Here is a 47,457-nt window from a genome sequence, read left to right as displayed (position 1 = left end):
CAAGTTTGGCTTATGTTTTCTAGCCGAAGTGAGTGCCGGATGAGAGCGTGCCTTTTGCATAATGAGCCAGCGAGTTTATCTGTACTGCAAGGTTAAGCCTTTCTGAGGCGGAGCCGCAGCGAAAGCGAGTCTGAATAGGGCGCTTGAGTAGTGCGGATAAGACCCGAAACCGAGTGATCTATCCATGGGCAGAGTGAAGCTTGGGTAAAACCAAGTGGAGGCTCGAACCAGTTAGGGCTGAAAACCTTTTGGATGACCTGTGGATAGGGGTGAAAGACCAATCAAACTCGGTGATAGCTGGTTCTCCCCGAAATATATTGAGGTATAGCCTCAGGTAATTCGCACACGGAGGTAGAGCACTGAAAGGGCTAGGGGCCCCACCAGGTTACCAAACCCTATCAAACTCCGAATGCCGTGTGTTTTATCCTGGGAGTCAGACTGTGGGTGAGAAGGTCCATAGTCGAGAGGGAAACAGCCCAGACCGTCGGCTAAGGTCTCCAAATTTGTGCTCAGTGGGAAAGGAAGTGGAGTCGTTTTGACAGCCAGGAGGTTGGCTTAGAAGCAGCCATCCTTTAAAGAAAGCGTAATAGCTCACTGGTCTAGTGATTCTGCGCCGAAAATGTAACGAGGCTAAGCACAATACCGAAGCCACGGGTGTGCGTTTTAACGTACGCGGTAGGGGAGCGTTCCCTGCGGGATGAAGGTGAACCGGAAGGTTTGCTGGACTTCAGGGAAGTGATCATGCTGGCATGAGTAACGATAAAAGAAGTGAGAAACTTCTTCGCCGTAAGCCCAAGGTTTCCTGGGTAAAGATAATCTTCCCAGGGTGAGTCGGCCCCTAAGGCGAGGCTGAAAAGCGTAGCTGATGGGAAACAGGTTAATATTCCTGTACCTGTGGGACATCGTTTGAGTGAAGGGGGGACGCAGAAGGGTAGGTCATCCGGGTGTTGGATGTCCCGGTTCAAGCCTGTAGGCTTGCTTCGTAGGCAAATCCGCGAAGCTTTAAGGCCGAGAGGTGATGACGTGTCGCAAGACAGAAGTGACTCATCCCATGCTGCCGAGAAAAGCCTCTAAACGAGATGTTTCGCGGACCGTACCGCAAACCAACGCAGGTGGGCGGGGAGAGTATCCCAAGGCGCTTGAGAAAACTCTGGTCAAGGAACTCGGCAAAATGACCCCGTAACTTCGGGAGAAGGGGTGCTCCTTCTTGTGATGGGACTTGCTCCCTGAGCATCAAGGAGTCGCAGAGAAACGGCGGGGGCGACTGTTTACTAAAAACACAGGTCTGTGCGAAGTCGTAAGACGCGGTATACAGACTGACGCCTGCCCGGTGCCGGAAGGTTAAGGGGAGAGGTTAGGGCAACCGAAGCTTTGAACCGAAGCCCCGGTAAACGGCGGCCGTAACTATAACGGTCCTAAGGTAGCGAAATTCCTTGTCGGGTAAGTTCCGACCTGCACGAATGGCGTAACGATCTCCGCGCTGTCTCGACCAGAGACTCAGTGAAATTGAAGTGGCGGTGCAAATGCCGTCTACCCGCAGCAAGACGGAAAGACCCTGTGCACCTTTACTATAACCTGGCATTGGGTTTTGGGATATCATGTGTAGGATAGGTGGGAGGCTGTGAAACCTGTACGCCAGTATGGGCGGAGCCATCCTTGAAATACCACCCTTGTTATTCTAAAACTCTAATACTGGTCAGTGAAGCCTGACCGTAGACAGTGCCAGGCGGGTAGTTTGACTGGGGCGGTCGCCTCCCAAAATGTAACGGAGGCGTGCAAAGGTTCCCTCAGGCTGATTGGAAACCAGCCGTTGAGTGCAAAGGCATAAGGGAGCTTGACTGTGAGAGAGACATCTCGAACAGGGACGAAAGTCGGTCTTAGTGATCCGGTGGTCCCGCATGGAAGGGCCATCGCTCATCGGATAAAAGGTACGCCGGGGATAACAGGCTGATCGCGTCCAAGAGTTCACATCGACGACGCGGTTTGGCACCTCGATGTCGGCTCATCACATCCTGGGGCTGGAGCAGGTCCCAAGGGTACGGCTGTTCGCCGTTTAAAGTGGTACGCGAGCTGGGTTTAAAACGTCGTGAGACAGTTTGGTCCCTATCTGCTGTGGGCGGAGGAGACTTGAGAGGGCCTGTCCCTAGTACGAGAGGACCGGGATGGACGAACCTCTGGTGGACCAGTTGTCGCGCCAGCGGCACAGCTGGGTAGCTATGTTCGGAAAGGATAACCGCTGAAAGCATCTAAGCGGGAAGCCTGCCTCAAGATTAGGTCTCCCTGGAAGAAATTCCCTAAAGGTCCCTGGTAGACCACCAGGTTGATAGGCTGGAGGTGTAAGCGTCGCAATACGCTCAGCTGACCAGTACTAATAGACCGTGAGTCTTAACCTCTCTATTCTTCATTCCCTATCAAAAAGGTGAATTGTGATCAGTGACTTGTGGCTGGAATTATTTTGAATCCCCACAAACCACAAAACACAAACCACCATACACCAAATTAGTTCTGGTGACCTGGGCGGAGGGGATACACCCGATCCCATTCCGAACTCGGAAGTTAAGCCCTCCAGCGCCGATGATACTGCGGTTCTAACCGTGGGAAAGTAGGACGTCGCCAGAACTTTCTTTCAATTACAAAAAGCCCGCTTCAGCAGAAGCGGGCTTTTTGTTTTGGATTTGTCGGGAATTCTTATCCACCCCAACTGCCATCTTTAAGCAACTCCCACCGAGGCTATCGCACTCCAGCACGGCCCCCGTTTTCAATGAGACCGGCTGAAGATAAATAGATGGTAAATACTCAGCTCATCCGAGGAAATTCAGACTGGATACCGGCCTTCGCCGGTATGACTTAACTGGGAAAGGACGTGGTATGATAAGTCATTCCGGCGAAATCCGGAATCCAGCTCTGGCGAGTGACCTCAGCGTATGTGCTGAATACTTACAATAGATTTTGGTCACTTTTAAAATATTTCCATCACCGAAAAACAATGTCAGGGTGTTGGGCACGTCGTGCCGCAGCAACCTTCCAGAAAACCGCTGTACATGTAAAACACCCGTTGCTCGCGGACAATCCTGTCCGGATCAAGTGTTGGTGAAGGATTTTCGAGAAGGAGTTTTTGGAGAACTTCCCAGGAGGGAATGGACGCGAATCCACTGTCCAAGACTTTGCCGTCCATTGTTCGCAGCAGGCGAGCATCCTTGCTGTCCGTCACCACGACCAGGGAAACCGGCCCTTCTGGAACAAGTCTGCCGGCGTAAACAGCCTCACGAGTGTATGACTCCGGAGTTCCGGAGCAGAACAGGAGAGCCAAGACCGGTTTCCCCTGTCCATCATGGACCAGCAGGTCCACGTTTCGTGAGAAGGGCTTATCGTCTATATCGAATTTAATCTCGACCTTGGGAATCACGTTTTCCTTTGGGTATCCTTTTTCCTCAACAAGCATACGGGCCAATCCCTGTCGCAAATCTTCATACGTCGTCATCTCAAGTTCAGCGCCTGTGAGGTAATCTTGTATGGTTTGCCCAAGGCTCACTTCATGCATGTGCTGCTCCTTCTATCGAACGTTTTCCAATGAATCTGGTAAAGTAACTATTCAGTTCATCCGGAGGGTGGTCATTCACCAGCACTGGATTCCGGCTTTCGCCGGAATGGCTTATCGTGGCAAGCTGAATCTATACAGTCATACCGGCGAACGCCGGTATCCAGATCTTTTTCGCGGACTTGCTGAATAGATACCTGGTAAAAAACAAAGGCACTTGAACAATCGCCGGTCCTTTATGAGAAAGAGATACCGATTACCGACTCAGAATCCGGACACAGCATTACGGCGTGCTGAATCGTTACAGGTCGAGATGCCTCTCAGAGATGAAGGTCATCTGTCAATATCAGGTAACATCAGGCAAGATTGCCGGATAAGAGGTGAAAGAAGGATTGCACGAATCTTCCGGAAACGACGTCAACCAAGGGAAAAGAGATTTTCTGGCGGCTGGAGAAACTTCCGGTCAGAGCCAGAAAAAGGCCCTGGGATGATATTTCGGTTCGTTGGCGGCAGTTTTCGATGAAATCCTTGTTCTCCGGACTTTCCTGCAGGTCGAAAAAACGGCAGTCCAGGGGGCGTGACGCGAAGATCAGGCAACGCTGTTCCTGGGACAAGGGGCAGATTATGGCTTGTTGATTATAGAGTCGGGCGAATTCCTCTTCCGATTCCCCAGCGGATTCTTTCCGCAAGGCGCGACAGGTCCGGGTGACCTCGGAACAGCGTTCTATCGCAGCCAGCCGTTGGGCGCTATGCAGTTTACGATTCAAGTGATGCGTCAGGAAGGCTGCCTCGATCAGGGAAATCTCCACGCAATTGGTGCAGCACAGAGCATTGTCCCGGCCGCAAAGAGAGGCAGCCTCTTGCTGTTGCAAGCGAACGTCGATTTCCGCGAGCAAGGCTTCATGGTCCGCGAAAAAAGGACGCAAATCCACCAGGGTCTTCCATTCCAGGGAGGGTTCGCGAATGGTCAGCCGTCCCTCTTTTTTGCCGATCTTGCGCACCAGCCACCACTGATCGAAGTTGGCGGGCTGGGAACGCAGCTTCTTGATTTTCTGTTTGACGAGTTTACTGCCCAATCCGCGGCGCAAGAGATAAGCGGAAATGATTGTGCCGGTGCGTCCAATGCCGTGACGGCAATGCACGTAGACCTTCTTGCCCAGATAGATGGCCTCGTCCAGCCAGGCCAGGGCGGTCTCCAGGGCTTGCAGTTGCGGAGTTTCCTCGTCCTCAATGGGGAGATAGTGCACTTCAAAGCCTTGCTTCATTTCAATATCGTGCAGGTCGCAGTACTCGGCGCAAAGGTTCATGATCGCGTCGATCCCCGCTGCCTTGAGGCTGTCCAGATGATCGTAAGACATGGGCGCTGGGCCTGTGGCCAAATGATCAGTGACCCAGTAAATGGGATATCCTGTTGCATCACTCATTAGTATCGCCTTCATCCTGCCATTTTTTTGCCATCTCCTCGGCCATGGCCAGTGCATGATCTTCGCTTTCAAGAACCATGTCCAGCAACGGAGTGCGGCCAAGCACGTATCCTGCCACACGCAACCGCAACTGGGTGGCTTCATGTCCCAGACGCATGCATTTGGCTTCAAGCATATCTTCGTTGATGTCCACGCGAAAATCAAATTGGGTCAAGACGCTGCGGATCATGGCCAGCCGCCAGACCTTTTTTTCCTGCGAGCCTCCCCCACCCTTGAACCGGAATTGGATGTGATTTTCTTCAGGACGTGGACCGGACATGGCATCCAAGACCGCGAAGTGATAACCAAAGCGTAGCAGTAAGTGGGTGTAGTTGGCGGCCACCAGGGCGTAGCTGGCCAGAAGGGACGATTTGAGGCTGAAAATTCCTCCGCTGACCTGGTCGAAACGTTCCCAATCCACATGTACCAACTCCTTGGACCAGGTGATGTCCCGATCAGAAAGACCGCTCCAGACAGCCTGCATGGGAGCGCTCGTGAAATCTTCCGGCCGCACTGTTTTTTTGTTCTGAGCCGATTCACGCAAGCCATCGCCGAGATCCAGAACCTGCATAACCATGGGGATGTCGGATTCCAGGCTCTTGCTGCTTCGCAAACCGCGACCCTTGGCTTCCACCAGGGAAAACATCTCCTGAGTGCCCTTTTCATGAACAAAGCGAACGAGGTCGTGATAGGTCCGGCAATTTTCCGGTGCAAAATCTGGTGACGTCGGGTCGGTCAGGGAGAGAGGGCTGATCAGTTGCATGAGGGGTTTCATTTTACGTTGAAACGGGATGGTCGGCCTGCTTTTTTGCTTTTCCTGCCATTCAAGCAATTCCGCCACTTCTCCGTCGTACACAACGCCCCGGTAGGCATCAACGGTGACGGTTTGTCCCTGGGTCAAGGTTGTTGCCAGGCTGCCAAGTCCGACAACCAGCGGAAGGCCGAACTCCCGCGCCACGGAGGCAAAATGGCTGGCCTTGCTGCCGTGTTCGGCAAGCACCGCCTGGACGTTGTGCACCACGTGCACAAGGCTGGGCGGGATATTCGGCGTGACAAGAATGCTGCCTGATGGGATCCCACTGGTGTCCCCATCACCGGAAATATAGTGGACCGGGCCTGCGGCAATGCCCACGCTGGCCGGGGTACCTACTTCCATCAGCACGGCGATGTGGTTGGAAGGCGTAGGCGTATCTTGGGCCTGATCGTGGATCAGCGCTTCCGGATCCGACCCATCCTCGGGCATGTGGATGGGCCTGGACTGGAGTATTGTCAGTTTGGACATCTGATCTTGCGCCCACTCCACATCCTGGGGAACGCCGGCCAAGGATTCCAATTCAAGGCCCCATTCCGCCAGGGAAGTTGCCGCGGCATCGTCCAGGCAAAGAGTGTTTTTCTTCGCATTTTGGGAACCGGTGTCTGACGACCTGTCCTCGGGCGCTGGTTGCTTGGCCAGAAAATGTTTGGGATCGTTTCGGGAAATCAGAAAAATATCCGGAACCGCGCTACCATCCACAAGGCGGGTGCCCAATCCGGAAACGGCGGTGATAACCAGACAAGATCCCTTGCACATGTCCAGGGGGTCCATGGTGTACATTACCCCACTGGCATGCGGAGAAATCATGGGCAGCACCAGTACGGCCATAGGGGTCTGGCTGTCGTCCAGACCGTAATGCAGGCGATAGGTCAAGGCACGGGAAGTGTATTTACTGGCCAGCACGGATTTGTATGCTTCGCAGATGTCTTCCTGGCGCACGTCGAGCACGGTGGCGTACTGTCCGGCAAAGGATACCTCGCTGTCCTCGGCGCTGGCGCTGCTGCGCACGGCCCAGGCTGTGAATTGGTCCGTACCAGTGACGTCATGCATGGCGTCGAGGATCTGTGTTTGAACAATGTCGGGCACTTTTCCCGACATGACGGCCTGCTGCAGGCTATCCGCAATTCGTCGCAGCCGATCCGGGCGTTGCAGACTCAGTCCGCGCAGGCCGCGGGCAATGACCTGCTGCAGGTTGTTTTCCTCCAGGAACGCATGAAAGGCATTGGTGGTGATGACAAATCCGGGTTGGACCGGGATTTTTGTTTCTTTGCGGATGCGACTCAGAGCACGGGCTTTGCCGCCCAGCATCTCCGGGTGCTCCCAAGCCTTGTCCAGAGGCAGTGCGTAGGGAGGACTGGTGATGATATCAGGTCCCGGCAGCAAATCCATGAGCTCCTCGGAGATGCGGGAGTGGCTGTGCGTCAGGAGGTCATAGGTTCCAGGGCGCATTGCCACCAGGCAGTCAATCAAGCGCTGCGTCGTTGTGGACAAAGCCTGGACAAGCAGGGCAATGCGGGACCAATCCGTCGGGATTGGGCGATGGTGAATTTCTTCCAGCTTGGTGATCAGTTTGAGACACTTCCTGTCTTCCCGCAACAGGTTCTGAAACATGCTGAATCGTCGCATGACCACCTTGTCCGGTGAGAAAATCCGTTCAGCCCAGGATGAAATTTTTTGCAATGCCATGTTTTCCTCACCTTTCTGCCCACATGAGCCCGACAACTGCAGCAGATCTTGGTCGTGTCGCACCAATCGGGTTGCAGAAGCCTCCACGAGGTATGGTCAGTCGATCAGGCGTGGCCGGCTCTAGCCAGAATTTGCGCGGTTTTATCCACAAGCTCATCAATGTCGATGGGCTTGACGCAATATTCATCAGCCCCGAGCTGCATTGCCTGCTTGGCTGTTTCCAGTGTGGGATAGCCGGTGAGCATCATCACCCGGATATGCGGATTGATTTTTTTCAGCTCTTCCAGCACTTCCACACCGCTCATCTTCTTGAGCTTGATGTCCAGGATGGCCAGGTGAGGAGGGGTCTTGCTGGCATGCTCAAGAGCTGGTTCCTCATCGCTATACACATGCACGTTGTGTCCCTGGCGGGTCAAAATGCGGCGGATCATCACGCCCACATCCTGCACGTCGTCCAGAACAAGAATCTCTGCCATCAAGTTCTCCTTGTTTATGTCAGCATCGGATTCCGGAGGTCATCGAGGCCGGACCTGCTGTGAATCATTTGTAACTTCTCGGCACACTTTCTTCCTCAGGCGAGGGGAATCGGGGTCGGGGTCGGGGTTGGAATCGGTTTTGAACACGGAATGCCTCCTCCACGGTTCGTCGAGCAGTTGCAATCATTTGAAGTAACTACCCAGCACATCGCGCGATTCACGTGCACTGGATTCCGGCTTTCGCCGGAATGAGTTGTTGCAGCAAGTCGTTTCCCCATCAGTCATACTGGCGAAGCCGGCGCCAGCCAGGTCTTCTTCTCGAAATTCGGATGAATAGATACGGTAGCGGCAAGCAACCGCGAAGGTGGTAATCAAGTCCTCTTGGGTATTTCCACGCACTCGTCGTCGGGCATGGTGTTGCCCTCCAAGGGCAACTCGACGAAGAACACCGTGCCGGGACCGAGTTCGGCCTCGCAAGCAGGGTAGTTGTCATTATACTCGCTAGGCACGGGACTGAACGCGCTGATTCGTCCGCCGTGGTCCTTGATGATGCCGAAAGTAACCGAAAGCCCGAGCCCCGTGCCTTTGTCCACAGGTTTCGTGGTGAAGAAGGGCTCGAAGATCTTGTCCAGATCCTCTTCCAGGATGCCGCTGCCCGTATCCGCAACAGAGACCACGAGGCGGCGACGGTGGGCGCAGAGCTTGGTCTTGATCATGATACAGCCGTCCGTGCCGATGGCGTCCGCGGCGTTGTTGAGCAGATTCATCCAGACCTGTTTCAGGCGTTCCTTGTCCCCGGTAACAGGCGGGATCTGGTCGTCGAGTTCCTTGATGATCACGATCCGGTTCTGGCGGAAGATGTGCTCCACCAGATCGGCCACTTCATGAAGAGATTGGTTGATGTCGATCTGGGTTTGATCTTTTTCCGTATTCCTGGAAAAACTCAGCAGGTCAGCCACAATTTTTCGACATGCCTGAGCCTGCTTTTCAATGATGGCCACATCCTGGGCCACGGGATCGTTGTCAGGAATGTCCTTGAGCAGCAACTGGGCGTATCCCAGGATGATGCTCAAGGGGGTGTTGATCTCGTGAGCCACGCCGCCGGCCAAGCGACCCAGGTCTTCCATCTTCTGGGAGTGGATCAGCTTCTCCTGGTACTGCTTGACTACGGTAATGTCCCTGGCCGTGGAGAGCAGTCCAATGATCCGGTCATTCTCGATCACCGGGACCTTCACGACGTGGTGCCATTTCTTGCCCTTGTTGCCCTTGGTCATGATTTCCTTGGACAGTGGCTGTTTCGTCATCAGGATCTGCATGTCTTCGTGGTAGTTCTGGTCCGCCTGTTCCGGATTGAAGACATCGAAGTCCGTGCTGCCAATAATTTCGTTTTCATCTCGTCCCAAGTGGTTGCAAAAGGCCTTGTTTACGGCAAGGTACACCAGGTTGTGGTCCTGGAGGGCGACCAGGTCAGGGGTGACGTCCAGGATAGTCTTTAACAGTTGTTTTTGCAGGCTTAAATTCTTTCGGGAAAGGCGCAGTTCCTCGATGTGATTTTTCAGGGTCAGCGCCATGTATTCAAAAGATTCGGCCAGGCTTTGGATCTCATCACCGGCATTGCGGCGGTAGACGGGACAATTCAGACAGTTGTCGACTTTTTCTGGAAATCCGCCCGTTCCGCAATCCGGGCAAAAGGTTCCGGCAATATACCAACAGCGACGTTGGCGATCTCCACGTGCCGGGCAATGATCTTTGTCGCAATCCATGATCTCCCAACAGTTGCGCTCAAGAAATGGACTTACCTGGACGTCCAAGTCGCCTTTGACCACGGCCTCGGCTGAATGGCGTAGCGCATTGATCCTCCTGGTAACGGTTCGAGCGAAGAAACTGCCGACCATCAGCGCCAGGATGGTTGCTCCAAGCGTCATGAGCATGTTCAACCACATCAGCCGGTCGATGGACGCCTTGATGGTGCTGTAGGACAGGCCGACCCTCACGGTTCCCAGGCGAGTCTCGTCCACCATGACAGGAGCGGCGAAGTCGTAGATCCGTTCGGTGCCGGTATCCAAAAACTGAATGGAAAAAGGTTGCTGGTCCTCAACCAGGTTGGCCAGACGCAGGGCCACCGGAAAGCCTTCCCTGAAACTGTGAGCCAGAACCTGGCCGTGGCGATCCAGGATGAAAGCGTACACGATGTCGTTTTCATCGCCAATCTGGACGACCTCAGTGGCCAGGATCGTGAGGCGCAAAAAATTCATGGCCAGAATGGATTCCACGGAACGTGCGGAAAGGTTGACGACTAGGCTCTGGCCCCGCTTGAGCGTTTCATCGAGCAGGGCACGGGAACTCACGGCATAACTCATGATGCCCAGGAGCAGGCCGAAGCAGATGATGATCAGGGCCAGCCCGAGGTTGATCTTTGATTGGAATGATCGCCGGGCCAGGTAATGCAATATGGAGCGCATGGCTAACACTCCAGCTGATGTCGGATGAGCTCCCGCGGAGTCATGCAGCGCTTATTGCAGTCCGGCCCGACGGACCAGGTCGCGGACGGCATCGAAGTCCTCGGGCTGCGCGGCAACTATTCCGCTTATGGCGGCTCTTTCCAGAATCAGGCGGTGTTCGGGGTTGTCAAAATCAAGAGCAAGCATGGCATCCTTGATTGACTCCACAATCTCGACAGCGAGGCCTTGACGAGCTGAAAAACTCCAACCGGGATACCGCTGGGTGCGCGCCAGAATGCGAATCTGTGAAAGATCGATCTTGTCTTCCAACAGTTCCAGGGCGCCCTCGCGAACCGTGCCCACGTCGTAGCGACCGGCGTATACTCCGAGAATGACGCTTTCCTGTTTTCCGCCAGGCCCTGGAGCGAAAACGATTTCCGAAAAGTCTTCCGGCATGATGCCATGATCAATGAAATGCCCCAAGCCGAAAAGATATCCGCCGGCAGAAAACTGATCCACGGCAATCCAGCGTTTACCGCGGCAATCCTCCAGGGCCTGGATTTCCGGGTTGTCCGCCCGGGTGATGATCAGGCCGCCGAAAGCCGCTTCACCGGTCAACTCGATGATCTTGGCAAAGACCTTTGCCCCGGATCGCTCCGCGGTCAGGGCGTAGACAAACGGGTTGGCATAGGAGATGTCGATCTTGCCCTGGTCGAGCATCAGCATGTGCTCGTGAAAGGTTTCCGGGAAAATCTGGCGGATGTTCAAATCCGTGACCTCGGAGAGATACTGGACCAAGCGCTGATGGCGTTCGAAGGAAACCGTGTGCGAGAATTGGGGCAGATAGGCGTAGGTGATGACTGGCTGATGAGGTCCCGGAGTTACCTCTTCGCGTTCGGCCAGATCAACCTTGACTGGTGTGGACTGGTCGCCGCAGGCCGAGAGCAGGAAAATCAGCATGAGATGGAGCAGTAACCAAAAAAATCTATTTTTCATGTTCATCTCCTGGTAAAAATCCGTAAGGATTGAACGCTGGCGATTGTCAACGGCTGCTCGTCAAACCGGGAGTTTCCGGCTGGGGGCGCCAAAACGGACTGTTGCATTTCAAATTATCCCGGCAGCCCCTTGTGCTTGTCTACATCCGCCCAGGTAATCATCTTTTCCTCCTCCTGCCCGGGGCGGCGGAGTTTGGGCGTGTCATCATGAAAGAAGGGCAGCCACGGTTTGAGCTTGGCGAAACAGATCCGGACCAGAATGTACATGGGGATGAACACGGCAGGATAGCCGACGATATCCGGAAGCAGGGGGATGGAAAAAGCCAGTTCGAACTCGATGGCCTGGAATCGTGTGGCCATCCAGGCCAAGGCAAAGGGGACAGGCCATAACGTCGAAGCTCCCTGGCCGATGGTGGCGAAAAAATACTTTCCCCATGCTTCATTAGCCAACTTGTTGCATGCACGGTAGCTTTCCTTGTCCTTGTGGATGATCGCTTTCACCGAAAGGTTGTGCAGGCGAATGGACTCCTGCTCCAATTTGCGGATGTGGGCCCGGTTCAGGCGGCCTACACCCAGTGCCGTCAACTCGCCGATCAGGGTGCACCACAGGCAAAGGATGAACGTACCGAAAAAGAAGCCGCCAACCGGATCCGATATCATTCGGTAGGGCGAGATGAGGACTGAGTCCAGCCAGAGATAAGCAGTCAGGACAAATTCGGAAAATTCATGCATGTTCCTCAATTCCTATCCTAAAAAGAAATGGAAAAAAAGGGCCGACGCCGAAGCGTCAGCCCTGATGGTTACTGATGTGTTTTCAGGCATTACCCGAACAGCAGACTCATCAAATCCCTGCCGATAAAACCGCGGGCCATGAAGTTCAGGCCAACGTAGAAGGCCAGGATGATGAAGAATCGCTTCAGCCATTTGTCGGAAATATAGGCCGAAGTATGGGGTCCGACCATGGAACCGATGACGATGCCTACCAGTTGGGTGCCGATCAGGGGCCAGTGAACAAGTACGCCCTGCTGGAGGTAGCTCAGGATGCTGGTGATCATGCCGATGATCACGGCCAGGGCGGACGTGCCCGCCGAAAGATACATGGGCAGCCCGGTGACGCTGGTCAGGAAGGGCACGAGCATGAATCCGCCGCCCACGCCCAGGAACGCGGCGATGGCTGCAATGAAAAAACCGCCGATGATGGGGTAAATCGGGTTGAAGGAGAATTCGACCCCGTAAAAGGTGAACGAAATTTTGCTTGCTGAAAAGGATTTCATCTTCACGCCCAGTTCGCTGGTATCCACTTTCTCCCCGGAGCGCTTCCTCTTCATGGTCGCTTCAAAAGCTTCCGCGGCTTTCTTGGCCTCCTTCTTTCCGGCCGAACCTCGGGGGGTGGTTTCATACAGCATGTAGAAGCCGAGAAACAGCACGAAGATGCCAAAGTAGCCCACATACTCGCGAAAGGAGAGCTTGCCCGCGGTCAGCATCGGAATAAGATAGCTGCCGGCGATGGATCCGATAGCCAGAGCCGCGGCGACGGGGAAGACGAGTCGTCCCAGCTTGTAATAGTTGATGGAGGAAATCAGGGCGCTGGTACCCACCATGAACTGGTTGGAGACGCGGATGGAGTCGGTGACGGCCCGGTTGATGGTCGGGGCAGTCTGCCGGAAGGTGCCGGCATAGTTGCCCAGACCGTAAATAGTGATGTGTCCGATACCGGCCATGATCCCGCCGAAGGCGCCGACGGTGGAGAAAACCCAGCCCACCCAAACGGCCCAGAAGAAGGCGAGGATCAGGCTGATTTGGGGCGCTCCGGGGATGCCGAGATATCCTGGAGGCGCGTTGGGATCGATCTCGCCTCTTTCGGTGCCTCTCGGCGCCTCGGCGATGGCTTGTTGGAGATCAGCAACCTGGGCCCAGGAATGTTCCGCAGCAAGGAACATTGTCCCCAGGGTCAGCACGAGTGCGATGACCAGAACCATTTTTTTGTGCATACACGTTCCTCCCATCCGTTAGATTGTTGTTTCTTTGCCGTGGAGGGAAATGCAGCTGGCCCGCTTCCGGCAAGTTCTTCAAGAAAACTTAACGAAATTGCCTCTATTTCCGATCCGGTTCGGAAAGCAGAACCTGAATGGCGTATTCTTCCCTTGTTTTATTCGAGGCTATATTCGGATTGACGAAAGAAAGGGCATGGGTGGTGCAGGCCGTGACGCAGGCCGGCTTCTGGCCTTGATCCACTCTGTCGCGGCAATAGTCGCACTTGATTGCCCTGCCATTGACCATGTCCCACTGCGGAATCTTCCAGGGACAGGCGATGATGCAGGCCTTGCAACCCACGCACAACTCGCCTTTAACGAAAACAATTCCATCTTCTTCGCGTTTCGTCATCGCTCCAGTGGGGCATGCGGTGACGCACCAGGGTTGTTCACAGTGGAAGCAGGGCATGAACATGTACATGTATTTTGCCTGATTTTTCTTTTCAATGGGTCCCAACGTGACATGTTGTCCCAATTTGGCTCCGGTGGGCACCCTGTTCTTGGCCTTGCAGTGAACCTCGCAGGCCTTGCAGCCGATGCATCTGTCCTGATCGATCTTGATGAAGTAGTTGCTCATAATTCATGCTCCTTCTTTGCTTCTAAGCTGTAATATCCTGTGGAAAGATTGCGTTTGCCCTTGATGCATCCGTATTGCTTACAGCAGCAACGCATTGCTGGCCTGCAGCAGCAAATCAAAAAGCCCCTGGGGCATCAATCCCAGGAACAATACTCCCAAGGCAAGTGCCAGGGCAACGGTCGCGCCGATCATGGTCCCTTGAATGGAGGTGGGGGAATCCTGGTCCATGGTATAGGCATGACGCACCATGTTCAAATAATAAAAGATGGCGAGGGCCGTATTGAGCGCCGCTATGACGACGAGAAGGTGGAATCCTGCTCCCCAGGCCGCATTAAGCAAAAACAGTTTGCCGGTGAATCCCCCCGTGGGTGGAAGCCCAACCAGACCAAAGGCAGCCACGGCAAGAACAAAGGCCAGTAATGGTGAACTGCGATGCAGTCCTTTCAGATCGTGAAGCTGGATATTGCGCCCGTCATCCGCAAGCCGGGTGATCACCCAGAAGATGGTCAGATTCATGACCACATAAACCAAGGCATAGTAGGACGCGGCGGCAAGCCCATAAACGCCGCCCGCCACAAGTCCCATAACCACGAAACCCGCGTGGGCGACACTGGAATAGGCCAATAGACGCTTCAGATCGGTCTGGCGAAGAGCGAGCAGATTGCCCAAGGTCATGGAAAATATTGCGAAGATTGCCAGAATGATTTTTATCTCAACGCCCGGTTCCAGGCTCATCAGGCGCACAAGAACGACAATGGCCCCGACCTTGGGCAAGGTTGCCGCAAAAGCGGCAGTCTCATTGCTGGCTCCCTCGTAAACGTCAGGCGCCCAGAAATGGAAGGGGAACAAGGCCAGCTTGTACAGGAAAGCCAGAGAGAACAAACCCAGACCGACAAGCGCCATGGGCTGTTCGGCAAAAGACCAGTTCATGGTCGCAAGTTCATGCAGGTACGTCGTATGTTGCCCCGCGATGATGTAGGACACGCCGAACAAGCCGATGGCCGTGGCCACGGCTCCAAAGAGGGCGTACTTGATGGCCCCTTCAACGGCCTGGGGGTTGTCGTTGCGCAGGGGGAGCAGAATGTACAGGCTGTAGGATGCCAATTCGAGAGAAATATACAGTGTGAAAAGTTCAACGGTGCTGGCCAGGAGCATGAGGCCGAAGGCGCTCATGAACATGAAGAAAAAGTAATCCGCCCTGTTGGTCTTGCCCAGGGAGTTGTTCCGAAGGGCGTTGATAACGCATATTGCCAGCCCGAGTAGGACAATCAGCTTGAAGAATTGGGATAACCCGTCAATTTGGTATGAATCGTAGAACATCATGCCGGACTGTTCCAGGGACAGCGCGGCAATAAGTACGCCGCCAAGGGAGGCATAGGCCAACCAGTCGGTCCTGTCCTTGATCTTGTCCGTGACGGTCTGCACGAACAGGACGATCAAGAGGACAACCATGTACAGTTCCGGAATGATCAGGGAAGGGGTGAAGTTCAGCAAGGCGTGTCTCCTCTTGCGTATCCGTAATCCAGCGCTACAGGGATCGCTGGTGGTGGTTCAATTCGTCCGTTGAGCGGTGAGGTGAACTGCGTTCGGGGCCTTGGATTGTTCCATCGGGGCCACGTTGTTTTCAGGGACCATGTTGTTTTCAGGGACCATGTTCGGCTGGATCAAGACCTGGTGAGGACGTTGCCGTGAGTCCTGGTACTCTTCGGAGACAAAACGATGATGTTCAAAGTTGTGCAACAGATTTTCGATGGACGGTCCCATGATGTTCAGGGCACGCCCGGGCGCCAGACCAAGATAAAAGACAAGAGCGAGCAGGGGGAGCAGATAGGCCCATTCCCTTGAATTGACGTCCTTCCATTCGGCCCCTTTGGCGGGCGTTCCCCAGCCCACGGCCAGCAAGAGCCGCATCAGATAGGCCAGTCCAAGAAGCAAGCCGATGATGAACAGAACGCCCAGGAGATAGCTGGCCTCGAAGACGCCGATCAGCACCAGCAGCTTGCTGAAGAAACCGTTGGTTCCCGGAAAGCCGAAGGCGGCCAGGGAAAAGAGCAGCAAAAAGCCCGTATAGATCGGCAGATGCCTGCTCAGCCCGAGATTGTCGTCAATCTCGCGGCTGTGGCTGCGTTCGTACAACAGGCCGACCAGCATAAACATCGCGCCGGTGATGATTCCATGGTTGACCATGTGCATGATGGCGCCCTCGACCCCTTGGAAGGCGAAAACAAAAATGCCCAGGGTGACGAACCCCATATGGGCCACGGAGGAGTAGGCGATGAGTTTTTTCATGTCCTGCTGCCCGATGGCGACAAATGAACCGTAGATAATCGAAATGACGGCCAGAACGATCATCAATGGCGCGAAGAATTCACTTGCAGCGGGGGTAATGGGCAAACAGAACCGCAAAAAGCCGTAGGTTCCCATTTTGAGAAGGATGGAAGCCAGCAGAACGGAGCCGGCGGTGGGCGCCTCGACGTGGGCTGCCGGAAGCCATGTGTGAAACGGAAACATGGGCACCTTGATGGCAAAGGCGATGGCCATGGCCAGGAAGGTCAGCTGCTGGAAATGAAGCCCGAAGCGCTGTTCCATCAGTTCGGGAATGGCAAAGGTTCCTCCCGCGATGAAAAAGGCCACGATGGCTACCAGAAGCAGGGTGCTTCCGGCCAGGGTGTAGAGGAAGAACTTGATGGAGGCGTACCTGCGCCGGGCGCCGCCCCAGACCGCGATGAGCAGGAACATGGGCACGAGCATCGCTTCCCAGAAGATGTAGAACAGGACAAAGTCCAGGGCGCAGAACACGCCCACGCAGGCCGTGGTCATGAGCAGCAGACAGATATGGAATTCCTTGACCCGATCGCCGATGTAGCGCCAGGAGCAGAGCACGCACAAGGGCAACAGCACGACCGTGAGCACGATCATCAGGATGCTGATGCCGTCGATGCCGAGATAGTACTGAATGTTCCATGCCTCGATCCATGTCCGTTGTTCCACGAACTGGAAGTCGGCCGTGGAGAGGTCAAAGGCCAGGAGCGGCAAAAGCAGGAGGCATTCAAGAATTCCCACAGCCAGAGTGGCATATCGGATCGTCTCGTCCTTGCGCAGAAAGACCAGGGCGATTGCCGCCGCGAGGGGGAAGAAAATCAAGGCGCTGAGCACGGGAAAGTCTGCGTGAAGCATGATCGGCTACTCCGGGAGCGGTGTGAGTTCAGGTTGCATATGCGTCTCGTGGGTGAGGAAGCCTAGCGGATCATCAGCCATGTGGCTCCGCCGATGAGTACTGCGAGAACAACGGCCAATGCCAGATAATCCTGGATCCTGCCCGTGAGCAGCTGGGACATTGCCGTGCCTGTGTTTCGAAAGTTGTGGGCCGTTCCGTCCACAACGCCGTCGATGGCTTTCTGGTCGAACCAGTTGGAAAGGCTGGCCAATGAGAAGACGGAAGCAGGGATTTTCTGGTTGATGGCGCCGTCCGCGGCCACCTCGAGCCGGTCGCGGACGATGGCGGCCGCCCGCATTACGCCGCGCACGAAAATCCAGTTGAACAGGCTGTTGATGTACCACCTGTTCCACAAAAAGGTGTGCAGGACCCTGAGAACGCCTGAACGCTCATGAAACGCGTTCACGTTCCATGATCTGGAAACATAGAAGAAATAGGCCGGGATCGCACCAATAACGACACTGCCGATGGACAGACCGACGACGAGGGAGGGGGGAAAGACAGGTATGCCCTCTCCGGCCATCAATCCGAGACCGGAAACGAGCTGGGTGTTGAACAGGGCATACAATGCGTGCTCAGCTTTTGGGCCGAGCAGGCCGAAAACGACGAGGCCGACAGCCAGTGCGCCACAGGCGAAGGTCTGAGGCAGAAGCCCCTCGCCTACATGATGATGCGGCTTTTCCGTCTCCTTGCGGACATGGTCCGAGGCCTTGCCGTGAAAGATCATCCCGAAATATCGCGTGGAGTAGAACGCGGTGAAGACCACGGTAACGAGGACGATGGCGAGCAGGGTATAGTTCTGTGACTCCAGAGTGGCGTACAAAACGGCTTCCTTGCTCCAGAATCCCGGAAGTGGAGGCACGCCGATCAGGGAGAGGGTGGCCAGGCCCATGAACAGCCATGTGTAGGGCAGAAATTTTCTCAAGGTGCCCATTTCATGGATATAGATGGAATGCACGGCATGGATCACCGTGCCAGCGCACAAGAACAGACAGGCCTTGAACATGGCGTGGCTGACCAGGTGAAAGGTTCCCGCCATGTAACCCTTGACCAGCAGGTCCTGGCTGAAACCGGCAACGCCCATGGCCAGCATCATGAAGCCGATCTGACTGACCGTGGAATATGCCAGCACTTTTTTCAGCTCCAGGGCAACCAGGCCCTGGCTGGCGGCCAGAAAGGCGGTGATGGCGCCGATCCAGGCGACGATCAGGAAGAAGTACATGGCTTCCTCCACTCCGGCCGTCCAGTAGCCGTAGTAGAAGATGGGGATGAACCGGGCAATCAAAAAGACGCCGCTCTTGACCATGGTGGCGGCATGGATCAGCGCGGAAACCGGGCCAGGTCCGGACATGGCTTCAGGAAGCCATTCGTGGAGCGGGAACTGGGCTGATTTGCCCACGGGACCGGCAATGAGCAGGATGCTGACCAGCACGATCATCCACGGGGTTTGGGCCATCAGGGGGATCCATTCCGGCGCCGTCTGGTACAACTCGAGGATGTTGAAGGTGCGGGCATAGAAATAGACGATCAGGATGCCGCCGAGCATGAGCATGTCGCCGACGCTGGTGACGATGAAGGCTTTGACCCCGCATGCCGAAGGCTTGTCGAAGGAGTAGGGTTCAGGACCGCCGATCCAGTACTTGCGGTCATCCCGGTAATAGAATCCGATGAGGCCGTAACTGCACAGGCCCACCAGCTTCCAGCCGATGAAGATGATGATCAGGTTGTCGGCAAGCACCAGAAGCAGCATGCTGCCGATAAAGGCGTTCATGAGCATCCAGAAGCGCATGATCCCGGGATCGCCCTTCATGTACCCGATGCAGTAGACCATGATGAAGAAGCTGATCACCGCGACCACGTTGGCCACGATGATGCTCAGCGGGTCCAGTAGCACTCCGAAGGTGATGGTGATCGGCGTGTTCAGCCAGAGCACCTTGGACTCCAGCGGGAGCATTTCCGCGGTGAATAGAAGCGGGAGCATCATCACGGCGCTGAGCGCGGTGAGGAAAGAGAAAAAAACTGCTCCGTACGTCATCACCGTGGTGCTGATGCGGCCCAGAAGGGGGGTCGCGAGTACGCCGAGGAGCGGAATCGTCAGGCAGAGCCAGGCAAATTGGATGTCCATCGCAAGTCCATTCATGTTAGGGTGAGTGGTTTGTCCTGTTTCCAGACGTCGCTACATGTTCGCCAGGTATCCGCTGATAACCGGTTCAAAGAGATTCATGATCAAGGAAGGATAGAGCCCCAGGGCCGCCGAAACCAGAATGATGACGATCAGGGGCGCGGTCATGACCCAGGATGGATCGCGGAGATGGGGATCGTTGGACAGCTTTTCCGGAAGCGGTCCGAAGAAGATGACCCTGGTGAAATGCACGGCATAGGAGATGGTCAACAGGATGGCGATGAGGCCGATGATGCCGATGACCAGACCGATGTTGTCGCCACGTTCAAAAATTCCGGCAAACATCACCACTTCCGCGGCAAAGCTGCTGAAGGGCGGAATGCCGGCCAGCATCATGCCGCCGGACAGAAAGAGCAGGGCCGTCAGGGGCATTTTGGCGGCCAATCCGCCCAGTTGATGAATGTTCCGGATATGGGTGGTGTAGACCACGAGGCCGCAGGCCGAAAAGAAGACGGTCTTGCCCATGATGTGACTGAGGAAGAAGAACAGGCCTCCCTCGATACTCGCGGCGGTCAAGGCCCCGATTCCGAGCATGGAATAGGCGCTCTGACTGATGGTGGAGCAGGCCGGGATGCGTTTCATGTCCGTTTGGGCCAGGGTCAGGAGCGAACCATAGACCATGGTGATCACGGCGAAGATCATGATCGGCGGCCCGAAGACCTGGAAATCGTCCCACAGGGGCAGGACCAGCATTCGGACGATGATGTAGGCGGCAATGTTGGCGTAGACCGCCAGCAGACCCGCGATGCATGTGGGATGTTCGGCATGGACCCAGGGCATCCAGACATGAAGTGGAACGATGGCCAACTTTGCGAAAAAGCCGATCAGTACCAGCAAAATGACCCAGAAGGCCAGGGGGTGGCCGGAGAGCAGATGGATCTGGTCCATCTGGAACGATCCCACCTGAGCGTAGATGATCACGACGCCGCCAAGGAAGAACAGCGCGGAGAAAACCCCCCAGATGAAGCACATCACGGCCACCTTGACCCGGTCCTGGTAGCCGAAATAGGCCATCAGAAAGAACAGGAAGAGGGTCAGGACTTCCAGAAAAAAGTACATCAGGACAAGGTCAGCGGCAAAACTGACGCCCATGAACCCAACCGGAAAAGGCATCAGGAGATAGAAGAACGAGGTGAAATAGTTGACCTGTCCCCGCTCATCGAGTTCCGGATACAGAAGTTCGATCCGGTGATCGATGTACTTGATGGAATACGTACATAAGGCGAGGCACAACAGATTGCAGATCAGGGCGATGGAAATGCTGAGTCCGTCGGCCAGCAAATGAATGCTGATTGCTGGAGCGGAAAGAAGAACGTATTTTTCAACGATAGTGTTGCCGTGATAGATCTCGATCATGGCCATCACGAGAAGAACGGTGGTGTACATCAATCCCATGACGGCCACCCAACCGGCCTTTCTGCCGATCTGATATCGCAACAGCAGGATGACCAGGGAGACAAGGGCTGGTACAAGAATTGTCTGCAGAAGAATGAACGGCATCATTTCGCGAATCCTTGGGGTATGGGCGTATTATTGTTCTATCCACGCATGGTGGCCAACCGTGCGGCCTCCACGCCCTTGAAGCGTCGAGTGACGACGAGTACGATCGCCAGGAGCAAGGTGGCCTCCGCGGCCGCTATGCCCATCACCAACAAGGTTCCGACCTGCCCTATTTCATTGGGTGTCGGAGTGAGCTGGGCAGAGGCCATGATGCTCAGCCCCGCTCCGTTGAGCATCAATTCAATCCCGAGGATCATGCCCACCAGGGTCCGGCGGTAGATGACGCCGAACAGTCCGGTACAGAGCAGAAACAGGGCCACCAGGTGATAGATGGTCATCGGGCTCATTTCAGGAATCATCGCTGTTTCCTCCGCTCAAAACCGAGAATCACGGCTCCGGCCATGGCCACCGTCAACAGCAGGGAGATCAATTCAAACGGCAGGATGTAGGGTTCCAGAAGGAACCGACCCAGTGCCTTGACCTCGGTTTCTTCGGCCACGAGCATGGACTCCGGGGCCTTGTAGATGATCGTCAAACCCAGAAACAAGGCCGGAGCAAGGGCGGTCAGGGTTGCCGTAACAAGACGTTTTCGCGATCCGCCGCGGAACTCGTCTCCCGTGGACCAGGACTGGGTGAGCATGATGGCAAAGAAGATCAGGATGCTCACCGCGCCGACGTAGATCAGGATCTGCATCAGGCCGACAAAGGGCGCGTTCATCATGAAAAACAACCCGGCCACGCCGAACAGCGTCATGATCAGCCCCAGCAGAGCCCGGACAAGATTCTGGGAAAGCACGGTCATCAGGGCTCCCACGACGATGAAGGCGATGTGCCCGAACATGACCGCATAGGCGAGACTTTGGCTTGGCATCACGACTCCTTGGGTTCGCCCTGGGTGCGGGGGGCGGCCTGGGCACGCATCCGGGCGAGAAGGTCATATTGAAAATCTTCCAGCTGCTCGCTGGCCAGATAGACATCACTGGAAAAACGGATCGCTCCGGCAGGACAATTCTGCACGCAGAGGCCGCAGAGGCTGCAGTAATTGTAGTCCAGGTGAAAAGATTCCGGTTCCCGATGCATTTCCACTGGGTGACTGACTTTTTTTCGGAATTCCAGCGGCAGAGCCAAGATGTCGGGATGGGGCGGCAGAATCGCCGAATCCGAAACCGTTCGCTGTCCACGCACCGTGATGCAGCTGGAAGGGCAGAGTTGAGCGCAGGCTCCGCAGGCGATGCATCTGGGCCGAAGCGGGTCCTCCTCGGTACAGACCATTTCGATATGCCCCCGGAAGCCTTCCAGAGTATCCACCGTCTTGCGGGGATAATGAACGGTTATCGTAGGCTGGAAGAAATTGTACGTGGTCACTTTCAGCCCGACCAGCATGCTCCATGCGCCGGTCATGGCATCGCGCAGAGTTTTTATCATAAGGCAATCACCAGTGCCGTGATCAGCAGGTTGATCGTTGCAAGAGGTATCAGCCATTTCCAGCAGAGGTTCAGGAGCTGGTCGAAACGAACTCGCGGATAGGTCCAGCGGAAAAACATCATCACGATCAGCAGGAAGTAGACCTTGGCCAGGAACCACCACCATCCGGCGACAACAGGGCCGTTCCAGCCGCCAAGAAACAGGACCGTGGCCACGGAACAGGCAATAATCATGTAGGCATATTCGGCCAGAAAAAAGACGCCGAAACCCATACCTGAATATTCGGTGTGAAATCCGGCAGTGAGTTCGCTTTCGGCCTCGGGCAGGTCGAAGGGGGCGCGGTTCGTTTCGGCCAGAGCGCAGAGAAAGAAGATCACGAAGGCCACAGGCTGCGTCAATATGTGCCATTGCCATGGCCAGGCGCCTTGGCCGGCGGAGATTTCATAGAGATTCAGGGAGCCCGTAATGAAGACAATGGGCAGGACCGAGAGCAGCAGGGGAATCTCGTAAGCTACGGACTGGGAGATGTTTCGGGCGGCGCCGAGCAGGGCGTACTTGTTCTGGGAACTCCACCCGGCCAGGCAGATGGCCAGGACATTCAGGCCGACAAAAGCCAGGATCAGGACCAGACCGACGTTGATGTCCAGAATGTGCAGGTTCGGCCCGAAGGGAACGGCCAGAAAAGCCACCGGCACGGGAGCCAGGGAAAGGATCGGGGCCAGCCAGTACAGCCACTTGTCCGCGCACGCCGGCGTGAACATCTGCTTGCCCACCAGCTTCAGGCCGTCTGCAAGAGGTTGAAGCAGGCCGTAGGGACCAACCTCGTAGGGACCGGGGCGGCGCTGAATGAAACCGGCCACCTTGCGCTCCAGGTAGACCAGCACCAACCCGTTGAGGCCGACAAAGGCCATGATTGCGGCCAGACCGACAAAAATAACGATCAGTTGCGTGGGAAAAAGTTCCATCATCTGTCTATCTCCGGGATGACGAGATCCAGGCTGCCCAGGGTGGACACCGCGTCGGAGATCAGGGAGCCTTCAGTGACTTCCGAGAGCAGACTGAGATTTGAGAAGCTCGGTGATCGCAGCTTCAGTCGGTACGGTGATTCGCCACCATGGCTGACCAGATGGACGCCGACCTGTCCACGGGCGCTTTCGACGCTGAAATAGGCGTCGCCAGGAGGAGGGCATGGGCGACGAGGAGCCAACGGGTGGATATGATCGCCTGTCGGAAGTGCATCCAGAGCCTGGAGCACGATGGACACGCTCTGGCTCATTTCATCCATACGCACCATATACCGCGCAAGCGCGTCGCACTGATCGTACACGGGAACCTGGAAGTCGAACTGCGAGTAGACCGAGTAGGGTTCTGCCCGGCGGACGTCGTATCCGATGCCGGAGCCGCGCATGACTGGACCAGTGGCGCCGTAGCTCCGGCAGACTTCCGGTGATATGTCCCCCACCTCTTCCACGCGGCTGCGCAGAATGATGTTGTCCGTAACCAGGTCCTTGAAGGTCTTCAGACGTTCGTCGAAATCAAGACAAAAAGCCCGGACTTCCTCCACGAAGCGTTGGTCCACATCCGTGCTGACGCCGCCGAATCGGTAATAACAGAAGGTCAGTCGAGAGCCGGTGATCCTTTGCAGGATGTCCATCAATCGCTCCCGATCGGCGAAAGCGTACATGATCGGGGTAAACGCTCCCAGGTCCAGAAGGTATGCCCCCCACCAGAGCAGATGGGATTTGATCCGGTTCAATTCGCAGGTGATGACCCGGATATATTCGGCTCTCTGGGGAACCTCGAGGCCCATCAACCGTTCCACCGCGCCGACATAGGCCCAATTCCAGGCCAAGGCATGCAGATAGTCAACCCGTCCCATGTTCGGCAGGTATTGAGGATACGTGCGAGTTTCCCCCATCTTTTCCTGCATCCGGTGAACATAGCCGAGTACCGGTTCCGCGCGAACGATATACTCGCCGTCGACCTCCAGCAGGACGCGCAAAACACCGTGCGTGGAAGGGTGTTGCGGGCCCATGTTCAAGATGAGCCGGTCTTTGCGCAGGTCTGGCTGGAATTTTTGGGCGTAGAAATCGCCAGTGCTGTCCAAACGTAAGTCCAGAGTCATGAGGCGTTCCTAGGGAGTGGTTTGCGGCTTCGCGGTCACGGAGCGAATAAATTCCGGATCCTGGACCGTGAGCGGAAGATGGGATCTTCCTGGAAACAACTGGTGCAGGTCGCAACGCTTGCCTTGCTTCTTGCGCAACGGCGGATCTCCCGAAAAATCCGCCGGCAGGAGCAGGGGCAACAGGTTGGGGTGCCCGGTGAAGGTGATGCCGAAAAAATCGAAGCATTCCCGTTCATGCCAGTTGGCGCCGGCGTAAATGTCGCTGATTGTGGGCGCCTCGGGATGTTCATGGTTGATCATCACACGCAGACAGATTCTGCCCGGGTTTTGGGTGTGGTTGAAGTGGTATACGAGCAGAAGACCCTCAACCAGTTCGAGACAGGTAATGTTCTCGATAAAATAATCGTTTTGCTTCAGGATTCGCGAAGCCTCCACCAGGGAATCAAGGGCCAGGAACAGGTCGGCGCGATATCCGGACTGTACCGGCAAGTCCCCGGCAACTTGAAAAATGGATGCAACAGAATGTTCAGCGGACATGTTCGGCTCCAACGGAATCTGTTTCAGGCATCGGCCACCATCGCTTCTTGGTGATCTTTTGCTGCAACTGGAAGAGACCCTCAAGCAGGCCCTCCGGGCGAGGCGGACAACCGGGAACATAAACGTCCACCGGCACCAGTTTGTTGACGCCCTCGACAATTCCGTATTGTCCCTCGAAACGGAACGGTCCGCCGGAAATGGCGCAGTTGCCCATGGCAATGACCCAGCGGGGGGCGGGCATTTGCTCGTACAGGCGGACGAGCAAGGGAGCCATTTTTATAGAAACCGTTCCCGCGACGATCATCAGATCTGACTGGCGAGGCGATGGCCGAAAAACTTCGGCACCGAACCGGGCAACGTCGAACCTCGCCATCCCGATGGCCATCATTTCGATGGCGCAACAAGCCAGGCCGAAGGTCATGGGCCACAGGGACATGCTTCGACACAGGTCCAGAGCTTTCTGGGACAGCGTAAAATTGATGACGGGCGCTTCCGTCTCCGTATCCGCAGGAAGAATGCCTAAAACCTGATTCTCTTGGGCCATGTGAAGACTCCCTTTTTCCAGAAAAAAATCACTGATGACAACAGGATGACAATGAAAATGAGCAGCTTGATAAATGGCACCAATCCTTCACCATCCGCATAGGCCGTGGCTACGGGAAAAAGAAAGAGCACGTCGACATCGAAGGCAAGGAATAACAAGGCGTAAAAATAGTAGTTGATGCCAAATTTGGTCCACGCAGATCCATACGGATCCATTCCGCATTCATATGGAGTGTACAACGCGGGAGATTTGGCTCTTGTTGCAAGCAACATTGAAGCTATAAAAGGAGCAACAGCAAAAAGAACTCCTGAAACAAAAAACAGAAGAATGGAAACATGCAGCCATGAAAGACTCATATGTGTATCTTCCTTGGATGAATTATTATCAAGCTCTTGGCTCGCCAAATTGTAAAGTGCCGTGTGCAGAAAATGGATACTGGTCCATAAATAACATGGATTAAAAAGGATTTTTTTGTACTCAAGAATGTTTAGGCAAACATAAACATCAAAGAAAAATCATTGTCAAGCAAAAAAATGATTGTTTTTTTTTTCTCAATCTCAATATCCTGTTGCGTTGATTTCCGGTTTTCTGTAGTGTGACGAAGATATTGTAATCCCGACTTCATTGGTCGGGATTGCCTTGCAACATTTCTCTTTGGTCCGACGTATTTTATCAGCTTTACTGGTTGATCCGAACCATCCGCTATTGTCCAGCAGGCAGTACGGAATTGCACAATGGAGGAAGAAGTATGGCCACAACGAGTTGTTTCAGTGTCTGCGGTATGTGTACAGTCCGGTGCCCCATCCAGGTGGACGTGGACGGCGATGAGGTAACGTTCATCCAGGGCAACCCTCACTCACCACTCAAGGGGGCGCTCTGCGCTCGCGGCGGTGCCGGACCAGGCCTCATAAAGGATTCAGATCGGATTCGTCATCCGCTGATTCGGGAAGGCGAGCGCGGCGAGGGGCGCTGGCGCAAGGCGACATGGGAGGAGGCGTATGCCCATGTGGCGGAGAAGCTCAAGGGCGTGGTTGAGAGCCATGGTCCCAACGCCGTACTGTGGTCGGATCGTTCCGGTCCCTTCGTGGATATGTATAAGGCGTTCATGAAAGGCATCGGATCCGTAAACTACAGCAATCACGATGTTTCCTGCGCTCGGAACGTGCATCACGCGGCCCAGAGCGTGACCGGCTACGGTCGGACGGATTTCGTTTACGACTTCAAGAACGCCAAGCATGTCGTCCTGCAGACCCGGAACATTTTCGAGGCAATCAACGTGGCGGAGGTGAACAACCTGCTGGATGGAATGGCCGATGGCTGCAAGCTGACGGTCATTGACATTCGGGCGACCATCACCGCTGGGAAAGCGCATCGATTTTTCCAGATCCGCCCAGGAACGGATTATGCCTTCAATTTGGCGGTCATCAATGAGCTGATTGAAAAAAATCTCTATGATACGAAATACGTGAAGAAATATGTTTCCAACTTCGATGCACTGAAGAGCTTCATCGGTGAGTACACTCCGGAGTGGGCCGAGACGGTTACCGGCGTCAAGCCCAAAGAACTGCGGGCTTTCGTGGCGGAACTGGCCAAGGCGAAGCCGGCCGTGATCTGGCACCCTGGCTGGATGGCCGCCAGGTATCAGGACTCATTCTATGTTGCCAGAACGGCCTACGTCATCAATGCCCTTCTGGGCAGTATCGGCAGCAAGGGAGGCTTGGCCATCGGAGCCAAGCCGGCGGATTGCGGGCGCAAGGGATTGAAGGCGCTGGCTGACCTGTTTCCAAAACCGGAAGGCAAGCGCGCCGACGGCGTCGGTTGGAAACATACCCATTTCGATGCCGGCCCTGGCTTGCTTCATCTGGCTTTCAAGGCCATCGAAAGTGGCGACCCCTATCCGGTGAAGGCCTATTTCGCCTGTCGACACGATCCGATGCAGGCCATGCCTGACCCGGATGCACAGAAGCGGATCTTCGCGAACCTGGACTTGCTGGTGGCAATAACATTCTCCTGGTCGGCAACGGCCTGGAATGCGGACGTGGTTTTGCCCATGTCCCCATACCTTGAACGCGAGAGCATCATCGCGTCCAAGGGGGGCTTGAAGCCGCAGTTCTTTGTTCGTCAGCGCGCCGTGGCGCCACGCTACGATACCAAGGCGGACTGGGAAATCCTGGCCGGTTTGGCGCGCGCCATGGGCATGGAAAAGCTGGCTTTCGACTCCATTGAGGACATCTGGTCCTATCAACTTCAGGATACCGGAGTCAGCCCTCAGGACTTCGATGCCAAGGGATTTGTCTCGTTGGCAGACAAGCCGATCTACCACGACCGGGATAAATTGAAGTTCAAGACTCCTTCGGGGACCATCGAAATCGTTTCCGAAAAGCTGGAGAAGGGCGGTGTGCCATCGCTTAAGCCGTATGAGGACAAGGAAACACCGCAGGGGGATCAGTTCCGAATTACCTTCGGTCGGTGCGGAGTGCACACCCAGGGGCACACCATGAACAATCCGATTCTCCATGAGCAAATGCCGGTCAACGTGCTTTGGATCAACCGTCAGCGGGCCGGGGAATTGGGCATTGCAGACGGAGATCTGGTCCATGTGGCGGGAAACAACGGGTATTCAGGCAAGATCAAGGCTTTTGTAACCGACTTCATCCATCCGGAGGCCGTTTTCATGGTTCACGGATTCGACGACGGCGTTCCTGCTGAAACCAGGGCGCGCGGGAAAGGCGTTGCTGATCACCGGTTGATGGTAGGTGGATTGGAGAAATGGGATCCTGCCGGCGGCGGCATCGCCATGCAGGAGCATTTCGTCAGGGTGCGCAAGATTTGATCAAAGTTTGGACCGCATAGATGAACGAAAACAAAACGGCGGCCCCCAGGGGGCCGCCGTTTTGTTTTCGTGGAGGAGGGAAAATTTGTTTGTTGCGGACTCACTTCGTCCCATTCCGCATGGTCCCGGCGATGGGGAGGGTGACGACGAAGCGGGCCCCTTGGCCGGGCTTAGAAACTACATGGATGGTTCCGGCGTAGTCCGTGACGATGTCGTAGCAGATGGACAGGCCGAGGCCGGTGCCGCGGCCGACTTCCTTGGTGGAGAAAAACGGTTCAAAGATCCGCCCGACCACGTCCTTTGCGATGCCAGGGCCGGTATCCACGACTTCAGCGATCACGTTTCTGGAGTTGGAACGGGTGCGCAGGGTGATGATCCGATCCGCGGGCATGCACTCCTTGGTCGTGCATTTGTCCTCTATGGCGTCCCTGGCGTTGACCAGCAGGTTGATGAACACCTGTTCCAGGCGGTTCGGATCGGCCAGTACCGGGGGCTGGTTTGGGTCAAGTTCCCAATCAACGGATATGTCCCGGATTTTGAGCTGCTCGCTGAAGAAATCGCAGGCCCGGCGCAAGACGTCGTTGACCAGCACTTCCGTGCTCTCCAGGTTCGGTTTGCGGCCAAACTCCCGCATATGTTCGATGATCCTGGTGGCACGGGCCACATTGTTCACGATTTTAGATGTCATGGTTCGTAGTTCGTCTAGATCTGGGGATTCCCCTCGGTGGGCTTTCCGCAAAAAGTAATTGGCCACCATTTTCAGGACGGCCAAGGGCTGGTTCAATTCGTGGGCCACGCCGGCGGCCATTTCCCCCAGGGTGGCCATTTTGCTGGACTGAATGACCTGCTGCTCGGCGCGAATGCGGTCCGTGACGTCAATGACCACAGCCAACAGGATGTCCTTGCCGTCCAGAGTGGTGCGAGCAATATCGATGGACACGAAGAATTCGTCTCCGTCCTTGTCCATGTGCTTGGCTTGGGAGATGTGTTGGGGGCCCCGTAAAGCTTCGATATGGGCGTCAGCTGAATCCGGCGCGAACAACATGGTGAAGGATTTTCCGATCACCTCTCCTTTGCAATAGCCGTAGAGCTGCGGCATCTTGCGGTTGCAGTTGCGGATGTCCAGGGTTGAGGCGTTCAGTTCGAAGACGGCCACGGGAATGTTGTCGAAGATGGTGGCATATTTTCGTTCGGACTTTTTGAGCTTTTGTTCCAGAAGTTTGCGTTGGGTGATGTCCAGACACATTTCCATCACCGCGGTGACCTTGCCGCTACTGTCCCGGATGGGTGCCGTGGTCACGATCCAGTGGGCCGGGTTGCCGTCCTTGTAAAAACCCGTTTCCTCGGTGGTGTGGGATTTGCCGTCGGCAAAGGTTTTCTCCACCGGGCAATTCACGCACTTTTCGTTGCGACCTTTGTATATCTTGTAGCATTTCTCCACGGGCTTGGCGCCGAACTGCTCTCCGAACAGACGATTATAGCGCATCAGGCGCAAATTCCGGTCTTGAACCGTGATCAAGCACGGGACGCCATCGAACAGACTCTGGTACATGGAAAGCAGGTCGTCCATTTCCAGACGGCGCTGACGTACAGAATCGGCTATGGCGTTCACCGTGGCGGCTAGTTCCCGAAATTCTCCGGCCTTGTCCACGTCTAAAGGCACCCAGGCTGCGCCTTGCGATTTGTTTTCCAAAGGGGCCAAGATTCTGGCCAAAGGATTGGTCAGTCTGCGGGAGATGACAATCCCGAAAGCGAGCATGATCAGCAGGGCCACTGGCAAGACTATAAGAAACTCGCGAATAGCCCCGAAGACACCTGAGATGTGTTCGGGCCGGGTCAGGACCAGCAAGAAGTGCATGGCCATGAGAGCGAGCAGGCCCAAGGCCATCAGCAGGCAGAGACGGAATGTCAGGGAGCGAGAAAGGATGTGGAGGCGGTCTCTAGTGGAGGTAGGCATGGCCGTTGGCTATGGGGATTGGCTTGGCGACACGGCCATAGGCAAGGCAATCCGGAAGGTCGTGCCTTTGCCGGGAGCCGAGTCCACGGTGATGTTGCCGCCGTGCCTGGAGATGATCTCATGGGCGACGAACATGCCGATTCCCGTGCCCAGGGCCCCTTTGGAGGAGAAGAACAGGGTGAACATATTATCCATGGTTTCTTGATCCATGCCGATTCCGTTGTCCCGGACGGTGAACACGGCGTGACCGTCGGCTCGGGCAACGCGAAAATCGATCCGGTGTTCCGCGGCGTTGCGGTTGAACAGGCAGGCATCCACGGCGTTTTCCAGGATATTGGCCATGGCCGAGTAAAAGGCGACGTCATCAATCAGGATTTGGCCATCCGCTTGAGAAAAATCCGTTTGAAAGAGGATTCCGGACTTGCTCGCCTTGGCGGAAACGGTTTCGGCCAGATGTTCGGCAACGCTGTGCAGGACGTGCGGGGCGAGGTTCGGTTCGCGGGACTTGGAGTAGTACAAGATGTCCTTCACGGTCCGGCGCATGTGATCCAGCCTGTGGCGAACGGTTTTCCAGCCCGCGGCGACCCTCTCCAGGTCACCCTTTTCCAACCCCTTGTCCACTCGGTAGGCACCGCCGTCGATGGCCATAAGCAAACCCTTGACACCGTGGGACATGGAACCGAGCATGATCCCAAGAGATGCGAGATGGTCCTGCAATTGGCGGATCTGTGTGATGTCCGTGGCCACTTCCAGGACGTGGCTCACGTCGCCGCCAGCGTCAGTAAGGGGTGCGGTCCAGACTAAAATGTTGCGTTGATCGCCGGCCAGGGGGGTGACAACGGTTTCGTACTGGTGCGGAGTACCGTCCTCGAACGTGGCAAGAACCGGGCAATCGTCGCAAGGGTCTTCGCGGTGCTTATATAACTCATGGCAGGTGTGCCGCGAGGGGTCGCCAAAGTCCCGGCGAAATGTCTCGTTGGCTTCCACGACACAAAGATCGCGATCCTGTACGGTAATGGCGCAGGGCACCATGTTGAAGAAATATTCGAATTTGCGCTGGGTGTGGGACAGTTCAGCCTGAAGTCGGCGCATTTCTGAGACGTCCACGGCGATTTCCAGCAGCAGTTCCAGTTCGCCAGCCGTGCCGATGACCGGAGAGACATAAGCCATTACCGGCAGCACGGTTCCGTCCGTGGCGACCATGGTCTCGTGACGGTGGATGCTGGCCCGGGCCTCGGCGGCTTCGCGCACCGGACTTTTCCATCCCTGCTCGCCGCAACGTTCGTAAACGCCACAACTGGCCAGCCCGGAGCGGTCGCCGAAGCGGTCGCGATAGCCTTCATTGGTGGTCACGACTTGGCATTTGGCGTCATGGATGGCGACATAAAACGGTAATTCTGGGAAATAGTCTCCGGATGCGGGATCAGCGGCCAGGATGGTCAAGGCCCGGCCCATGCCTTCCATGATCTGGGTCGCTGCCAGCTTTCGCTCCATTTCCACCAGGGCCGCGGATTTTTCGTGGACCAATTGTTCCAGGTTTTCAGTGTGCTCGCGGACTTGTCGGCGCAGCCGGATACGTTCGGACACTTTGCCCAGGGCGATTTCCAGCAGTTCTTCATCGACAGGCTTGGTGATGAAGTCCGCGGCGTCGTGCTTGAGGCTTTGGATAGCCAGATGCATGTCGCCGTGCCCGGAAATCATGATCACCTCGGTTTCCGGACTGAAAGACTTGATTTCCTTGAGCACGGCGATGCCGTCCTTGCCGGGCATCTTGATGTCCGTGAGCACGATGTGAGGCCTGCTGCGCTGGAAAACCTCAATGGCCTTGAAGCCGTCGGCAGCGAGGATGGTTGCGAAGCCGAGTTCCTTGAGCAGGATCGCCATCATTTCGCGGATATCCTGCTCGTCGTCCACGATCAGTGCGGTCAGCATGTCGCGGGGTGTGTGGGTGTTCATTGATTTTCCGAAAGGAGGAATGTTTGCGGCCGACAATTAAGACGAACATCGGCCGCAAACAAGTGTTGGCTAGCGAATCATGTCCGCGACGAGCTGCAGGAGCTTCGCATTGTCAATGGGCTTGGATACGGTTGGAACGTCCTTGGTCAGCACCGGCGGCCGCGGCCCCACGCCGCTGACCACGATCACGGGGATATCGCGGATGGAATCATCCTTGCGCAACCCGGCATAGAAGTTTGTCCCGCCTTTTTCAGGCATGTCCATGTCCAGAGTAATCAGGTCCGGTTGTTCGGCGCGGACTTTCTCCAGACCTTCCACGCCATTGAGCGCGGCTACTGTCCGGTATCCCTCGTCCTGGAACAATTCCGTAAGGTAATCCAGAATTTCCGGATCATCGTCGACGATAAGAATTTTTTTAGTCATGCAGATCTCCTTTTCTTGAGTGAAGGTACGCTGCGGGATGAATATGTGAACTGCTCAACTTGAGCAGGGAAAAGTGGCTGTTCAAAAACTTGCGACAAGCATGGCCTGGATTCCCGCCTTCGCGGGAATGACTTTTTCAAATGCCGTCTCTCGAGTCAGTCATACCGGCGAAGGCCGGTATCCAGTTCAGGTTTTATCGAATGAGCTGAATAGCTACGAATATTTCCATATCAATTACGACTCGGGAGTCGCGAATCGACTCCCGTCGCCGAAATGAATTACTTCAATTTGCCGAGGGTCTTGGTCATTTCGACCATGACGCCCAATCCTTGCTTGGCTTCCGGACTGGACATGGCTTTCATCATGCCGAACATGCCGGTGGGCTGAACATCCGTCAAATCCAGTTCCGTAAAGGCATCGGATGCTTTTTCGATCATGTGGCGGACCTTGGGATCGGAGAGCTTGCTGAGCATGCCGATCAAGAATACGAAGGCGTCGCCCATTTCCTCGATCTGCTCGGGGCCGTACTCCTGGGCCACTTTTGCACGCAGGCCAAGCATGGCCTGATAGGTCCGAAAAACTCCCTTTTGTTCAAGGTCGTCGAGATAGGCTATGGCCTTGGGGACCGTGGATTTGAGCAAGGGCTCGGAGGTGTGCCAAAGGTCGATGACGTTCTCCAGCTGTTTTATTGTATAGGTGATGTTCTTGACGTTACGCATCATGGTCTTGAGCAGTTCGAACGAGTCCTCCAGTTGAAATCCGGTCTCCACGTCGCCCAGCTCATGGAGCATCAGCTTGAAGGCGTCATTCATGACCGGTTGGAGTTCCCGCCTGAGATTCTGCGCGGCCACGGCGCGTTCGTGCACCAGCGCGACCTTGGCCTCGATCTCGTCGAGCCGTTTGAGGATGAGGTCTTCTTTGGACATCTGCATGAACCTCCCGGGTTAGGCTTTGGCCAAGTGACGCATTTTTCCGGCCATGAACATCTGCGGTTCCAGAGGCAGTTCACTGCCCTTGAGCATCATGTCGAAATAGACCCACTTGAACATCATCTTGCCCCAGTAATTCATGTGCGATTCGCCGAGTAGGGAAAACGGCCCGATCCCTGGGAAGGGGTATTTGCCCGGAAGAGGTTGGACTTCGTAGTTGAAGTCGATCAGGTAGGCCTGTTCGTACCCGGATACAATGAAGCAGGTGGAGTGGCCATCAAAGTCCGGACGCGGTTCTTCGCCCTCCATTTCGCGGACCAGGTTGTCCACCACGATGTCGGACTGATAATGGGCAACGCTGCCAGCCTTGGAAGTGGGCACGTTGGTGGCGTCGCCGATGACGTACATGTTCTCGAAGTTCTTGGCCTTCAGGGTGTGCTTGTCCGTTTCCACGTAGCCCATGGCGTCGCCCATCCCGGAGTCGGTGATCACCTCCTGTCCTAAGTTCGGTGGGATGGCCACCAGCAGGTCGTAGGGCACTTCCTCGCCGGAGACGGACTCAATGGTCTTCTTGCCAACGTTGACGTTGTCCACCACGAAGTTCGGGGTGACCTTGATGTTTTTGTCCTCGCAGACCTTGCCGAGGATCTCGGCGGCAACAGGCTTGGTAAAGGCGCCGGTCAGCGGAGTGACCAGTTCGATCTCGATGTTTTTGCGTACACCATTGATGGTGAAGAACCAGTCGGCGAGATAGACGAATTCCAGTGGAGCCACGGGACATTTGATGGGCATTTCCGCGATGTGGTGGACAATGCGCCCTTCCTTCATGTTCTTCCACTTTTTGAACAGAGCTACCGCACCGTCCGGGGTGTAGAAATTCTGAATGTTGCCGCCCCAATCGTCCATCATGCCCTCGACTTCATCCGGCGCGATGCGGCAGCCCGTGGCTACAACGACCCAATCGTACGAATAGGAGTCGTTCTTGCATTTTACGGTCTTTTTTACAGGATCGATGGATTCAATGGAATCCATGACCAGCTTGACTCCCTTGGGAACAAAGTCCGCTTTTGGCTTGATGCAATCGTCCAGGGTGTAAACTCCGAAAGGAACAAAGAGCCATCCGGCTTGATAATGATGCTGCCAGTCGCGATCAATGACCGTGATCTCCCACTCCTTTTCCGGAAGTTTTTCGCGTATTTTAGTGGCAACCATGGTCCCGCCGGAACCGGAACCAAGAATGAGCAGTTTTTTCATGATCTGGAACTCCTTTGATAAAATATGGTTATATGGGTAAATAAAAGACTGGATAGGATCCGTTGATGCTGCCGACAGCCAGAGATCGGATTTGAGTCATGCGACTCTTGCTGTCTCAAGATTTGTCGTGCTGTTTGGGCCGAGAGCCTGTGAGAAAGGCTGAAAAGAAGTGTTGTCGCGATAGCTGTTGTTAGGCTGGATCATCCCGAACAAGGTGATGGAGTTGAGTTTGTTCTGCAAGGCGGAGTTCAAATCATCCCACAAGGATGGTTCCCCACATGAGTCCATGGAACTGCAATTTCCAGGTTGCATGCAGCATGAGAGACAAAGGTCTTGGTCAAGGGCCTGAACAATTCCGCCAAGAGTGATTTCATTGGGGTTTCGGTGAAGAAAGTAGCCACCACCGGGACCACGCAGTCCTTTGACCATTCCGGCCTTTCTTAAGGGCTTTAGAATTTTCTCAAGGTATTTCAGGGAAATGCCAAGATCTTTTGCAATTGATGCGGCCCTTTTGGGGACATTTCTATTGGACTGGGCAAGGTTTATAAGGAGGCGGGTGCCATGCCTCGCACGGCTGGATAACTGCACGTTAATTACTCCTGTCAATCAGTTAGTTCGTGACGAATGACGACTCGAATTGTTGACTAGATTAATCTAAATTGATTTTGTCAAGTTTATGGAAAACGGCACGTGATGAAGCCTGCAATAGGAATCATTAATTTAGAACATTAATCCACTATATTTGTTGGATTCCGGACCAATGACCTTGTTTATTTGCTCAGGGTGCGAGTCCAGATGTCAGTATACACTGCTAAATTAATCTGGTTTATTTTAATCCATATTGTTTTTGTCGCAAATCGAAAATTCTCTTAGACCAGATGGTAAAATGCTGTCAAGCGGGGGAAGATGTGGAAACAAAGCGGAAAAAATCGGCGGGGGGCGGGAGGTTGAGTGGATTGGTGATCATGAAATAGAGGATAACGAATCAATTGAGTATATCGAGCGCCGCCCTTGGTCGATACTGAGACCTAAACCAAAAAGCGACATTAAGTGTACAAGCCGCTAGAATAATTCACCACGCGAGTCAAGTTGCCTGAAGATATGTGCAAATGTTCAAAAAGATGAAGGGGAGTAATGGGAGCGAATGCTTGTTTTTTCTTCAGTCGGAAGATAATAGTCAGCGAGTTGAAAATTTTTCTTGAAGTGTTTCCGGATCTTGCATCAAGTCGGCGAGAGTCATGTTGTCCAGTTCCCGTTCGATTACTTTGGAAAGATGCTGCCAGACAATCCGGGTGCGACAGTCGCTGGTCCTGGTGCATATGGTCGGATCAGAGCCGCACTGGGCGAGATTGATATCTCCTCCCATGGTGCGCACAATATCGCCCAGTGTGATTGTCGCTGGGTCCATGAGCAGAACATGTCCTCCATAGGCACCTCTCACGCTTTGGATATAACCGGCTTTTTTGAGCGGACGCAGAATTTGTTCGATGAACGGAACCGATATCTCGGTGTTTTCAGAGATGGAGGAGGCGCAGACAGGCGAATTGCCTTTTTGTTCCGCCAAATCGAGCAGAATTCGGGCGGCATAGCGGGAGCGAGCAGAAAGTTTCATGATGTTTTCCGTCGGATTAAGATTGTTGTGTACATGACCTTATGGTCATGATTTGCTCGGAACATCTCGCGGTAGTCAAGCAGGTATTGGGTAACGGATGATCTATGCATCGTCTTCATTCAGTCAAGTTTGCTGAAGAGGTGTAAAGTACGCAAAATGGACACCTCGGGGAGATTTGATTATGGACTTTCTGGTGCAACCGGAATCCTTGCAACTTGATTGAGGATGAGCATGTCGGAGCTTTGCAAGCCGGCCCAGATCCTCTCTGTTTTGAATAAGCCGAAAACTTCGCGCTGACAACTGCAGTCAATCTTGGACAACATTTGCTGATCGCGGCGGAGCCAAATAATGATTTATGACATCTACAATCTTGTATCCGGCCCCATGGTCTGGCTGGCTTTAGCCGTTTTAACTTTCGGTCTCATCTACAGACTTATGAATTATCGCCGCAAGGCATCCCTGGCCAGAAAGGGTCTTCCGGCTGACTTTCGCGCCAGTTGGGCGTTCGCATCGATCCTGCATTTTCTTCTTCCGCTGAACCGGACCGCGAAATCCAGCCCCTGGTCCACTGCCGCGGGTTTTGTCCTGCACGCCTGCCTGTTCACCGTGATCTTTTTTCTTTCGGCTCATGTGATCATGCTGGAAATGAGCTGGGGGGTTTCGTGGCCCTCTATTCCTGATGCATGGGCCGACGTTCTGGCAATACTTGCTCTGCTCAGCCTTTTGTTTTTTGCCTTGAAACGGCTATTGCACCCATCGCTCAGAGGATTGACAGAGAAGAAGGATATTCTGGTCTTGCTGCTGGTTGCCTTGCCGTTGATCACAGGATTGGCCGCACATCGTCAATGGGGCGATTATCCCGTGATGCTGACCCTGCACATCCTGAGTGCCAATTTCTTGCTGATTCTCATTCCCTTCACCAAGCTTTCCCACATGGTGCTTTTCTTTGTCTCCAGGGCCGCCACGGGGAGCGATTTCGGAAAGCGGGAGGTGGGGCCATGGTAACCGATAATACTGGATGGTAAAGTTGATGGTCGTTGATTCAAAGGCCTTGACCAGGGTTATGGCGGAAAAAGCCGGTGCGCGTTTGAAAATGTGGCTGGCCATCTGCTCACGGTGCGGGATGTGCGCCGAGGGGTGCCACTATTATGCCTCCAATCCCAAGCCGGAGCATGTTCCTGCCTACCGGATCAAGCCCTTGCTCGATCTTTACCGTAAACGCGGACGTGTGGACGGCGAGATGCTCGAGGTGTTGCGTGATGTCTGTTACGGAACGTGCACCATGTGCCAGCGCTGCACGATGTACTGTCCCCACGGCATCGGCATTGCTTCACTGGTACATGCGGCCCGGGGCGTTGCCGTCAGCATGGGGATGACTCCTCCAGGTCTGGCCAAGGGCATGCAGAATGCCCTGGAGTTCGGGAACAATCTCGCGGTGACAGAGGATGACTTCCTGGAAACCGTGGAATGGCAGCTGGAAGAGCTGCAGGAGGAAATGCCCACGGCCGTCGCTCCCCTGAACAAGGTGGGGGCGCGGTATCTGCTGACCTTTCATCCCCGGGACATCAAGTTTTATCCCCAGAATCTCTACAATTATCTGAAACTGTATAATGCCGCGGGAGTGGATTTTACCATTTCTCCCCAGTCCTGGGATTCCACGAACCTCGGACTGTTTGCTGGAGATGTGGCCGCAGCCTCCCGGCTGGCGAACAACGTGGTGGAGGTGGCTGAAAAACTCAAGGTCAAGGCGGTGATCACCGCGGAGTGAGGCCACTCCATGAAGGCCCTCGGGTTCGAGGCGCCATACTGGTTGGGCAGGCAATTCACCTTCGTGGCCACTCCTCCGATCAAGGTCTGGGCGGACTGCCTGCAGTCAGGAGCCCTGAAACTGAAACCCGGATATCATGAAACGCCTGTCACCTTTCAGGACTCCTGCAACTTCATCCGCAACGCTGGTATGTTCCTGCAATCCCGGGAGCTGATGTCCATGGTGGCGACGGATTACCGGGAGATGCATCCCTACGGCAACGCCACTTACTGCTGCGGCAATGGCGGCGGCCAGGGACTGATGCCGGAATACAAGCAGGCCAAGATCGCCGCTCTTAAGGCCAAGGCGGATTGCATCCGGGCCACTGGGGCGGAAGTCGTCGTCGTGGCCTGCCACAACTGCGAGGACGGGATTCAGGAAACATGCAAGGCGTATGAGCTGGATGCAAAGGTTGAATTGTTCAGCGCGTATTTGGCGGAAGCCGTGGATTTGGATGCTGGATGATGAAATTTGTTTGAACTCATTGGAATCTCATTGAAAGCTCGACCGTTTGATTACATAGGGCATACAAGGAGATCATCGCTTCCTGGATCGTGACCCATTTTGACAGGGAAGCAGAAAAATTACGCCCTGCATGACCAGCCAGGAAGCACATGAATTTCCAAATCCAGCGCTGCGGGGATTTTCGGGCCATGGGCTAGGGCTTGGGGTTGGCAGCAACGAGCCGGGCCGGGTTAAGCACGGCAGCGGCCAGCATGAGTACGGGGAGGAGGATTTGCAGAAGGCGTAGTTGGCGGAACGAATATATCGCTGATTAGCTATAAAAGCACGACCAGCAGCAGGGATATGAGGCCCGCTGATACCGGAGTGGCGACCCAGGCCAGCACGATCCTGACAAGGTTTCTTCCTTTCACCGTATGCACTCCGCCCACAAGGCCAACCCCCACAACGGCCCCCACAACGGCCTGTGACGAGGAGACCGGAATGCCCACCTGGGTGAAGAGGTGCAGGGTAATGGCCCCGGCAAGCACGGTGACGAAGGCTGTAAGCGGGTCAAGTGGGGCTATGCCCTTGCCCACGGTCATCATCACCCTGTGGCCGAAAGTCAAGACGCCCGATGCAATGGCCACCCCCCCAAAGAGGCTGGCCCCGAAGGGGTCCAGAAGCCCGGCGCCGACATACACCCCGGTGACGTTGGCCACATTGTTCGCGCCCAGGCTGTATGCACCATAACAGCCGGCAATAATAATTCCGAGAAAGTAGATTCTGTTGCGTATTGCCATGCCCAGGCCGAGGTGATTGAAAAGCCGGGTGAGCAGCCGAAGTAGGATATACCCGAAGACAAGCCCGCTGACGGGTGTAAGGACCCAGCAGGTGACAATTTTCGTGAGGCCGGAAAAGTCTGCCGAACCGCGGAACAGGGCTACACCAAGGATGGCGCCGACAATGGCGTGAGAGGAGGACGCCGGCATGCCCAGAACAGTCAGGCCGGCCATGGTCAAACCGGCGGCCAGGGCGCAGATGAATGCGTCCAGAGGTATGAGTTGCGAGAGCTCGGTCAACGCCTGCATGCATTTGGGGCCTTCGAGGACGGCCCCAACCATGACAAAGATTGCGGTGAGCCAGATGGCGGTTCGATAGGTGACCGTTCCGGTGGCTACAGCTGTACCGAAAATGTTGGCCGAATCGTTGGCCCCGAGGCTCCAGCCCAGAAAGAAGCCGCTAAGAATCTTCCACATGGAGGTTGCCGATGAGTTGCGTCAGGTTGAGGAATACGCAAAGACTCAGGGTTCACCTGAAGATCGAGCCAAGGATGCCCAAATGGTCGCTGGCGTCCTCGATCCGATCACTCACGGTGCAGAGGTTTGAGAGAAAGCCGGTGAGTAAATGACCTTCCCAGAAGTCCTGCACGGGGATGGACCTTGCGTCTTTCATCAGCCACGCCTCCATGTCGTCAACCCGTTTTTCGTAGATCCGGATGGCCAGGAGCTTTTCCTTTAAATCCTCGCCCGCGACCATTGCCTGAAGGATGATCCCCAACATGTCGCACATCTGCCGGTTCAGGAAGGCAACCCTGGAAGCATCCTTCCGCAGGGTCTCCGGCAAGCGGATCTCCCGAAAACAACTCGCGGCATGTTCCAGGGAGTCAAAGATCTGATCCACGATTTCAAAGTACCTGGAGAGTTCCGGACGCAGGTAGGGAAGAAAGGCCCCTTGGTAAATCAATTGAATCATATCCCGACGTAAAACGTCCGCTTCCCGCTCAATTTCCCGTACCAGCAGCATGCCATGGGAGTTCTTTCCCTCAATCGCGTCAAGAAAGGCATCGCAACCCGCGGCGAGATAATTGACGTGCCGGGCCATGCCCTGAATCACGTTCTTTTCGAGATCTCCATGGCCGACAAGTTTTTTAAGAAACATGATCTCCTCGCGCCCGCAGAATGAGCATGGCTGACATGAAGTCCATCATGGAGATGACGCCGATGATTTCCTCCTTGTCGCAGACGAAGAGACGAGCCACTCCGGCCTCTTTCATCAAGTCTGCGGCCTGGATCAAGGGAGTATCCTTGCTGATGCAAGAGATGGGGCGGGAGGCGATCTCCGATACGGGCACCTGCTTGGGATCCTTTCCGGGTGCCAGGACCTTGTAAACAATGTCTCGTGCCGTAATCACGCCGTTTTTCTTGTTGCCGCCGGGAAACAGGACCAGGAGGGACCGTATGCGCCGATCCACCATCAGCTCGAGGGCGTTGTACACGTTGGCGTCGGCGCTTATGGACTCGAGTCGTGTCGTCATGAAATCATTTACATTCACAAAAATGCCTCCTGAAAGGTAACTGCTTCTTCGTAACAGAATTGACGGCTAATTATTCAAATGTTGTCGACTTCTGTTGCTTGTAGGTTTGTTCTCGGCGACAGTCGAGGGTGTCGCTCAAAAGGTCCGGGCATTACCAGAAAGCTTCTCTTACAACAGGCATTCCCGCCTTTGCGGTACGACGTGCGTCGTCAAGCTTGTCATGCCCGATAAGAGGGCATCCTGGCATGCTTGCCACAAGTTTTTGGCAATTACCGGTTATGCCTGAATGCATTACTCCTAAAAATGCGCCCTGTTGACACCACTCACGATACTTTGGATATCCGTATCCAGAGATATGCCTGGGAGTCAAGCGCGAAAGCATCCCGTGGCAGATTTGTTCTCACAGTTGGTTTAACCTGTTTTAGCGGATCGAAACTCCCTCGGCGGCCTCGTAAAACCGGCTGTTTGCGCAGGTATAACAAAAGTCTATGCAATCTGCGTCCGGGCAACTTCCTTGATGAACGATCACCACAGCTCATAGTTTCCGAAACAAGAATCGCCACAACACCGTGGGAATCTTGCGCCTAGAGCGATTGGAAGGCGGAGCTGGCACCCTTAGCCGACGATTACTCGAACCGGCGATCACTCGCGCTATTCACCGCCTGGCGTGGCACTCTCCGCACATGATATAACCCGTATGGAGGCCACGGCTATGGTATTCCTGATGACAGCCGATGCATTGCACATGAAATGCCTGCATCAGGCCCATGACATGCTCGTTTCCGTCTACTGTATGACAATCCGAACAGTAATTCTTTCCGGAATACATGTCCCAGACGTTCTCTTCATTAACATAATCGTGATGGCAATCCGTGCATTCAAGGGATTCATAGTGTAAAAGATGGTTGAACTCGACACCCGGACGCTGTCGTGGTTCAAAAGCTTCGCTCTTTATAAAAAAAGTATCTTCTTGTGCTACAATAGTGCCGGAAAACAAGACAATCGTTGCAAGGAAACATAAGAATATAACTTTTTTATGCATGCACTTCTCCATTTTTAGTGATGGATTTCATGAGTGAAAGCCGTTGAATGAATATGCACTCGGCCAAGGGATGTAAGATGGTCCTGTAGGCGAGGGCTTGCTCCATTTCTTGTAGACAGCTGACAACGTAAAGGGATGCAAGCCATGATCTAGAGGATAAACGTCATTGAAATCAAAATTGCAATTCAAATAGCTTTCAGAAAATATTTCATATTTTTACAGCTATAAAAAAGGCCTGCCTGCGTGGACAAACACGCGGACAGGCCTTTATGCAAAATGAATTCCGTTCAGCCGATGGTCTGCCTCACGATCTTCAACAGTTTCATCCTTTAGTGCGGCTAAACCGGATTTACTCCTCTTCGCCTTCCTCTTCCTTGGGCTTGAGATGCTCAGGAACAATCATCATCTTGATCACCAACGGTTTGAGGAAGGACCAGCGGATGCCCATGGGATACTCTTCCTCAAGGTCGCGGATGGCGTCCCAGCAGTTGTGGCAGGGCGCGATCACCAGCTTTGCCCCGGTGTCCAGGATCTGCTGCCTTTTCTTGAGCAGGGCGATGTTGCGCTGGGGCCGATATTTTCCGATACCGTTGAATCCGCCGCCACCACCACAACAATAATTGTATTCCTTGTTCGGAGCCATTTCCACGAAGTAGCCGGGCTCCACGAGATAACTGATAATTTCGCGGGTGATGTTTTTCAAACCCTGGTTGCGGACGTAGTTGCAGGAATCCTGAAGCGTGACCGGTTCCTTGATGAGTTTGGCCGGATCAATCTTGATTCTGCCGGTGCGCAGCATCTCAGCCAGCCATTCCACGTAGTGAATATAGGGCCTGGGAGGCTGGCCGTCTTCGCGACCGGCCCAGTACGGTCCTTCGATGACCGTGGCCCGGTGGGCGTGGCCGCATTCCGTGCCCGTGACCCGCTTGGGCCGTAGCCGCTCTATGGCATCATAGACGTGCAGGACGTTCTGCTTGCAACCTTCCCAGTCCCCGGCGAAGAGGGTCAACGAAGTTTGTTCCCAGCCTTCAGAGGGGACCGTCCAGTTCTCACCGGCCACATGAAACAAAATGGCCGCCTCCGCGATGTCTTCAGGATAGTGTTTGGCTTCGCGGGCGTTGAGGGTGTACATGATGTCCGCGTCTTCCTTGTCCACGGGAATTTCCAGGCCAGGCCATTCCTCGCAGTTCTCATCCGCCATCCATTCACACGTGTCGACCCAGTCCTCGGTGGTCACGTCCATTTGCGCCTTGTACACCCTGTGCATGCCGGATCCGATCTTCAGCTCCCAGGGTACGAAACCCTGCGAAAAGAGCAGTCCCCGCAGATAGGAGAACATGACGCCCATGTCGATGCCGTGAGGACAGAACTGGCCGCACCGATTACAGCAGGTGCACCAGCTCCAGGCAATGTCCATGCATCGGCGCATGAAGGCATTGTCAACCTTGCCTTTCCTTTTGACGATCTCGCCAAGGGTGGCATGGATCTTGGCAGCCGGCACCTGCTCCGGTTTCCGATCGTTGCATTCGTAAAGAAAACAACTGTCCGCGCAGAGGCCGCAACGGGCGCAAATATTGAGCCAGGTCTTCAGCCTGGATTTCATCGTGTTCTGAATAGTCGCCCAGAGCTTGTCCGTGTCGACATCCAGTTGTTCCATTTCCGCGTAGTATTGTCTGCCGCCCTTGTCGCCAAGCGTGAGCTTCAACTGCTCGTCGGTGACGATGGGCTGTTTGTTGCAAAGAATTCCTTCGGGCATATTCTATCTCCCTGATGTTAACTGTAGAGTGCCTGGGTGATTACCAGGACATTTGGGAGCCTTTCATCCCACCGCGCTTGATTCCATAGTCCATGCCCAGTTGGGCACGGGTCATAAAGAAGAGAACCGCATGGTTGAGGCGGGTGAAGACGAGGCTTAACAAAAAGATATGGCCTGTGATGATGTGGACCAACAACCAGAAATGATAATCACCGACATTGTACCTGGCAATCAAACCGGTCAAAAATGGCGCCACTGCGATGATGATCAAGACGTAGTCGTACATGGATGTGAGGATTCTGACTTCAGGATAGGCAATGCGACGAAGAATGAGAAAAATCCCGCCGACCACGACAATCCAGGAAAGAGCATCGGCCACGCCGCTGGAAAAGGCCGGGAGGCGGATGCCCCAGCTGTCCTTGAGCATGATGTTGTGGGCTTCAAGAAAAATGGGAGTGAAGACCAGGCCAATATGAAAGGCGAAAAAAAGGAGAGTAAACAGAGGCTTTGCCCTCCATCCGTGAGATCCCCATGGAAGGAGCCAGAAAAAAATGGATCTGGCCGCGCCCTTCAAACCATACTGCATGTTCGGCCGGTATCCCACACGATCCAGACGCCAGTCCAGACCGCGGATGTACGTCACGACATGATAGGTCAATCCTACGACCACGATCAGGAAGGTGATCCAGACCATTGGTCCCGTCAAAAAATTATACATGTGCGTCTCCTCGAGCATCACTGTTGTTGCGGGTCATGAGACAGTTCGAGCCTGTGGCCGCGAATGACGCGGGTTCGATATCGAACCCGGCGTCATTGAAAAAACCATGGGGCCTAGTGCCCATGCTCGTTGCCTTCACTTTTGCGATGGGGGTTTTCAATAGGCGTTTTCTCACCCATCAAAAACTGCCACCAGAGGACAGCGCCGATCAGGATGCCGCCCATCAGCAGGTAGGTAATCCCTTTGCTATGCAGGTAAAACTCGTGCAACGTATTGAATTCCATGTCTTAACCTCCCTGAAAGCTCAGTGCAGAGCCTTGTATTTCGGATGCTCAAAAAAGACGGGCATTTTTAAGGAAACAAAGCGGAACACCACCAGGCCGACGGTAACGATGAAGATGGAAATGATGATTTCCATGATGCTCGGGAAATACCGTGATTCCGCGGGTAAGTGAAAGTTGTACGCGACAAGGGAGACGTTGAACCGGTTCAACACGATGCCCAGCACGGTGATGACCGCCGTCCACTTGATAAGCGCGAAGTTCCTTTCACGAGCCGCCACGGCATAGAGAAAGGCCGGCAAGGCAACGAAGCAGAGCAGTTCCACGAGAAACCAGACGCCATAACCGGTGGAGAAATAATGCCAGTTGTTGTCGTAGGCGACACCGATCATCTTCAGCGCAAAGTAACCAAACAGAACCCAGGAACACGCTTTGGCAAAGCTGAGTACCACGTAGTCGTGATTCTTGTTGTACTCGTTGTCCATCATTCTGTGCAGGTAACGATGCGACAGCGCCCCCTCGAACATGACCATGGAAAGGCCGGCCGCAATACTGGAGACAAAGAAGAATATCGGCAAATAGGGGCTGTACCAGAGGGGATGAATTTTCATGGGCGCAATGAGATACAAAGCCCCCAGTGAAGACTGGTGCAGGGTCGAGAGTACAACACCGAAGATGGTCAGGACAAAGGTCAGTTTGATGAGGGGCTCGCGCAGCTTCTTCCAGCCTTTCCATTCAAAAACCGCTGGCAGGAATTCGAGGAACAGGACCGTGAGGTACAAAAAGACGCACAAACCTACTTCAAAGAGCAGCGACGTGACGCCTTGCTGTACGAATAGCGGGTAGGGCAGACGCCAGGGGCGACCAACGTCGTAATGCAGTGCCAGAACGACCAGGATATAGCCTAACAGGGCGGTCAGCAGCGCCGGACGGACGGCTGTATGGAATCTTTTCAGGCCGAAGATATAGCAGGCCGCGGCGGTGGTATAGCCGCCGGCTGCCAGAGCAACACCGCAGAGCAGGTCAAAGCTGATCCAGATGCCCCAGGGATAGTTGTCGTCGAGATTGGTGACCGCGCCTAGACCGCCGGTAAAACGAATGACCGTGACGATGAGCCCGGCGATGATGATCAGGCCCGTCACGATGTTGAATGGCGTAAAGTACGACTTGGAGTCATTTTGGGTTACGTTGCTCATTTGCCGCTCTCCTCTTCCGGTTTGCTTTCCTGCTCTTTCTCGGCAAGTGCTTCCTTGACGGCCTTTTTCACTTCATTTTCCAAGCGGCGGTTTGCGGATTCTTCGGCTTTCGCCAAAGCCTCGGCTTTTTCGGACTCCGCTTTGGCTTTGGCCTCGGCCAGAGCTTTCGCGATTTCGTCCTCTTTTTCCTGTTGGGCGATTTTGTCCTTGCGCTTGTTGATGGCATAGATGCCGCCCAGAAGGATGGGCCAGACGCCCACGACGATCGGAACAGCCGCCAGGGCGCCGGAGGTCAATTCAGGCGCGGATTTGGTTCCCAAATCCTCCCGAAGGCCGACCTGGCTGAAGGGAACTCCCGAGATGTACATCCAACTCGTGCCGCCCATCTCGTTTTCACCGTAGACATGGGGCACATATCTGCCGGGGAACAATTCGAAACGTCTGCGGGCCATTCGGATCAATTCGTCGCGAGGGCCGTAGGTCATGGCTTCCACCGGACAGATGTCCACACAACCGGGAAGCCGCAACTCGCCGGCCCGCATCTGCGGACCGCACAGCGTGCACTTCATCACGCGGGGAGTAAGGACCTTGTTGTATTCGTAGGTGGGAATCTCGAAAGGACAGGCGATCATGCAGTAACGACAGCCGACGCATACGGTGTCGTCGTAGGCCACGGAACTGTCCGGCAGCTTGCGGAACGCCGCCACGAAACAAGAGGATGCACAGGCCGGTTCAATGCAGTGATTGCATTGGTTTTTCCGAAAGACCGGACCACCAGGCAAGTCGAATCTGTTGACGATGGTATAGGTGGTCGCATCGGTTCGGCGGGGAGTTTTGAGAACGTCAAGGTTGTCGAAAGGTACCTCGGGTTCCGGGAGATTGTTGACCTTGTTGCAGGCCATTTCGCATCTCCGGCAACCGATGCAGCGAGTACCATCGAAAAGTACTCCCGGGGTGCCATGAAAAAAACTGAAGTCCCGGACTGCAGCCTTGGCCGGGGCCGGAGCTGCGAGTCCAGCTCCGGCTGCGCCCATCAATCCAAGGAATGATCTGCGTTTCATATATCAATCTCCTTACAGGCTATCCGTTATCTTTCGATTTATGGCAGGAGTAACAGTCCGTAGCCACTGGCTCTTCCAACTCCATTTCCTGGTGACAGGACATGCACTGGATGTGGTAGGCAGCCAAAAGGCCAGGCCGTCCCACACGACCGATCGGTGAACGCTGGTCATGGCATGTCTGGCAGCTTGGAGGCGTTGCGGACAGCGGGCTGTGATGGTGACACCCCTGACACATGGTTACCGGAGTATCATGGAATACCGTCGCGAGGGAATTGTCCTGCATTCTCTCCATCATGCTCAGGACGATCTTGCGGTGAGGCA

The 47,457-nt window shown here is 54.8% G+C and carries 41 protein-coding genes and 2 rRNA genes (2 of these 43 running past the window's edge); 5 read left to right on the top strand and 38 right to left on the bottom strand.

Translation table 11 applies throughout. The features are described from left to right. A 23S ribosomal RNA gene (locus ACYQ15_RS09130) occupies window positions 1-2,393 on the top strand; it begins 658 nt to the left of the window's first position. 111 nt (window positions 2,394-2,504) lie between these two features. Then, window positions 2,505-2,619, top strand: a 5S ribosomal RNA gene (gene rrf / locus ACYQ15_RS09125). 370 nt (window positions 2,620-2,989) lie between these two features. Here the strand turns inward: rrf and ACYQ15_RS09120 are convergent. The 21 genes from ACYQ15_RS09120 to ACYQ15_RS09020 form a co-directional block, all read right to left on the bottom strand. Beyond that, on the bottom strand, window positions 2,990-3,541 hold the full coding sequence (locus ACYQ15_RS09120) for a type I restriction enzyme HsdR N-terminal domain-containing protein (protein WP_459937206.1): 552 nt from the start codon (window positions 3,539-3,541) through the stop codon (window positions 2,990-2,992). Window positions 3,542-3,894: 353 nt separating this feature from the next. Further along, a complete protein-coding gene (locus tag ACYQ15_RS09115) occupies window positions 3,895-4,962 on the bottom strand; it encodes a protein-tyrosine phosphatase family protein (RefSeq protein WP_459937205.1) in 1,068 nt (355 codons plus the stop codon). Then, window positions 4,955-7,501 (bottom strand): PEP/pyruvate-binding domain-containing protein, encoded by a 2,547-nt coding sequence (locus ACYQ15_RS09110; RefSeq protein WP_459937204.1) that lies wholly within the window; start codon window positions 7,499-7,501, stop codon window positions 4,955-4,957. Before ACYQ15_RS09110 ends, ACYQ15_RS09115 begins: the two co-directional genes overlap by 8 nt. Before the next feature lie 104 nt (window positions 7,502-7,605). Continuing rightward, the gene (locus ACYQ15_RS09105; RefSeq protein WP_459937203.1) at window positions 7,606-7,977 is read right to left on the bottom strand and encodes a response regulator; all 372 of its coding nucleotides are present in this window, start codon (window positions 7,975-7,977) and stop codon (window positions 7,606-7,608) included. Window positions 7,978-8,348: 371 nt separating this feature from the next. Further along, window positions 8,349-10,439, bottom strand: coding sequence for an ATP-binding protein (locus ACYQ15_RS09100; protein ID WP_459937202.1), 2,091 nt, complete (start codon window positions 10,437-10,439; stop codon window positions 8,349-8,351). Window positions 10,440-10,490: 51 nt separating this feature from the next. After that, entirely contained in the window at window positions 10,491-11,414 is a 924-nt protein-coding gene (locus ACYQ15_RS09095) for a phosphate/phosphite/phosphonate ABC transporter substrate-binding protein (protein WP_459937201.1), read from the bottom strand. Between the two features lie 113 nt (window positions 11,415-11,527). Next, the gene (locus ACYQ15_RS09090; protein ID WP_459937200.1) at window positions 11,528-12,145 is read right to left on the bottom strand and encodes a hypothetical protein; all 618 of its coding nucleotides are present in this window, start codon (window positions 12,143-12,145) and stop codon (window positions 11,528-11,530) included. An 89-nt stretch (window positions 12,146-12,234) separates the two neighbouring features. Next, window positions 12,235-13,404 (bottom strand): sulfite exporter TauE/SafE family protein, encoded by a 1,170-nt coding sequence (locus tag ACYQ15_RS09085; protein ID WP_459937199.1) that lies wholly within the window; start codon window positions 13,402-13,404, stop codon window positions 12,235-12,237. Between the two features lie 103 nt (window positions 13,405-13,507). Beyond that, window positions 13,508-14,023, bottom strand: a complete 516-nt coding sequence (locus tag ACYQ15_RS09080; protein ID WP_459937198.1) for a 4Fe-4S dicluster domain-containing protein — start codon at window positions 14,021-14,023, stop codon at window positions 13,508-13,510. 78 nt (window positions 14,024-14,101) lie between these two features. Then, window positions 14,102-15,514: an NADH-quinone oxidoreductase subunit N gene (locus ACYQ15_RS09075; RefSeq protein ID WP_459939563.1), complete on the bottom strand. Its 1,413-nt coding sequence runs from the start codon at window positions 15,512-15,514 to the stop codon at window positions 14,102-14,104. A gap of 60 nt (window positions 15,515-15,574) precedes the next feature. Then, the gene (locus ACYQ15_RS09070) at window positions 15,575-17,200 is read right to left on the bottom strand and encodes a complex I subunit 4 family protein (RefSeq protein ID WP_459937197.1); all 1,626 of its coding nucleotides are present in this window, start codon (window positions 17,198-17,200) and stop codon (window positions 15,575-15,577) included. A gap of 62 nt (window positions 17,201-17,262) precedes the next feature. Beyond that, window positions 17,263-19,365 carry an NADH-quinone oxidoreductase subunit 5 family protein gene (locus ACYQ15_RS09065; RefSeq protein WP_459937196.1) on the bottom strand — a complete coding sequence of 701 codons (2,103 nt, stop codon included), beginning with the start codon at window positions 19,363-19,365 and terminating at the stop codon, window positions 17,263-17,265. Between the two features lie 51 nt (window positions 19,366-19,416). Beyond that, window positions 19,417-20,925 carry a complex I subunit 4 family protein gene (locus tag ACYQ15_RS09060; RefSeq protein ID WP_459937195.1) on the bottom strand — a complete coding sequence of 503 codons (1,509 nt, stop codon included), beginning with the start codon at window positions 20,923-20,925 and terminating at the stop codon, window positions 19,417-19,419. A 35-nt stretch (window positions 20,926-20,960) separates the two neighbouring features. Continuing rightward, the gene (locus tag ACYQ15_RS09055) at window positions 20,961-21,269 is read right to left on the bottom strand and encodes an NADH-quinone oxidoreductase subunit NuoK (protein ID WP_092120450.1); all 309 of its coding nucleotides are present in this window, start codon (window positions 21,267-21,269) and stop codon (window positions 20,961-20,963) included. An 8-nt stretch (window positions 21,270-21,277) separates the two neighbouring features. Next, window positions 21,278-21,793, bottom strand: a complete 516-nt coding sequence (locus tag ACYQ15_RS09050; RefSeq protein WP_459937194.1) for an NADH-quinone oxidoreductase subunit J family protein — start codon at window positions 21,791-21,793, stop codon at window positions 21,278-21,280. After that, complete coding sequence (locus tag ACYQ15_RS09045; RefSeq protein ID WP_459937193.1) at window positions 21,793-22,347, bottom strand: 4Fe-4S binding protein; 555 nt, start codon at window positions 22,345-22,347, stop codon at window positions 21,793-21,795. The genes ACYQ15_RS09050 and ACYQ15_RS09045 overlap by 1 nt, the downstream gene beginning before the upstream one ends. Continuing rightward, the gene (gene nuoH / locus ACYQ15_RS09040) at window positions 22,344-23,315 is read right to left on the bottom strand and encodes an NADH-quinone oxidoreductase subunit NuoH (RefSeq protein WP_459937192.1); all 972 of its coding nucleotides are present in this window, start codon (window positions 23,313-23,315) and stop codon (window positions 22,344-22,346) included. The genes ACYQ15_RS09045 and nuoH overlap by 4 nt, the downstream gene beginning before the upstream one ends. Further along, window positions 23,312-24,472 carry an NADH-quinone oxidoreductase subunit D gene (locus tag ACYQ15_RS09035; protein WP_459937191.1) on the bottom strand — a complete coding sequence of 387 codons (1,161 nt, stop codon included), beginning with the start codon at window positions 24,470-24,472 and terminating at the stop codon, window positions 23,312-23,314. The genes nuoH and ACYQ15_RS09035 overlap by 4 nt, the downstream gene beginning before the upstream one ends. Window positions 24,473-24,481: 9 nt before the next feature. Further along, the gene (locus tag ACYQ15_RS09030) at window positions 24,482-25,009 is read right to left on the bottom strand and encodes an NADH-quinone oxidoreductase subunit C (protein WP_459937190.1); all 528 of its coding nucleotides are present in this window, start codon (window positions 25,007-25,009) and stop codon (window positions 24,482-24,484) included. Continuing rightward, window positions 24,999-25,553 (bottom strand): NADH-quinone oxidoreductase subunit B, encoded by a 555-nt coding sequence (locus tag ACYQ15_RS09025; RefSeq protein WP_459937189.1) that lies wholly within the window; start codon window positions 25,551-25,553, stop codon window positions 24,999-25,001. Before ACYQ15_RS09025 ends, ACYQ15_RS09030 begins: the two co-directional genes overlap by 11 nt. Next, complete coding sequence (locus tag ACYQ15_RS09020; RefSeq protein ID WP_459937188.1) at window positions 25,529-25,909, bottom strand: NADH-quinone oxidoreductase subunit A; 381 nt, start codon at window positions 25,907-25,909, stop codon at window positions 25,529-25,531. The genes ACYQ15_RS09025 and ACYQ15_RS09020 overlap by 25 nt, the downstream gene beginning before the upstream one ends. Window positions 25,910-26,301: 392 nt before the next feature. On the opposite strand from ACYQ15_RS09020, the gene ACYQ15_RS09015 reads away from it, so the two are divergent. After that, a complete protein-coding gene (locus ACYQ15_RS09015) occupies window positions 26,302-28,386 on the top strand; it encodes a molybdopterin-dependent oxidoreductase (protein WP_459937187.1) in 2,085 nt (694 codons plus the stop codon). 100 nt (window positions 28,387-28,486) lie between these two features. Here the strand turns inward: ACYQ15_RS09015 and ACYQ15_RS09010 are convergent, their stop codons facing one another. The 7 genes from ACYQ15_RS09010 to ACYQ15_RS08980 form a co-directional block, all read right to left on the bottom strand. Then, window positions 28,487-30,343: a PAS domain S-box protein gene (locus ACYQ15_RS09010; protein ID WP_459937186.1), complete on the bottom strand. Its 1,857-nt coding sequence runs from the start codon at window positions 30,341-30,343 to the stop codon at window positions 28,487-28,489. A gap of 9 nt (window positions 30,344-30,352) precedes the next feature. After that, window positions 30,353-32,299 (bottom strand): response regulator, encoded by a 1,947-nt coding sequence (locus ACYQ15_RS09005; RefSeq protein ID WP_459937185.1) that lies wholly within the window; start codon window positions 32,297-32,299, stop codon window positions 30,353-30,355. Window positions 32,300-32,368: 69 nt separating this feature from the next. Continuing rightward, window positions 32,369-32,722 carry a response regulator gene (locus ACYQ15_RS09000; protein ID WP_459937184.1) on the bottom strand — a complete coding sequence of 118 codons (354 nt, stop codon included), beginning with the start codon at window positions 32,720-32,722 and terminating at the stop codon, window positions 32,369-32,371. Between the two features lie 278 nt (window positions 32,723-33,000). Beyond that, window positions 33,001-33,648: a helical membrane plugin domain-containing protein gene (locus tag ACYQ15_RS08995; protein ID WP_459937183.1), complete on the bottom strand. Its 648-nt coding sequence runs from the start codon at window positions 33,646-33,648 to the stop codon at window positions 33,001-33,003. An 18-nt stretch (window positions 33,649-33,666) separates the two neighbouring features. Continuing rightward, window positions 33,667-34,905, bottom strand: coding sequence for a type III sulfide quinone reductase, selenoprotein subtype (sqr, locus tag ACYQ15_RS08990; protein ID WP_459937182.1), 1,239 nt, complete (start codon window positions 34,903-34,905; stop codon window positions 33,667-33,669). 96 nt (window positions 34,906-35,001) lie between these two features. Beyond that, window positions 35,002-35,493, bottom strand: coding sequence for an RrF2 family transcriptional regulator (locus ACYQ15_RS08985; protein ID WP_459937181.1), 492 nt, complete (start codon window positions 35,491-35,493; stop codon window positions 35,002-35,004). A gap of 589 nt (window positions 35,494-36,082) precedes the next feature. Continuing rightward, window positions 36,083-36,517 carry an RrF2 family transcriptional regulator gene (locus tag ACYQ15_RS08980; protein ID WP_459937180.1) on the bottom strand — a complete coding sequence of 145 codons (435 nt, stop codon included), beginning with the start codon at window positions 36,515-36,517 and terminating at the stop codon, window positions 36,083-36,085. A gap of 348 nt (window positions 36,518-36,865) precedes the next feature. Here ACYQ15_RS08980 and ACYQ15_RS08975 point away from each other — a divergent pair, with 348 nt between their 5' ends. Together ACYQ15_RS08975 and ACYQ15_RS08970 are read left to right on the top strand one after the other, a co-directional pair. Continuing rightward, entirely contained in the window at window positions 36,866-37,522 is a 657-nt protein-coding gene (locus ACYQ15_RS08975) for a TmcC family electron transfer complex membrane anchor subunit (RefSeq protein ID WP_459937179.1), read from the top strand. 25 nt (window positions 37,523-37,547) lie between these two features. Further along, complete coding sequence (locus ACYQ15_RS08970) at window positions 37,548-38,789, top strand: (Fe-S)-binding protein (protein WP_459937178.1); 1,242 nt, start codon at window positions 37,548-37,550, stop codon at window positions 38,787-38,789. A 314-nt stretch (window positions 38,790-39,103) separates the two neighbouring features. Here the strand turns inward: ACYQ15_RS08970 and ACYQ15_RS08965 are convergent, their stop codons facing one another. The 10 genes from ACYQ15_RS08965 to hmcA form a co-directional block, all read right to left on the bottom strand. Continuing rightward, window positions 39,104-40,024: an inorganic phosphate transporter gene (locus ACYQ15_RS08965; RefSeq protein WP_459937177.1), complete on the bottom strand. Its 921-nt coding sequence runs from the start codon at window positions 40,022-40,024 to the stop codon at window positions 39,104-39,106. Window positions 40,025-40,076: 52 nt separating this feature from the next. Next, window positions 40,077-40,706, bottom strand: a complete 630-nt coding sequence (locus tag ACYQ15_RS08960; RefSeq protein WP_459937176.1) for a TIGR00153 family protein — start codon at window positions 40,704-40,706, stop codon at window positions 40,077-40,079. Next, window positions 40,696-41,100, bottom strand: a complete 405-nt coding sequence (locus ACYQ15_RS08955) for a CBS domain-containing protein (RefSeq protein ID WP_459937175.1) — start codon at window positions 41,098-41,100, stop codon at window positions 40,696-40,698. Before ACYQ15_RS08955 ends, ACYQ15_RS08960 begins: the two co-directional genes overlap by 11 nt. A 637-nt stretch (window positions 41,101-41,737) precedes the next feature. Continuing rightward, a complete protein-coding gene (locus ACYQ15_RS08950) occupies window positions 41,738-42,124 on the bottom strand; it encodes a cytochrome c3 family protein (protein WP_459937174.1) in 387 nt (128 codons plus the stop codon). 349 nt (window positions 42,125-42,473) lie between these two features. Further along, window positions 42,474-43,880, bottom strand: coding sequence for a sulfate respiration complex iron-sulfur protein HmcF (hmcF, locus tag ACYQ15_RS08945; RefSeq protein ID WP_459937173.1), 1,407 nt, complete (start codon window positions 43,878-43,880; stop codon window positions 42,474-42,476). Between the two features lie 40 nt (window positions 43,881-43,920). Beyond that, entirely contained in the window at window positions 43,921-44,598 is a 678-nt protein-coding gene (gene hmcE / locus ACYQ15_RS08940) for a sulfate respiration complex protein HmcE (RefSeq protein ID WP_459937172.1), read from the bottom strand. Between the two features lie 113 nt (window positions 44,599-44,711). Then, complete coding sequence (gene hmcD, locus ACYQ15_RS08935; protein WP_459937171.1) at window positions 44,712-44,882, bottom strand: sulfate respiration complex protein HmcD; 171 nt, start codon at window positions 44,880-44,882, stop codon at window positions 44,712-44,714. Window positions 44,883-44,902: 20 nt separating this feature from the next. Then, entirely contained in the window at window positions 44,903-46,075 is a 1,173-nt protein-coding gene (hmcC, locus tag ACYQ15_RS08930) for a sulfate respiration complex protein HmcC (protein WP_459937170.1), read from the bottom strand. Beyond that, window positions 46,072-47,136 (bottom strand): sulfate respiration complex iron-sulfur protein HmcB, encoded by a 1,065-nt coding sequence (gene hmcB / locus ACYQ15_RS08925; RefSeq protein ID WP_459937169.1) that lies wholly within the window; start codon window positions 47,134-47,136, stop codon window positions 46,072-46,074. Before hmcB ends, hmcC begins: the two co-directional genes overlap by 4 nt. Window positions 47,137-47,155: 19 nt before the next feature. Continuing rightward, on the bottom strand, window positions 47,156-47,457 hold the final stretch of the coding sequence (hmcA, locus tag ACYQ15_RS08920) for a sulfate respiration complex hexadecaheme cytochrome HmcA (protein ID WP_459937168.1). Its footprint extends 1,450 nt past the window's final position; only the last 302 of its 1,752 coding nucleotides appear in the window; its start codon lies beyond the right edge, outside the window; the stop codon is at window positions 47,156-47,158.

It is taken from the genome of Desulfonatronum parangueonense, assembly GCF_054656975.1.
The sequence above is the reverse complement of the archived record's forward strand: the minus strand, read 5'-3'. Positions and strand labels throughout refer to the sequence as shown.

What these genes read in the sequence shown, in the direction of transcription:
- ACYQ15_RS08995 (WP_459937183.1), bottom strand. Translation starts at nt 33,648, where the DNA reads ATGTCCAAAGAAGACCTCATCCTCAAACGGCTCGACGAGATCGAGGCC.
- ACYQ15_RS09010 (WP_459937186.1), bottom strand. Translation starts at nt 30,343, where the DNA reads ATGCCTACCTCCACTAGAGACCGCCTCCACATCCTTTCTCGCTCCCTG.
- ACYQ15_RS09000 (WP_459937184.1), bottom strand. Translation starts at nt 32,722, where the DNA reads ATGACTAAAAAAATTCTTATCGTCGACGATGATCCGGAAATTCTGGAT.
- ACYQ15_RS09055 (WP_092120450.1), bottom strand. Translation starts at nt 21,269, where the DNA reads ATGAGCCCGATGACCATCTATCACCTGGTGGCCCTGTTTCTGCTCTGT.
- sqr (WP_459937182.1), bottom strand. Translation starts at nt 34,905, where the DNA reads ATGAAAAAACTGCTCATTCTTGGTTCCGGTTCCGGCGGGACCATGGTT.
- ACYQ15_RS09070 (WP_459937197.1), bottom strand. Translation starts at nt 17,200, where the DNA reads ATGCTTCACGCAGACTTTCCCGTGCTCAGCGCCTTGATTTTCTTCCCC.
- ACYQ15_RS09020 (WP_459937188.1), bottom strand. Translation starts at nt 25,909, where the DNA reads ATGAGTCTTTCATGGCTGCATGTTTCCATTCTTCTGTTTTTTGTTTCA.
- ACYQ15_RS09100 (WP_459937202.1), bottom strand. Translation starts at nt 10,439, where the DNA reads ATGCGCTCCATATTGCATTACCTGGCCCGGCGATCATTCCAATCAAAG.
- hmcC (WP_459937170.1), bottom strand. Translation starts at nt 46,075, where the DNA reads ATGAGCAACGTAACCCAAAATGACTCCAAGTCGTACTTTACGCCATTC.
- ACYQ15_RS09085 (WP_459937199.1), bottom strand. Translation starts at nt 13,404, where the DNA reads ATGCACAAAAAAATGGTTCTGGTCATCGCACTCGTGCTGACCCTGGGG.
- ACYQ15_RS09030 (WP_459937190.1), bottom strand. Translation starts at nt 25,009, where the DNA reads ATGTCCGCTGAACATTCTGTTGCATCCATTTTTCAAGTTGCCGGGGAC.
- ACYQ15_RS08960 (WP_459937176.1), bottom strand. Translation starts at nt 40,706, where the DNA reads ATGTTTCTTAAAAAACTTGTCGGCCATGGAGATCTCGAAAAGAACGTG.
- ACYQ15_RS09095 (WP_459937201.1), bottom strand. Translation starts at nt 11,414, where the DNA reads ATGAAAAATAGATTTTTTTGGTTACTGCTCCATCTCATGCTGATTTTC.
- ACYQ15_RS09005 (WP_459937185.1), bottom strand. Translation starts at nt 32,299, where the DNA reads ATGAACACCCACACACCCCGCGACATGCTGACCGCACTGATCGTGGAC.
- ACYQ15_RS08965 (WP_459937177.1), bottom strand. Translation starts at nt 40,024, where the DNA reads ATGTGGAAGATTCTTAGCGGCTTCTTTCTGGGCTGGAGCCTCGGGGCC.
- nuoH (WP_459937192.1), bottom strand. Translation starts at nt 23,315, where the DNA reads ATGATGGAACTTTTTCCCACGCAACTGATCGTTATTTTTGTCGGTCTG.
- ACYQ15_RS09115 (WP_459937205.1), bottom strand. Translation starts at nt 4,962, where the DNA reads ATGAGTGATGCAACAGGATATCCCATTTACTGGGTCACTGATCATTTG.
- hmcF (WP_459937173.1), bottom strand. Translation starts at nt 43,880, where the DNA reads ATGCCCGAAGGAATTCTTTGCAACAAACAGCCCATCGTCACCGACGAG.
- ACYQ15_RS09025 (WP_459937189.1), bottom strand. Translation starts at nt 25,553, where the DNA reads ATGGCCCAAGAGAATCAGGTTTTAGGCATTCTTCCTGCGGATACGGAG.
- ACYQ15_RS08975 (WP_459937179.1), top strand. Translation starts at nt 36,866, where the DNA reads ATGATTTATGACATCTACAATCTTGTATCCGGCCCCATGGTCTGGCTG.
- hmcB (WP_459937169.1), bottom strand. Translation starts at nt 47,136, where the DNA reads ATGAAACGCAGATCATTCCTTGGATTGATGGGCGCAGCCGGAGCTGGA.
- hmcE (WP_459937172.1), bottom strand. Translation starts at nt 44,598, where the DNA reads ATGTATAATTTTTTGACGGGACCAATGGTCTGGATCACCTTCCTGATC.
- ACYQ15_RS08950 (WP_459937174.1), bottom strand. Translation starts at nt 42,124, where the DNA reads ATGCATAAAAAAGTTATATTCTTATGTTTCCTTGCAACGATTGTCTTG.
- hmcD (WP_459937171.1), bottom strand. Translation starts at nt 44,882, where the DNA reads ATGGAATTCAATACGTTGCACGAGTTTTACCTGCATAGCAAAGGGATT.
- ACYQ15_RS09065 (WP_459937196.1), bottom strand. Translation starts at nt 19,365, where the DNA reads ATGGACATCCAATTTGCCTGGCTCTGCCTGACGATTCCGCTCCTCGGC.
- ACYQ15_RS09080 (WP_459937198.1), bottom strand. Translation starts at nt 14,023, where the DNA reads ATGAGCAACTACTTCATCAAGATCGATCAGGACAGATGCATCGGCTGC.
- ACYQ15_RS09110 (WP_459937204.1), bottom strand. Translation starts at nt 7,501, where the DNA reads ATGGCATTGCAAAAAATTTCATCCTGGGCTGAACGGATTTTCTCACCG.
- ACYQ15_RS09050 (WP_459937194.1), bottom strand. Translation starts at nt 21,793, where the DNA reads ATGCCAAGCCAAAGTCTCGCCTATGCGGTCATGTTCGGGCACATCGCC.
- ACYQ15_RS09015 (WP_459937187.1), top strand. Translation starts at nt 26,302, where the DNA reads ATGGCCACAACGAGTTGTTTCAGTGTCTGCGGTATGTGTACAGTCCGG.
- ACYQ15_RS09035 (WP_459937191.1), bottom strand. Translation starts at nt 24,472, where the DNA reads ATGACTCTGGACTTACGTTTGGACAGCACTGGCGATTTCTACGCCCAA.
- ACYQ15_RS09060 (WP_459937195.1), bottom strand. Translation starts at nt 20,925, where the DNA reads ATGATGCCGTTCATTCTTCTGCAGACAATTCTTGTACCAGCCCTTGTC.
- ACYQ15_RS09090 (WP_459937200.1), bottom strand. Translation starts at nt 12,145, where the DNA reads ATGCATGAATTTTCCGAATTTGTCCTGACTGCTTATCTCTGGCTGGAC.
- ACYQ15_RS09045 (WP_459937193.1), bottom strand. Translation starts at nt 22,347, where the DNA reads ATGATAAAAACTCTGCGCGATGCCATGACCGGCGCATGGAGCATGCTG.
- ACYQ15_RS09120 (WP_459937206.1), bottom strand. Translation starts at nt 3,541, where the DNA reads ATGCATGAAGTGAGCCTTGGGCAAACCATACAAGATTACCTCACAGGC.
- ACYQ15_RS09105 (WP_459937203.1), bottom strand. Translation starts at nt 7,977, where the DNA reads ATGGCAGAGATTCTTGTTCTGGACGACGTGCAGGATGTGGGCGTGATG.
- ACYQ15_RS08980 (WP_459937180.1), bottom strand. Translation starts at nt 36,517, where the DNA reads ATGAAACTTTCTGCTCGCTCCCGCTATGCCGCCCGAATTCTGCTCGAT.